This window comes from Microbacterium sp. SA39, assembly GCF_000967865.1.
Taxonomy (GTDB): domain Bacteria; phylum Actinomycetota; class Actinomycetes; order Actinomycetales; family Microbacteriaceae; genus Microbacterium.
This window is the reverse complement of record NZ_JXRU01000029.1, coordinates 115,344-164,392: the sequence shown is the minus strand read 5'-3', so window position 1 is coordinate 164,392 and position 49,049 is coordinate 115,344. Positions and strand designations below refer to the sequence as shown.

General features: G+C 67.5%; 53 protein-coding genes and 2 tRNA genes (1 of these 55 only partly in view). 39 read left to right on the top strand and 16 right to left on the bottom strand.

What is annotated here, in order from left to right; translation table 11 throughout:
• Positions 1-32: 32 nt before the first annotated feature.
• The 4 genes from RS85_RS05900 (at position 33) to RS85_RS05885 (ending at position 2,388) form a co-directional block, all read left to right on the top strand.
• The gene (locus RS85_RS05900; protein WP_046012491.1) at positions 33-827 is read left to right on the top strand and encodes an inositol monophosphatase family protein; all 795 of its coding nucleotides are present in this window, start codon (positions 33-35) and stop codon (positions 825-827) included.
• 119 nt (positions 828-946) lie between these two features.
• Positions 947-2,137 (top strand): M23 family metallopeptidase, encoded by a 1,191-nt coding sequence (locus RS85_RS05895; protein ID WP_046012490.1) that lies wholly within the window; start codon positions 947-949, stop codon positions 2,135-2,137.
• Between the two features lie 69 nt (positions 2,138-2,206).
• Positions 2,207-2,278 (top strand) — tRNA-Thr (locus RS85_RS05890).
• 36 nt (positions 2,279-2,314) lie between these two features.
• A tRNA-Met gene (locus RS85_RS05885) sits at positions 2,315-2,388 on the top strand.
• An 82-nt stretch (positions 2,389-2,470) separates the two neighbouring features.
• On the opposite strand, the gene RS85_RS05880 is transcribed toward RS85_RS05885, so the two are convergent.
• Positions 2,471-2,896, bottom strand: a complete 426-nt coding sequence (locus tag RS85_RS05880; RefSeq protein WP_052703444.1) for a GNAT family acetyltransferase — start codon at positions 2,894-2,896, stop codon at positions 2,471-2,473.
• 43 nt (positions 2,897-2,939) lie between these two features.
• Complete coding sequence (locus tag RS85_RS05875) at positions 2,940-3,305, bottom strand: winged helix-turn-helix transcriptional regulator (protein WP_046012488.1); 366 nt, start codon at positions 3,303-3,305, stop codon at positions 2,940-2,942.
• 71 nt (positions 3,306-3,376) lie between these two features.
• On the opposite strand from RS85_RS05875, the gene RS85_RS05870 reads away from it, so the two are divergent.
• Together RS85_RS05870 and RS85_RS05865 are read left to right on the top strand one after the other, a co-directional pair.
• On the top strand, positions 3,377-4,420 hold the full coding sequence (locus RS85_RS05870; protein WP_235282351.1) for a zinc-binding alcohol dehydrogenase family protein: 1,044 nt from the start codon (positions 3,377-3,379) through the stop codon (positions 4,418-4,420).
• Positions 4,421-4,526: 106 nt separating this feature from the next.
• A complete protein-coding gene (locus RS85_RS05865; protein WP_152642341.1) occupies positions 4,527-4,799 on the top strand; it encodes a hypothetical protein in 273 nt (90 codons plus the stop codon).
• A 16-nt stretch (positions 4,800-4,815) separates the two neighbouring features.
• On the opposite strand, the gene RS85_RS05860 is transcribed toward RS85_RS05865, so the two are convergent.
• The gene (locus RS85_RS05860; RefSeq protein WP_235282350.1) at positions 4,816-5,118 is read right to left on the bottom strand and encodes a hypothetical protein; all 303 of its coding nucleotides are present in this window, start codon (positions 5,116-5,118) and stop codon (positions 4,816-4,818) included.
• A gap of 165 nt (positions 5,119-5,283) precedes the next feature.
• On the opposite strand from RS85_RS05860, the gene RS85_RS19680 reads away from it, so the two are divergent.
• The 10 genes from RS85_RS19680 (at position 5,284) to RS85_RS05815 (ending at position 9,669) form a co-directional block, all read left to right on the top strand.
• Positions 5,284-5,448, top strand: a complete 165-nt coding sequence (locus RS85_RS19680; RefSeq protein WP_160298613.1) for a hypothetical protein — start codon at positions 5,284-5,286, stop codon at positions 5,446-5,448.
• 170 nt (positions 5,449-5,618) lie between these two features.
• Positions 5,619-6,065, top strand: a complete 447-nt coding sequence (locus tag RS85_RS05855) for an Asp23/Gls24 family envelope stress response protein (protein ID WP_046012486.1) — start codon at positions 5,619-5,621, stop codon at positions 6,063-6,065.
• A complete protein-coding gene (locus tag RS85_RS05850; protein WP_046012485.1) occupies positions 6,062-6,253 on the top strand; it encodes a DUF2273 domain-containing protein in 192 nt (63 codons plus the stop codon). Before RS85_RS05855 ends, RS85_RS05850 begins: the two co-directional genes overlap by 4 nt.
• A complete protein-coding gene (locus tag RS85_RS05845) occupies positions 6,250-6,600 on the top strand; it encodes a hypothetical protein (RefSeq protein WP_046012484.1) in 351 nt (116 codons plus the stop codon). The genes RS85_RS05850 and RS85_RS05845 overlap by 4 nt, the downstream gene beginning before the upstream one ends.
• Positions 6,597-7,163 (top strand): hypothetical protein, encoded by a 567-nt coding sequence (locus tag RS85_RS05840; protein ID WP_052703442.1) that lies wholly within the window; start codon positions 6,597-6,599, stop codon positions 7,161-7,163. Before RS85_RS05845 ends, RS85_RS05840 begins: the two co-directional genes overlap by 4 nt.
• Positions 7,160-7,777 (top strand): hypothetical protein, encoded by a 618-nt coding sequence (locus RS85_RS05835; protein WP_046012483.1) that lies wholly within the window; start codon positions 7,160-7,162, stop codon positions 7,775-7,777. The genes RS85_RS05840 and RS85_RS05835 overlap by 4 nt, the downstream gene beginning before the upstream one ends.
• 65 nt (positions 7,778-7,842) lie before the next feature.
• On the top strand, positions 7,843-8,016 hold the full coding sequence (locus RS85_RS05830) for a CsbD family protein (RefSeq protein WP_046012482.1): 174 nt from the start codon (positions 7,843-7,845) through the stop codon (positions 8,014-8,016).
• Between the two features lie 122 nt (positions 8,017-8,138).
• Entirely contained in the window at positions 8,139-8,705 is a 567-nt protein-coding gene (locus tag RS85_RS05825; RefSeq protein WP_046012481.1) for an RNA polymerase sigma factor, read from the top strand.
• Positions 8,702-9,325: a hypothetical protein gene (locus RS85_RS05820; RefSeq protein WP_046012517.1), complete on the top strand. Its 624-nt coding sequence runs from the start codon at positions 8,702-8,704 to the stop codon at positions 9,323-9,325. The genes RS85_RS05825 and RS85_RS05820 overlap by 4 nt, the downstream gene beginning before the upstream one ends.
• Complete coding sequence (locus RS85_RS05815) at positions 9,322-9,669, top strand: hypothetical protein (protein WP_046012480.1); 348 nt, start codon at positions 9,322-9,324, stop codon at positions 9,667-9,669. Before RS85_RS05820 ends, RS85_RS05815 begins: the two co-directional genes overlap by 4 nt.
• Before the next feature lie 79 nt (positions 9,670-9,748).
• Here RS85_RS05815 and RS85_RS05810 read toward each other — a convergent pair whose 3' ends face one another.
• Positions 9,749-10,594, bottom strand: coding sequence for an SDR family oxidoreductase (locus tag RS85_RS05810; RefSeq protein WP_046012479.1), 846 nt, complete (start codon positions 10,592-10,594; stop codon positions 9,749-9,751).
• Between the two features lie 94 nt (positions 10,595-10,688).
• Between RS85_RS05810 and RS85_RS05805 the strand changes: the two genes are divergently transcribed.
• The 5 genes from RS85_RS05805 (at position 10,689) to RS85_RS05785 (ending at position 15,272) form a co-directional block, all read left to right on the top strand.
• Positions 10,689-11,054 carry a winged helix-turn-helix transcriptional regulator gene (locus RS85_RS05805; RefSeq protein WP_046012478.1) on the top strand — a complete coding sequence of 122 codons (366 nt, stop codon included), beginning with the start codon at positions 10,689-10,691 and terminating at the stop codon, positions 11,052-11,054.
• 99 nt (positions 11,055-11,153) lie between these two features.
• Positions 11,154-12,695 carry an APC family permease gene (locus RS85_RS05800; protein WP_046012477.1) on the top strand — a complete coding sequence of 514 codons (1,542 nt, stop codon included), beginning with the start codon at positions 11,154-11,156 and terminating at the stop codon, positions 12,693-12,695.
• Between the two features lie 63 nt (positions 12,696-12,758).
• On the top strand, positions 12,759-13,607 hold the full coding sequence (locus RS85_RS05795; protein ID WP_046012476.1) for a tRNA pseudouridine synthase A: 849 nt from the start codon (positions 12,759-12,761) through the stop codon (positions 13,605-13,607).
• Positions 13,608-13,666: 59 nt separating this feature from the next.
• A complete protein-coding gene (locus RS85_RS05790; protein WP_046012475.1) occupies positions 13,667-14,560 on the top strand; it encodes a hypothetical protein in 894 nt (297 codons plus the stop codon).
• A 43-nt stretch (positions 14,561-14,603) separates the two neighbouring features.
• Positions 14,604-15,272, top strand: a complete 669-nt coding sequence (locus RS85_RS05785) for an endonuclease/exonuclease/phosphatase family protein (RefSeq protein WP_046012516.1) — start codon at positions 14,604-14,606, stop codon at positions 15,270-15,272.
• Positions 15,273-15,541: 269 nt separating this feature from the next.
• On the opposite strand, the gene RS85_RS05780 is transcribed toward RS85_RS05785, so the two are convergent.
• Positions 15,542-16,579, bottom strand: a complete 1,038-nt coding sequence (locus RS85_RS05780) for a hypothetical protein (protein ID WP_046012474.1) — start codon at positions 16,577-16,579, stop codon at positions 15,542-15,544.
• A gap of 448 nt (positions 16,580-17,027) precedes the next feature.
• On the opposite strand from RS85_RS05780, the gene rplM reads away from it, so the two are divergent.
• From rplM to glmM, 3 genes are read left to right on the top strand one after another with little or no spacing between them, the layout of a single operon-like run.
• The gene (rplM, locus tag RS85_RS05775) at positions 17,028-17,474 is read left to right on the top strand and encodes a 50S ribosomal protein L13 (protein WP_046012473.1); all 447 of its coding nucleotides are present in this window, start codon (positions 17,028-17,030) and stop codon (positions 17,472-17,474) included.
• Between the two features lie 27 nt (positions 17,475-17,501).
• Positions 17,502-17,987, top strand: a complete 486-nt coding sequence (rpsI, locus tag RS85_RS05770; protein WP_046012472.1) for a 30S ribosomal protein S9 — start codon at positions 17,502-17,504, stop codon at positions 17,985-17,987.
• A 14-nt stretch (positions 17,988-18,001) separates the two neighbouring features.
• On the top strand, positions 18,002-19,360 hold the full coding sequence (glmM, locus tag RS85_RS05765) for a phosphoglucosamine mutase (RefSeq protein WP_046012471.1): 1,359 nt from the start codon (positions 18,002-18,004) through the stop codon (positions 19,358-19,360).
• A 66-nt stretch (positions 19,361-19,426) separates the two neighbouring features.
• Here glmM and RS85_RS05760 read toward each other — a convergent pair whose 3' ends face one another.
• Entirely contained in the window at positions 19,427-20,881 is a 1,455-nt protein-coding gene (locus tag RS85_RS05760; RefSeq protein ID WP_046012470.1) for a hypothetical protein, read from the bottom strand.
• The gene (locus RS85_RS05755) at positions 20,878-21,720 is read right to left on the bottom strand and encodes a glycosyltransferase family 2 protein (RefSeq protein ID WP_235282349.1); all 843 of its coding nucleotides are present in this window, start codon (positions 21,718-21,720) and stop codon (positions 20,878-20,880) included. Before RS85_RS05755 ends, RS85_RS05760 begins: the two co-directional genes overlap by 4 nt.
• On the opposite strand from RS85_RS05755, the gene RS85_RS18950 reads away from it, so the two are divergent.
• Positions 21,719-22,165 (top strand): GtrA family protein, encoded by a 447-nt coding sequence (locus RS85_RS18950; protein WP_052703440.1) that lies wholly within the window; start codon positions 21,719-21,721, stop codon positions 22,163-22,165. The genes RS85_RS05755 and RS85_RS18950 overlap by 2 nt on opposite strands.
• 64 nt (positions 22,166-22,229) lie before the next feature.
• On the opposite strand, the gene RS85_RS05745 is transcribed toward RS85_RS18950, so the two are convergent.
• The 3 genes from RS85_RS05745 to RS85_RS05735 all read right to left on the bottom strand — a co-directional run bounded on the left by RS85_RS05745 (position 22,230) and on the right by RS85_RS05735 (position 26,267).
• Positions 22,230-23,213, bottom strand: a complete 984-nt coding sequence (locus RS85_RS05745) for a hypothetical protein (protein ID WP_046012468.1) — start codon at positions 23,211-23,213, stop codon at positions 22,230-22,232.
• Between the two features lie 156 nt (positions 23,214-23,369).
• Complete coding sequence (locus tag RS85_RS05740; protein WP_046012467.1) at positions 23,370-24,791, bottom strand: polysaccharide biosynthesis tyrosine autokinase; 1,422 nt, start codon at positions 24,789-24,791, stop codon at positions 23,370-23,372.
• Positions 24,792-24,902: 111 nt separating this feature from the next.
• The gene (locus RS85_RS05735; protein WP_046012466.1) at positions 24,903-26,267 is read right to left on the bottom strand and encodes a polysaccharide biosynthesis tyrosine autokinase; all 1,365 of its coding nucleotides are present in this window, start codon (positions 26,265-26,267) and stop codon (positions 24,903-24,905) included.
• 71 nt (positions 26,268-26,338) lie between these two features.
• Here RS85_RS05735 and RS85_RS05730 point away from each other — a divergent pair, with 71 nt between their 5' ends.
• The 12 genes from RS85_RS05730 (at position 26,339) to RS85_RS05675 (ending at position 39,869) form a co-directional block, all read left to right on the top strand.
• Positions 26,339-27,520 (top strand): hypothetical protein, encoded by a 1,182-nt coding sequence (locus RS85_RS05730; protein WP_046012465.1) that lies wholly within the window; start codon positions 26,339-26,341, stop codon positions 27,518-27,520.
• A gap of 171 nt (positions 27,521-27,691) precedes the next feature.
• Complete coding sequence (locus tag RS85_RS05725; RefSeq protein ID WP_082087504.1) at positions 27,692-29,479, top strand: polysaccharide biosynthesis protein; 1,788 nt, start codon at positions 27,692-27,694, stop codon at positions 29,477-29,479.
• A complete protein-coding gene (locus RS85_RS05720) occupies positions 29,476-30,606 on the top strand; it encodes a DegT/DnrJ/EryC1/StrS family aminotransferase (protein ID WP_052703438.1) in 1,131 nt (376 codons plus the stop codon). The genes RS85_RS05725 and RS85_RS05720 overlap by 4 nt, the downstream gene beginning before the upstream one ends.
• Complete coding sequence (locus RS85_RS05715) at positions 30,603-31,223, top strand: sugar transferase (RefSeq protein WP_046012464.1); 621 nt, start codon at positions 30,603-30,605, stop codon at positions 31,221-31,223. Before RS85_RS05720 ends, RS85_RS05715 begins: the two co-directional genes overlap by 4 nt.
• Positions 31,216-31,884 (top strand): acetyltransferase, encoded by a 669-nt coding sequence (locus RS85_RS05710; RefSeq protein ID WP_046012463.1) that lies wholly within the window; start codon positions 31,216-31,218, stop codon positions 31,882-31,884. Before RS85_RS05715 ends, RS85_RS05710 begins: the two co-directional genes overlap by 8 nt.
• Before the next feature lie 11 nt (positions 31,885-31,895).
• A complete protein-coding gene (locus RS85_RS05705) occupies positions 31,896-33,095 on the top strand; it encodes a glycosyltransferase family 4 protein (protein ID WP_160298612.1) in 1,200 nt (399 codons plus the stop codon).
• Positions 33,096-33,097: 2 nt separating this feature from the next.
• Positions 33,098-34,147, top strand: coding sequence for a polysaccharide biosynthesis protein (locus RS85_RS05700; protein ID WP_046012461.1), 1,050 nt, complete (start codon positions 33,098-33,100; stop codon positions 34,145-34,147).
• Positions 34,144-35,238, top strand: coding sequence for a polysaccharide biosynthesis C-terminal domain-containing protein (locus tag RS85_RS05695; RefSeq protein WP_152642339.1), 1,095 nt, complete (start codon positions 34,144-34,146; stop codon positions 35,236-35,238). The genes RS85_RS05700 and RS85_RS05695 overlap by 4 nt, the downstream gene beginning before the upstream one ends.
• 2 nt (positions 35,239-35,240) lie before the next feature.
• Entirely contained in the window at positions 35,241-36,371 is a 1,131-nt protein-coding gene (gene wecB / locus RS85_RS05690) for a non-hydrolyzing UDP-N-acetylglucosamine 2-epimerase (protein ID WP_046012460.1), read from the top strand.
• Positions 36,372-36,431: 60 nt separating this feature from the next.
• Positions 36,432-37,547, top strand: a complete 1,116-nt coding sequence (locus tag RS85_RS05685) for a glycosyltransferase family 4 protein (protein WP_046012459.1) — start codon at positions 36,432-36,434, stop codon at positions 37,545-37,547.
• Positions 37,544-38,632, top strand: a complete 1,089-nt coding sequence (locus RS85_RS18945; RefSeq protein WP_152642338.1) for a polysaccharide pyruvyl transferase family protein — start codon at positions 37,544-37,546, stop codon at positions 38,630-38,632. Before RS85_RS05685 ends, RS85_RS18945 begins: the two co-directional genes overlap by 4 nt.
• Before the next feature lie 31 nt (positions 38,633-38,663).
• Positions 38,664-39,869 (top strand): lipopolysaccharide biosynthesis protein, encoded by a 1,206-nt coding sequence (locus tag RS85_RS05675; protein ID WP_046012458.1) that lies wholly within the window; start codon positions 38,664-38,666, stop codon positions 39,867-39,869.
• Between the two features lie 679 nt (positions 39,870-40,548).
• On the opposite strand, the gene RS85_RS05670 is transcribed toward RS85_RS05675, so the two are convergent.
• From RS85_RS05670 to RS85_RS05660, 4 genes are all read right to left on the bottom strand, one after another.
• A complete protein-coding gene (locus tag RS85_RS05670; protein WP_046012457.1) occupies positions 40,549-41,760 on the bottom strand; it encodes an O-antigen ligase family protein in 1,212 nt (403 codons plus the stop codon).
• A gap of 9 nt (positions 41,761-41,769) precedes the next feature.
• Positions 41,770-41,997 carry a hypothetical protein gene (locus RS85_RS05665; protein ID WP_046012456.1) on the bottom strand — a complete coding sequence of 76 codons (228 nt, stop codon included), beginning with the start codon at positions 41,995-41,997 and terminating at the stop codon, positions 41,770-41,772.
• Entirely contained in the window at positions 41,994-42,137 is a 144-nt protein-coding gene (locus tag RS85_RS19675) for a hypothetical protein (protein ID WP_160298610.1), read from the bottom strand. The genes RS85_RS05665 and RS85_RS19675 overlap by 4 nt, the downstream gene beginning before the upstream one ends.
• Before the next feature lie 73 nt (positions 42,138-42,210).
• Positions 42,211-43,815 (bottom strand): hypothetical protein, encoded by a 1,605-nt coding sequence (locus RS85_RS05660; protein WP_152642337.1) that lies wholly within the window; start codon positions 43,813-43,815, stop codon positions 42,211-42,213.
• A gap of 737 nt (positions 43,816-44,552) precedes the next feature.
• On the opposite strand from RS85_RS05660, the gene RS85_RS05655 reads away from it, so the two are divergent.
• Positions 44,553-45,866, top strand: coding sequence for a UDP-glucose dehydrogenase family protein (locus tag RS85_RS05655; RefSeq protein WP_046012454.1), 1,314 nt, complete (start codon positions 44,553-44,555; stop codon positions 45,864-45,866).
• 22 nt (positions 45,867-45,888) lie between these two features.
• Here RS85_RS05655 and RS85_RS18940 read toward each other — a convergent pair whose 3' ends face one another.
• A complete protein-coding gene (locus RS85_RS18940) occupies positions 45,889-47,031 on the bottom strand; it encodes a hypothetical protein (protein WP_052703434.1) in 1,143 nt (380 codons plus the stop codon).
• 135 nt (positions 47,032-47,166) lie between these two features.
• On the opposite strand from RS85_RS18940, the gene RS85_RS05645 reads away from it, so the two are divergent.
• The gene (locus RS85_RS05645; protein WP_046012453.1) at positions 47,167-48,939 is read left to right on the top strand and encodes a DUF4012 domain-containing protein; all 1,773 of its coding nucleotides are present in this window, start codon (positions 47,167-47,169) and stop codon (positions 48,937-48,939) included.
• Positions 48,940-48,949: 10 nt separating this feature from the next.
• On the opposite strand, the gene lepB is transcribed toward RS85_RS05645, so the two are convergent.
• On the bottom strand, positions 48,950-49,049 hold the final stretch of the coding sequence (lepB, locus tag RS85_RS05640) for a signal peptidase I (RefSeq protein WP_046012509.1). It continues 581 nt past the right edge of the window; the window shows 100 of its 681 coding nt (coding positions 582-681); its start codon lies beyond the right edge, outside the window — the gene reads right to left on this strand; it ends in the stop codon at positions 48,950-48,952.

Sequence of the window (49,049 nt, the reverse complement as noted above, 5' to 3'; positions counted from 1 at the left end):
CCGCCCGCGTTCCCGCCGCCCCCTCCTGCGCCGTGACCCTCGAGATCGAGCTCTCCGAGCTGGCCACTGAGATCGCGCGCGAAGCCGGGGAGCTCGCACTCCGGCGCCGTCGCGCGGGCGTGCATCTCGCGGCCACCAAGTCGACGATCGCCGACATCGTCACCGAAGCAGACCGCGAAGTCGAGGCGCTCATCCGGGCGCGGGTCGATGCGGCCCGACCCGGCGATGGGTTCCTCGGCGAGGAGACCGGCGCGGAGTCGGGGACCAGCGGCATCACCTGGGTGGTCGATCCGATCGACGGCACCGTCAACTACGCCTACGGGATGCCGGCCTACAACGTCAGCATCGCCGCCGTGCGAGGCTCGGCCGATCCCGGGTCGTGGGAAGCGCTCGCCGCCGCGGTGAACGCACCGGCTCTCGGCGAACTCTTCACTGCCGCTCTCGGTCATGGCGCCTGGATGGGGGAGACGCGCCTCGCGGTCACCACCGACACCTCGGCCGGTGCGCTTCTCGCCACGGGGTTCGGGTACGACCCGGCGACGCATGACGGCGACCTCGCCACAATGCGCCGGGTGATGCCGATGGCGCGAGACCTGCGTCGCTCGGGTTCCGCCGCTCTCGACCTGGCCTACGTGGCCGCAGGACGACTCGACGGCTACTTCGAGCGGGGGCTCAAACCGTGGGACTTCGCCGCGGGCGCACTGCTCATCACAGAAGCCGGTGGGCTCGCCTCGCGCCACGATGTCGAATCCGCGCGACCCATGTTGATCTCCGGAGGGCCGGAGGTCCACGCGCAGCTTCTCGCCGTCCTCGGCGAGAAACGTTGACCCGTTCATGGCATTCCCAGGCGGATGCAGGTAGTGTTTATGCGATCGTTACTTTCACCACCCGAAGGTGAGAGCTGAGTTAGCGCCCCCGAGCTTGCGCACGACCCGAGAGATAAGTTTTGCCCTTCGAGAACCCCCAGGCTGACGCTGCGCCCACGCGCCGCTCCAGCCGACTCCGCACTGAGGCCGTTGAGGCCCCCGCGGCGGGACCGACGGAGTCTGTCGCCGCAGTCGAGACCGTCCTTGCTTTCGCCGCTGTCGCCCCGCTCTCCCGTCGCGCCGCCCGCCAGCGGCAGACCGACGTAGCTCCGGTCGTCAACGCCCCGCTCGTCCCGTTCGCGGTCACGACGGCCGAGGCCGCTGCGCCCGCGCCTGCCGAGGCGCCCGCGGCCCCCCGCGCTGCCGGCACTGACACGGCGAGTGCGAATGCCGACGACGATGCCTTCGAGCGCGCTTCGCGGGCCTTCCGCACGACGGGCCCGGTGCCCACGGCATCCGCACGTCCGGCTTCAAACACCGAGACGGACCGCGAAGAGAAGCCCGAGACTTCTTCGCACGTCGCCGCACGCCGCCCCCGCAGCATGCGTAAGGTTCTCACCGTCGGCGCGACCGTCGGTGTCATGAGCCTCGCCGGCCTGCTCGCGGTCTCCATGACGCTTCCCGCCGAAGCCGTCGCCGCGGTCCAGGGATCACCTATCGCCGCGACCTCCCTGGTCAGTGCATCGGCCGCCTCGTCCGAGGCCGCGAAAGACGAGATCCAGGCCTTCGTGGCTCCCTCCGGCGTGCAGAACGAATCGCTGGCGCGAGCCGACGACTTCAGCACGGTCTCGCTCGTCGAGGTCGCCGCGGAGCAGGGCATCCGCTACTCGAGCGAGATCTACACCAACGATCCCGAGGCGGCGATCCAGTGGCCGTACCTCGTCGGCGTGGGGATGTCCTACGGGTACGGCATGCGCAGCGGTCGTCTCCACGAAGGCATCGACTTCGTCCCGGGCAACGGCGCCCCGGTGCAGGCCATCGCCGACGGCACCGTCCGCATCGCGACCGAGCAGGGCGGCGCCTACGGGGTGACCGTCTACATCGATCACGTCATCGACGGCAGTGTCATCACCAGCCACTATTCACACATGCAGTACGGATCGCTGCAGGTGACGCAGGGACAGACCGTCAAGGTCGGCGACGTCATCGGCAAGACGGGCAACACCGGACGCTCCTACGGTGCTCACCTGCACTTCGAGCTCATCGTCAACGGTTCGACCATCGATCCGCTGCCGTGGCTCAACGCGAACGCAGGTCGGTACTCGTACTGACCCGCCTTGATTTCATGAGGACGCCACTGTGATGGTATTCTCGTGTGGTTGCCCCGAGAGGGGCAGCACGCCCCGATAGCTCAGTGGCAGAGCACTTCCATGGTAAGGAAGGGGTCGTCAGTTCAATCCTGACTCGGGGCTCGCAGCATTCTTCTCACACGCGGACGGATGCCTCGCGGCAGGGTAGCTCAGCTGGTTAGAGCGCACGACTCATAATCGTGAGGTCGCGGGTTCAAGCCCCGCTCCTGCTACAGATCACACCCCGGTTCGCCGGGGTTTTTCTGTACCCACTACTTGCCCACGCCGCCCTAGCCGCGAAAGGGCAGTGGCTGATCAGTCGTCCGGGATCAGCCGCTTTCCGGTGAGCAGCGATGTCTCTCGGACATAGTCGAGCGCGTCGTAGAACTCGAGCACCGGATCGTTGCCGGCGCGGACCATCAGCATCACCTTCGGGCATCCGAGGGAGATGAGACGCGATTCGGCCTCGCCTACGAGGCGCCGTCCGATGCCCTCGCCCCGCCGCTCAGGCGCTGTCGCGAGGTAATAGAGCCAGCCGCGGTGGCCGTCATAACCAGCCATCACCGAACCGGCGACGAAATCGCGGTCGGCCGCGACGAGCAAGAGCTCCGGCCAGACCGCACGGGCACGACGGATGTCAATCCACGGGTCGTTCCACGGCCGCACCAGTCCGGCCTCTTCCCATAGGGCCACGACCTGTTCGACATCGGCATCGGTCAGCGGTCGGATCTCCACAGTCACTCGGCAAATCTACTTCGACGCCGTTCGAGGTGTCGCGGGCGCATCAGTCCGTGGGCGGGAACCGCTCGATGTTCGCCTCGACCCAGGTGCGGAGCTCGCGCAGCGGCTTCTCGGCGTCGATGCCGAGATCGGTGAGCGCGTACTCCACGCGCACGGGCACCTCGGCGTAGACGGTGCGCTCGAGCAGCGCTCGCGCCTCGAGTCGCCGAAGGGTCGCGGTCAGGACCTTCGGGCTGATCCCCTGCAGCCGCGTCTTCAGTTCGCCGAAGCGTTGGGGTCCGTCGCCGAGCGCGCCGATCGCCAGAGCGCTCCACTTGTCGGCGAGGAGATCGAGCACTCCGCGGCAGGGGCACTGAGAGTCGTAGACGTCGTGGGGTGCATCCGTGCGGCAGGCGGTCTGAGTCGGCATCCGTCCATGGTATCTCGTGGATACTTGGGGCGCTTGCGGGTAACTAGGTGCGTTCCGATAGCGTGACGGACATGGCACACGACATCACCTCTCTCCCTGAACTCATGCCCGCGATCGGCGCACGCGGCGGTCGCCCCGTCTCGGATCCCGAGTCGCTCACCGACCTCTCGCTGCCCGTACCGACGCCCGAGGGCAGGGATCTTCTCGTCGAGGTCGAGGGCGTCTCGATCAACCCCGTCGATGTGAAGGTGCGCGCGGGCTCGCCGACGTCGGGAGAGCGCCGGATCGTCGGCTACGACGCGGTCGGCACAGTGGTCGGTCTCGGCGACCAGGCCTCCCGCTTCGCGGTGGGGGACCGCGTGTTCTACGCCGGGCAGATCGATCGCCCGGGCACGAACAGCCGGTACCACCTCGTGAACGAGAACATCGTCGGGCACGCTCCGCGGTCGCTCTCGACGGCCGGGGCGGCAGCTCTCCCGCTCACGGCTATCACGGCCTGGGAAGCCCTGTTCGACAAGCTGCGTCTGGACGATCGCAGCGAGGGCACCCTCCTCGTCATCGGGGCAGCCGGCGGTGTCGGCTCGTTGATCATCCAGCTGGCCAAGGCGCTCACGAAGCTGACCGTGATCGCCGTCGCCTCGCGGAAGGAGTCGGCCGACTGGGTGCTGCAGATGGGCGCCGATCATGTCGTCGGGCGGGACTTCGCCGCCGAGGTCTCCGCGCTCGCGCCGAAGGGTGTCGATTACGTGTTCACCTCGTTCACTCCGGGCAACGTCCGCGCGATCGCCCAGGTCATACGCCCCCGCGGAGAGGTCGTGTCGATCGACGAGACCGGCGGCAGCATCGACGCCCTCAAGGCGAAGAGCGTCACCTGGCACTGGGAGCTCATGTTCACCCGGCCGGTGACCGATCCCACCGATCACTACCAGCACGAGCTTCTCGAGCAGTTCGCCGAGCTGATCGACGATGGCGTCATCCGCACCACGATGACGCAGCATCTCACCCCGCTGGATGCTGCGACCATGCGCCAGGCGCACGAGATCGTCGAGGCGTCTCAGACCATCGGCAAGGTGGTGGTCACCGACTGGGCGGCGGCGGAACAGCCCGCTTCGTGAGGGGTTGTGATCACGCGTGGGGAGGCCGCTCCGATATACCGTGAGCCTTCTAGTGCTCGAGCGCAACCCCCTGAGGAACCGCGCCGAGTTCGCGTACCTTCGCCACATGAGCACCGCGCGGTCAACACCTCAGACCCATGTCGCCATCGACGGTCGCGACTTCCTGCTCGCGCCCGATCAGGACATCGACGACCTCAAGCAACGCATCGAGGATGCCGCGCGATCCGGAGGTACGTTCGTCGGCTTCGAGTCGGGTGGAGTGCTCCTCAGCGCTCTGATCTCACGGACCAGTCAGGTCATCGTCGCGGTCGTCGACGAGTCGTCGTCCGGGTCAGGGCCCGACATGTCCGGTTACGAGATCGTCGAGTGGGAGTACTGACAGGCGGGACCGCGGCTCAGCGTCCTTCTCGCCTCCGGACCGACGGCGGCGGACGATGCGGGATCGGGATCGGACGCGTGGCGCGTGACGCATTCTGGAACTGCCGCACCGACTCGAGCACGTCGTCGACGGCGGGGTAGCGAAGGGCGAGGGGAAGGTCGCGCAGCCAGAGCACCTCGACATCCGCCGGGGTGTCTGCGTAGATGCGGCAGACCACGCGCCGGTGGTCTCCGTCGGGGTAGTGCAGATCGTGGATCGCCCAGGATTGCGCGCTGATCTCGATCAGTGCGAAACGTGGGTCCTGGTCCTGCTGCATCATGCTCCCGCCTGTGCTCAGCTTGAAGGATGACCGATCACCGGACGGACGGGTAGCCCCTTGACAGGTTCCACACTGTGCGCCGGAACGTGATGTCAAGGGGATCCGATCAACCCGCGAAGCGGACGAGACTGAGCACTCCACCCGCACTCACGATCGGAGACGACCATGTCAGACACCACCGCAGACCCCGATGACCGCCCCGAGGTCGACGCGATCGGTCTCGATCCCGACTTCGTCACGACCGACGACGACTTGGCGCCCGAGGACTCCTCTCCCGCTGAGGAGTCCTCGGACGATGACGACGAAGTGGACGTCTCCGACCTGCCGTGATCCCCGGTCTCCCTCCGGTGGGCGTCGCCTTCGCGGCGTCCACCCGGGTGACCCCACATGATGAGATTTCGACGAATCTGTGACGAATCGCTCCCGGCATCCGTCTTAGTGGTGTCGCCGAAGTGCGACCCGCCTCGATCTGAGGCGGCACACGCGAGAAGGAGTTCATCATGGCGGACGTCACGAGCGGCACCCCGACCAAGGCACAGATCGTCACGCCCGGACAGACGAGCGCAGTGGGCAGGACCACGATCGAGGATGCCGTCGTCGCCAAGATCGCCGGTATCGCCGCACGCGACGTGAACGGCGTCTACGCACTCGGCGGGGGAGCCGCCCGTATGGTGGGCGCCATCCGCGACGCGCTCAACACCAGTGACCTCTCGCAGGGCATCGCCGTCGAGGTGGGCGAGACCCAGGTCGCGGTCGACGTCACGATCGTCGCGGAGTATCCGGTCTCGCTGCAGAAGGTCGCCGACGACGTGCGCACCGCGATCCACCGCGCGATGGTCGACCTCGTCGGCATGGAGGTCGCCGAGGTGAACGTCACGGTCAACGACGTGCACATCCCGTCCGACGACGACGCCGCCGAGACCGCTCCGGAGGCGCGAGTCCTGTGAACGCTTCCGTGATCGGGGGCGCCACGGCGGCGACGCTGGCGCTGACCTGGATCGTCCTCGGCTTCTGGGCCTTCGTGCTCGTCGCCGTGGCCATCCTCGTGGGTGCGGGCATCGGCCGGATCCTCGACGGTCGGCTCGACGTCCGCGCACTCGCCGATGCCTTCCGAGGCCGGCGCTCGTCGTCGTGACGATCGACGGCACGTCCGAGTCGGCGCCGATCGCGGTCGTCGTGGGGACGACGACGTTCACCGGTCGCGCGCTGCAGCGGCTCGCCACCGGCATCGCCGGAGACGCCGCGCGGGTCTCGGCGCGTGACGTCTCGGCGCGGCTCTCGGACGAGAGGGGGGCGCTGCGCGTCTCGCTGACCGTGCCGGTGGCGCTTTCGGCGGAACGCGGGGGGACGATCGTCGACGACGGCGACGCCTTGCGTCGGACGGTCATCGAGCGGATGCGCGAGCTGTGCGGCCGGACGGTCGCGGTCGTCGACATCCGCTACTCGGGAGTGCGCCGACTGGCAGAGAGGAGAGTGCGATGACTATCGACGTCTCGACCTACCGTCGCGTGCTGCGCCGAGAGACCCACGCGTCGCGGACCATTGCTGCCGTGGCGGTGGCCTCGGCAGTTCTGGTGATCCTCCTCGCCCTCGTCGTGGGTGGCGTCGGATGGCTGATCGATCCGGTGTTCCGGGAGAACACCGCTAACGCCGGCGCCGGCATCGCGGAATTCGCCGGGCAGCCTGCGGCCGCAGTGGGAACAGGGGTCGCGCTCGTGCTCCTCGCACTGCTGATTCTTGCTCTCGCCGTGACCCCGGGTCGCCAGGCCCGTCGGGCTCGCACGACCGACCGTGCCGCTCTCCTCGTCGATGACGGCGTGATCGCCGATTCGATCGCCGAGCGCGTCGCGGGCCGCACGGGAGTCGCACGACGGCAGGTGTCGGTCACCGTCGGGCGCCGCATCACCTCGGTGCGGATCACTCCCACCAGCGGCCTTCCCGTCGACCGTGCTGCCGCGGAAGCGGCCGTCGCCGACACCGTCTCGGGGATCGGATTCGCCACGACCCCGCGCGTCATCATCACGGCAGAGGGTGTGATCGCATGAACGCCACCAACCGGGTGACCAACCGCGTCGTGCTGTTCCTGGCGGGGGCTGCGCTGCTGATCGCGGGTGCGTCGTCGCTCGCGGCCGGGCTGCTCGAGGCAGGAGACCCGCCCGTCTGGGCGGAGGGAGGCCTCGCGGCCGTGTCGGAAGCGTGGGCCTCGACAGCCCGGCGGACTGTCGAGATCGCGGGCGTCGGAGCGGTTCCGGTCGCACTGCTGATCGCCGCAGCGGCCGTGTTGCTGCTGACCGCGCTGCTGCTGGTCTTCGTGTTCACGCGTGGTGGCGGGCGGTCGAACGACGTGCTCGCGATCGACGCCGAGGGAGGCCGGACCACCGTGGACCGCGACGTCGCAGATGCGATCCTCACGGCTCCGCTCGCCGCGCGGACCGACGTGATCTCGGCGAGAGTCAACGCGTACCGGGTGAGGCGGACGCAGGCGCTGGAGCTCGCCGTCATCGTCCAGCCCGGCGCATCGCTCGATGCGGTCCTGGCCGCGGCCGAAACCGCAGTCAGTGACTGGGATGACCTTCTCGGGACCCGCATCCCGATCATGCTGCATCTCTCGGACCGACGTTGGCGCGATGCGCTCCGGCCCCGTGTTCGGGTGCAATGACCCGGCAGACCGCCGGAAGAGGATTCGGCCTCGAGATCCGGGGCCGGAATATGAAAGGAGACGCCATGGGCGCTGAAGACAAGATCAAGGCCGCTGCCGAGAAGGTCGCGGGCAAGGCCAAGGAGGCCGTGGGCAATGTCACCGGCAACGACAAGCTCGTCGCCGAGGGCAAGGCCGACCAGGCCAAGGGCGGCATCCGCAACACCGCCGAAGACGTCAAGGACGCCTTCAAGAAGTAGCGGACATCGGGGAGGGACTCGCGAGAGTCCCTCCCCGAATTCACGAATCGATGAGAGATGATCCGATCCGACGGCACATCCGTTCCGAATCTCCTGGGGGATCGGAACGAGGGAGTGAGCAGATGGAAGACGAACGCGTGCGCAGCGCGCTCGACCACGCGGATGACCGCATCGTCGCAGGGCGGGCGATGGACGGCGACGTCGAGTCGTTCGCGGTGCTGGTGCGGAGGTACACGCCGATGATGCGCGCGTACACGCTGCGGATGCTGAACGCCTCGGCCGACGTGGACGACGTCGTGCAGGAAGCGTTCGTCACGGCATGGCAGCGCTTCTCGGAGCTCGAGGACCCGTCGAAGGTGAAGAGCTGGCTGATGAGGATCGTCAGCCGCAAGGCGGTCGATCGCATCCGGGCGCTGCGACCGGTGGTCGACATCGACGCCATCGACCGTGCTGCTCCCGCGCACACCTCTCCCCATGAGGTCGCCGAGGCGCGCGCAGGCGTCGCCGCGCTCGGAGAGGCCTTGCGGGAGCTTCCGGATGCGCAGCGCGAGTGCTGGGTCCTCCGCGAGATGGGCGGCTACTCGTACGACGAGATCGCGGAAGAGCTCGGCATCCCCGTCACGACCGCACGGGGCCTGCTGGCCCGAGCGAGGAAATCCATGATCGTACGGATGGAGGAGTGGCGATGAACGATGACGACGTGACACCCGACTCCCGCGCATTCGGTCTGGAACCCAGCGACCTGGACGGGCACACCATCGAAGAGCTCACCGACTACCTCGAGGCGGGGCGGCAGCCTGCGAACCGCTCCATCGACGAGTCTCCCGGCTGCCAGCTGGCTCTCGACGCGCTCGAGCGACTGCATGGCCTGGGCGGAGAGCTGATCATCGCCGATGCCGCCGCAGCCTCCGAGGTCGAGGAAGGCTGGGTCGATCGCATCCTCAGCGGAATCGCGATGGATGCGCGTGCCGGTCGACGAATTCCCTTCGTCGCGCCGGAGGAGGACGTCGACCTCGCCATCACCGAAGGGGCGGTGCGCGGATTCATCCGATCGGCGGAGAACGCGGTGCCAGGAGTGCTGCTGGGGCGCTGCCGACTGGAGGGCGACGTCACCCAGCCGGGGTCTCCGATCCGGATCGAGATAGAGGCGAACGTGTTCCACGGCGAGCCGATTCCGCGTATCGCCGAGCGCCTCCGCGAAGAGGTCGACCGGCGCCTGCGCAGCCACACCGAACTCACCATCGCCGCGATCGACATCGCGATCCGTGACATCCAGGAGGTCTCGTCGTGGACGGGGGAGAAGTCATGACGCCGGCGGCGCGGGCGGAGTTCGCGGCAGACGTCGAGCGTGCGTTGCGGGCGACACCGGGTGTGCGGAACGTGTACCGGTCGGGATCGCTGATCTCCCACCTGCTGCGTGCGGGCGCAGCGGCGCTGGGGAGCCGCGACGACGGCTCGCCTATCGTGTCCGTCGTCGCGGGCGATCGAGGTGTCGTCGTCGAGGCCTCGGTCGGCATCGACTTCAGCGCGCCGGCGAACGTCACCCTCCGCTCGGCGTACACGGCGGTGGACGCGCAGCTGCGGGCCGCCGAGCTGCCTCGGGAGAGCATCACCCTGACCGTCGTGTACGTGCAGCCGCGTGAGGCGGCCTGACGGACGGCCCTCCGCCCCATGCGAGAAGTGCCGCTCCCGTATGTCGGGAGCGGCACTTCCGTATCGTGACAGCCAGCGATCAGGCGACGGCGCGAAGACCTTCGATGAGGGGCGTCGTCGGGCGGCCGATGAGGCGCGCGAGCGTGCCGTCGGTGTCGGCGAGCGCGCCGCTGCGGATGCCGGCGTCGAGCGCGACCACGAATCCGACGGTGCCCGCGTCGAGGCCCGCGGCTCCCAGGGCAGCGCTCTGTTCCTCGGGGGTGAGCGGCTGGTAGGTGACCGGCCGACCGGTGATCTCGGAGATCGCCGCGGCGAGATCGCCGTAGTTCCAGGCGACATCGCCACCGAGCTCGTAGACCTTGCCGATGTGACCGTCCTCGAGCAGGACCACAGCGGCGGCATCCGCGAAGTCCCTGCGGCTCGCCGAGGCCACGCGTCCGTCGCCGACGCCGGCGGCGAGGACGCCGGTCTCGGATGCGCGGACCAGGTCGGCGGCGTAGTTCTCGGTGTACCAGTTGTTGCGCAGGATCACAGAGGGGAGACCGGAGGCGGCGATGAGTTCTTCCGTCGCCTTGTGGTCGGGGGCGAGGACCAGGTCGCTGGTCGTGGCCTTCGGCGCGCTCGTGTAGACGAACTTCGAGACACCGGCCGCGGCGGCGGCATCGATGACCGCACGGTGCTGGTCCACGCGCTGGCCGACCTCGGAGCTGGAGACGAGCACGACGGAGTCGACGCCCTCCATCGCGGCCGCGATCGACGCGGCATCCGTGTAGTCGAGGTGCACGGCGGGTACGCCCAGATCGGCGGCCTTGGCGATGTCGCGGACTCCGGCGACGATCGACTGCGGGTCGGCGCCGCGCTCGAGCAGGCTGGCGATGATGAGACGGCCGAGGTTGCCGGTCGCGCCGGTGACGAGGATGGTCATGAGGTGTCCTTTCGTGGGTGACACCTTCGACAACCCCGTGTGGACCTCGCTGCATTCCGCCGAGAGGGTACCCACTTTGAAGTAAGGTACCTACATGTCGGTGAGTTTTGCGCAGATCAAGGAATCCACGCCATCGGTCTTCGGCCAGGGATGCGGCACGCGCGTGGTGCTCGACCACATCATGAGCAAATGGGGCGTGCTGGTGCTGTCGTCCCTGTCCGACGGCACGCACCGCTGGGGGCAGCTTCGTCGCGAGGTCGACGGCATCAGCGAGAAGATGCTGGCATCCACCCTCCGCACGCTCGCGGAGGACGGCCTCGTGCACCGCGAATCGCTGCCGACGGTGCCGCCGCACGTCGAGTACAGCCTGACTCCACTGGGTCGCGATCTGATGGAGCGGATGCTCCCCCTCATGGAGTGGGTGGCCGACCACGCGGACGGGATGCTCGGACGAAGCTGAACCTGCGGATTCCGTCGCCTCCTCCGTATCGGACTACGAAATCCGTCGCAGCAAGAAAAGGATTGACGCGAGAACCGCCGTGGCCCTACTGTTCTCAACATGTCAGCAACGACGCCTATCCACCTCGAACGACCCGACGGCAAGGGTCTGGCCGCAGGCACTCTGGGGCTCTGGGGCTCCACCGTCATCGGGCTCGCCTCCACCGCACCCGTCTACTCGCTCGTCGCGACCCTCGGCTACGTCGTGCTCGCCGTCGGAGCGCAGGCGCCGATCGCGTTCATCATCGCGTTCGTGCCGATGCTGCTGATCGCCTTCGCCTATCGCGAGCTGAACAACGCCGTGCCCGACTGCGGCACCACGTTCACCTGGGGAACGAAGGCGTTCGGCCCCTGGGTGGGCTGGATGGGCGGATGGGGCGTGGCGGTCGCCGGCATGGTCGTGCTCGCGAACCTCGCGCAGATCGCGTCGGTCTACTTCTGGTCGCTGATCGGCCAGGACCTCGCCAACGACGACTGGCGCGTCGTGCTCGTCGCCGTGCTCTTCATCGCCGCGATGACCTGGGTCAGCTGGCGCGGGGTCGAGATCGGCGAGCGCATCCAGAACATCCTGCTCGCCGTGCAGTACCTCGCCCTGGTGGTCTTCATCGTGGCCGCCCTCTGGCAGTTCTTCGCCGGCACGGCACCGAACCCCACTCCGTTCGACATGGAGTGGCTGAACCCCTTCGCGTTCACGAGCTGGCCCGGCTTCACCGAGTCCATCCTGCTGGCGCTCTTCATCTACTGGGGCTGGGACACCTGCCTCGCTTTGAACGAGGAGACCAAGGATCCGAAGCGCACCCCGGGACGAGCGGCGCTGCTGACCACGGTCATCCTCCTCTTCACGTACGTCGGCGTCACGATCGCGGCGATGATGTACGCGGGTCTCGGCGAGACGGGCACGGGGCTCGGCAACGAGGCCAACGCCGATGACTTCTTCCTCGCCATCAAGGACGGGCTCCTCGGCCCGTTCGGCTGGGTTCTCGTGGTCGCCGTCATCATCTCGGCGATCTCGTCGACGCAGACGACGATCCTGCCCACCGCCCGCGGCACGCTCGCGATGGGTGTGTACCGCGCGCTCCCGGCGAAGTTCAAGGACGTGCATCCGGAGTACAAGACCCCGTCGTTCTCGACGATCGTCATGGGCGTGGTGGCCGTCGCGTACTACATCGGCATGACCCTGATCAGCGACGACATCCTGCAGGACTCGATCCTGTCGCTCGGCCTCGCCATCGCGTTCTACTACGCGATCACCGGCTTCGCCTGCGCCTGGTACTTCCGCAAAGACCTCACGCGGTCGGCGCGGGAGTTCTTCTTCAAGGGGCTGTTCCCTGTGCTCGGTGCGGCCATGCTCACCTGGGCGTTCGTGCAGTCGGCGATCGACATGTGGGACGTGGACTACGGCTACACCGTGCTGTTCGGCATCGGCGGCACCTTCGTGATCGGCATCGGCGCGCTCGCGTTCGGTCTGGTGCTCATGTTCGTCTGGTATCTGTTCCCGCGGTCGAAGCGGTTCTTCCGCGGCGAGAGCCTGAACCGCGACACCCAGGTCATGGTGCCCGACGAGCCGGGCGTGACCATCCGGTCGATCGACGGCGGCATCTGACGGCGGCATCTGATCGCCCCCGCCTCTGACGGGGGGCGATCAGGCTTGTCCTAGGCTTGCCCCGTGCGCATCCGGCTCGACATCGCCTACGACGGCACCCACTTCCGCGGGTGGGCGAAGCAGCCCACCCTCCGAACCGTGCAGGGCACGCTCGAGCCGGCACTCGCTCGCATCGTCGGCTCGGAGGTGCAGTTCGTCGTCGCCGGGCGTACGGATGCCGGAGTCCACGCGACCGGCCAGGTGGCGCACGTCGACCTGGACGAGGCCCAGTGGGCGCGCATCGAGCGACGGCAGGGGCGGGGAACAGTCGACCCGGTCGGCGCGATCGCCGGGCGGATGCGAGGAGTGCTGGGCGCATACTCCGACGTGACCGTGGCCCGCAGCTCGCTGGCGCCGCAGGGATTCGACGCCCGGTTCTCAGCCGTCTGGCGCCGCTATCGCTACCGTCTCGCCGACGGGAAGGCGGGGTACGACCCGCTGCGGCGCCTCGACACGACCACCATCCGCGGGCAGTTGGATGAACGGGCGATGGATGCTGCGGCGCGCACCCTCATCGGACTGCACGACTTCGCGGCGTACTGCAAGCCTCGCGAGGGGGCGACGACCATCCGCACGCTCCTCGACTATCGCTGGGAACGCGACGCCCACGGCGTGCTCGTCGCAGAGGTCAAGGCCGACGCGTTCTGCCACAGCATGGTGCGGGCCCTCGTGGGGGGATGCGTCGCCGTCGGCGAGGGGCGCCTCGACGTGGGCGACCTCGTCGTGCTGCGGGACGCGCTCACCCGGACCAGCGAGTTCAAGGTGCTGGCGGCACGGGGTCTGACCCTGACCGAGGTCGGCTACCCCGCCGACGACCTGCTCGGCTCGCGCGCCGAGCAGACGCGCGCTCGCCGTCAGAGCGCGGAGGACTGAAGTCCCCCGAACCGTATGCTGAACCCACGGCACGTCTTTCACAGAACGACGGGGGCAGTGTGACGGATTGGAACGGCGCTCGGACGGGCGCATTCGCCGCGGCACTGCGCGCGGCGATCTCCGAGCGCGGCGTCACGCTGTCACGGCTGCAGCAGGGGCTCACCCATGACGGCAACAGCGTGTCGATGGCCACCCTCAGCTACTGGCGCCCGGGTGACCGACAGCCAGAGGGAGCGCAGTCGCTCAGCGTCGTCGACGCGCTCGAGGACCGCCTCGGCCTCGCGCGCGGACACTTGAGCTCGCTTCTGGAACCCTCCTTGCGACTCGGGCCGATGGCGCCGCCACGGCTGCCTTTCGACGAGGAGCGGGTGAACCGGGAGACCGAGGAGACGTTCCGCGCGCTGCAGGCCGCTCCGCAGAGCGCCCTGCGCGATCTCTCCACGCATCTGACCGTCCGGGTCGGGGCGGGCGGTGCGGTCGAGAGCGTGGTGATGCGCTCCCTCGTGCAGGCCACCCACGGTGTGATCGCGGAGTTGCCCCTCATCGACATCGCCCCCGAGGAGACAGAGGTCATGTCAGTCATCTCGGACGTCACCGGCGGACGGGTCGACCGGGAATACCTGCACCCGGGACATCTGCTCTCCGGAGTGGTGATCACGCTCGACGAGCCGATCACGACCGGTGGCACGACGCTGTTCGAGTTCACCGAGACTTTTCCGCCCGGGTATCCGCCGCGCCAGTCCGCCTGGCATGCGACCACGCGCTCGGCGCGCGAGACCCTCATCTGGGTCCACTTCCACCCGGACGCGCCGCCCAGCTGGTGCGAGGAGTATCTCGAGACGGAAGACGAGTACGTTTCGGCGATGCGTCCGGTGCGCAGCGGGTCCGTCCACCTCGTGCGTCATGGATTCGGTCCGGGAGTGCTCGGCATCCGATGGGGATACGACGAGTGATGGGAGCCGGAGCACAGCCGCGGCCGGTAGCGTGGGAGGCCTCATGAAGGTCATCTCGTACAACCTCCAGAAGCACAAGGCGGCCGGTGAGCTCGCCGCACTCGTGAGCGCCCACGATCCCGACATCCTGTGTCTGCAGGAGTGCGACGTGCCGGAGCTCCCCGCGGAGATCGGCGGTCTCGTGCTCGCCGACGCCACGCAGTCGAATCGGCTGGGCCTCGCACTGTTCTACCGGGCGAGCACGTATCGCCTGCAGGGCACCCGAATCCTGGGACTCAAGAAATCGCTGCACGACCGCATCGCGAAGCCCGCGCACGAGCGGGTGCTCGGGGCGCGTCTGCGTGACATCGACGACGGGCGTGATTTCATCGTCGCGTCGTTCCACGCCGCGCCGCTCACCGCCCTGAACTCTCTGCGTCGTCACCAGATCCGCGCGGCGCTGGATGAGCTCGCCTCGCTCGGCGACGGCCTGCCGCAGCTGATGGTCGGGGACTACAACTATCCGATCTTCAAGGAGCACCTCGGCCAGGCCGTGCGCGATCACGGGTATGCGCTCACGATGAGCGACGACCACACGTACACGCGGTACCGGGTCTTCCGGGGTCACTACGACTTCGCGACGTCGAAGGGGTTCGACATCGAGCACATCACGACGCTGCCGCAGGCGTCGAGCGACCACCGTCCGATCTTGGTGACGGTCACGGCCGACTGAACAGGGTCGTCGGGTGGGCCGCCGCCGCTCGACAGGTGTCGCTCGGGAGGTGTCACCATGCGCCGCTTCTGAGGGACTGTAGCGGCGTCTTGCGCCACCGGACGTGATCTGCGCGAAAGCCCTGCATCCGGCGCTGGCGTTGGAAGTGTCACGATGCGCCGCAGCGACGACGACTCGGCGGCGTTCTGCGCCACCGGAACTCGCGCGGTGGCGGCCGGCACGGTGCCGCGTCGCACTCGGCCGATCGCGCACGAGATCAGCGCACGAGATCATCGCGTGAACCCGCTCCAGCCGCGCTTCGCCAACGCCGCAGCGACGATCGAAAGACCATGGCGCGAGTTCCTCACGTGCACCGAGGTGAGGCGCTCGACGTGCCAGCCGGCGTCGACGTACGCGCGATACTTCTCGATATCGCGGTGCCATTGGGCTCGGGACGTACGGTGATGATCGCCTTCGATCTCGACGACGGTTCGGAACTCCGGATAGACGATCTCGGAGATGCCGAGGAGGCGACCATGCTCGTCTCGGATCTCGGCGTCTAGCAGGGGGTCAGGGAGCCCGACGGCCGCGGCATCGAGACGGAACTCCGTCTCCAACGGCGAAGAGCTTCCGACGCGTATCTGCTCCAGTGCCGCCCGCAGGAGCTTCGTCGTCGGTGGCCGTGCGCCGGCATCCGTCATCGCCCGCAGATCATCGAGCGTCGCGAGTGCGAGTTCCGGATGCTGGCGCCCGAACCGGTCGCGGGGAATCTGCACGAAGAAGTCCCCGGCGACCACGAGCTCACGTTCCGAGAGGTCTCTGCCGAGCATCGTCCAGGTGGAAGCCGGCGTACTGATCGGAAGCTCCTCGAGCTCGGTGACCGCTGCCAGGCGCTGCGAGACCTTCCGCCCGTGGATGCCGCGTGCCCGCGGCGCGCGCTGCGGTGCGCACACCGCGACGTCGAGCTCTCCGCCGGGCGCGACGGGCGCTCCGAACAGGCAGGCGGCGGTACGTCCGCAGAAGAAGGCGCCGGGGCGCATGATCTGGGAGTAGGCGCGAGCGTCGCGGAGAGTCGCTGCGCGCCGCCGTCTGTCGAGAGCGAGAGGCGCTTCGCCGGTGCTCTGCTCGGCCTCGGTGCTGGATCGGGCCTCGCGCCCCGCTTCCGTCTCGGCTGTGGACTCGTCTTTCGACGGGACGCGGCGCACTCCATGGAACGGCGTCGCGAGGTCGAGCGCGCGAAGTCGTCGTTTCGAGACTCCGGCGCCGAGCGCGTCGGCGACGGAGAAGGCGTCGCCGAGTTCGACGGGAAGGGGGCGAGGGCGCGGCATCCTCGTACTCTGCTCGTTCAGCGGCATCCGCGTATGCACGATTCGCGCGCCCGGTGGACGCCCCACGGCGAATGACGATCGTGCAGGAGCGCTTGCCCGCGACGAGGTGGCGCGATCTGCCGCTGATGGCCGTCGATGCGGCAACGTGGGCCACCTCCCCGGTGGCGCCGCGGTGAGCCCGGCGTGAGCCCGCCGGCGCGTGGCGCAGAGCGCCGCTGCCTACGCGTTGGAACGACACTTACGGACACCTCTCGTTCCGGACACCTGACCCGGTTTGAGGAAGGGCACCGAGTGGCGTATGCTGTCTCTTTGGTGCCCTTCCCTTCTGCGGGGAAGAAGCACAATCCGAACGTGAGCCCTCCACTGGCGTGTTCCTCCCCTTGGGGAAGAACCACCCCGGAGTGGGATTCACGAACTTCTCCGTTCGACATAAGAAAGCAGCACTATCGTGACGCGCACTTACACCCCGAAGGCCGGCGAGGTCCAGCGTGACTGGGTCGTCATCGACGCCACAGACGTCGTTCTCGGCCGTCTGGCTTCGCACGCCGCTACGCTCCTGCGTGGCAAGCACAAGCCCACCTTCGCAAACCACATCGACTCGGGTGACTTCGTCATCATCGTGAACGCCGACAAGGTCGCGCTCACCGGTCAGAAGCTCCAGAAGAAGCTGGCTTACCGTCACTCGGGTTACCCGGGCGGCCTCAAGTCGGTCACTTACGCCGAGCTGATGGAGAAGAACCCGGTCCGCGCCGTGGAGAAGGCCATCCGTGGCATGCTCCCCAAGAACAGCCTGGGCCGTCAGCAGCTGTCGAAGCTCAAGGTGTACGTCGGTGCCGAGCACCCGCACGCCGCTCAGCAGCCCGTGCCGTACACCCTCGACCAGGTCGCCCAGTAAGCGCCGTAAAGACTTAAGGACATACTCGTGGCTGACATCCAGGACACCACCGAAACCCCCCAGAACTTCTCGACGTCGACTCCCGAGACCGAAGCAGTCGAGGCGGCTCCCCGCCCCGTGCTCAGCGTCCCGGGTGCCGCTGTCGGCCGTCGCAAGCAGGCCATCGCCCGCGTGCGCATCGTCCCCGGCTCGGGAACGATCACGGTCAACGGCCGCACGATCGAGGACTACTTCCCGAACAAGCTGCACCAGCAGCTGATCAACGACCCGTTCACGGTGCTCAACCTCACCGGCGCGTACGACGTGATCGCCCGCATCTCCGGCGGAGGCCCCTCGGGCCAGGCCGGCGCGCTGCGTCTCGGCATCGCCCGTTCGCTGAACGGCATCGATGAGGAGAACAACCGTCCGACCCTGAAGAAGGCCGGCTTCCTCTCGCGTGACGCTCGCGTCAAGGAGCGCAAGAAGGCTGGACTCAAGAAGGCCCGTAAGGCGCCTCAGTACTCGAAGCGTTAAGGTCAACTGCCCCGATGCCGATCTTTGGCACGGACGGCGTGCGAGGGCTTGCCAATGGCATCCTCACCGCCGACCTGGCGCTCACCCTGGCCCAGGCGACTGCTGTCGTCCTGGGCCAGGGCCGTACTGCGGAGTCTCGTAAAGCCGAAGGCAAGAGACTCCTCGCAGTTGTCGCCCGAGACCCCCGGGTCTCGGGACACTTCCTCACCGCTGCCGTGTCCGCAGGTCTCGCGTCCTCGGGCGTCGACGTGCTCGAGGCCGGGGTCATCCCGACGCCTGCGCTCGCGTTCCTCGTCGCCGACCGCGATGCCGACTTCGGCGTGATGATCTCGGCGTCGCACAACGCCGCGCCCGACAACGGCATCAAGATCTTCGCGCGCGGCGGGCGCAAGCTCCCCGACGTCGTCGAGCAGCGCATCGAAGAGGCCATGTCGGGGGAGATGCTCCGCCCGACCGGTGCAGGCGTCGGTCGCATCGAGCGGTTCTCCGATGCGGAGGACCGCTACGTGCTTCACCTCCTCGGCTCTCTGCCGAACCGGCTCGACGGCATCCACGTCGTGCTGGACTGCGCTCACGGCGCGGCATCCGGCGTCTCTCCGGAGACGTTCCGCGACGCCGGCGCCGAGGTGACCGTCATCGGGGCCGATCCCGATGGCTGGAACATCAACGACGGCGTCGGATCGACCTACCTCGACAACCTGGCCGAGGCAGTGGTCCGGCTGGGCGCCGACATCGGCATCGCGCATGACGGCGACGCCGACCGCTGCCTCGCGGTCGATGCCGCCGGCAACCACATCGACGGCGACCAGATCATGGCGATCCTGGCCGTGTCGATGAAGGAACGCGGACACCTCACCGACGACACGCTCGTGGCGACCGTGATGAGCAATCTCGGTCTGCACGTCGCGATGCGCGAGCACGGCATCGCCGTGCGGCAGACGGCCGTCGGCGACCGCTACGTCCTCGAGGACATGAACCAGGGCGGTTACGCGCTGGGTGGCGAGCAGTCGGGCCACGTCATCATGAGCGAGTACGCCACCACGGGTGACGGCCTCCTGACAGGCCTCCACCTGGTGGCCGAGATGGCGCGCCAGAAGAAGACCGCCGCCGAGCTCGCCGCGGTGATGAAGGTCTATCCGCAGGTGCTCATCAACGTGCGCGATGTCGACAAGGACCGCGTCGCCGAGGACGAGCACGTGCAGCAGGCCGTGCGCGAGGTGGAGGCCGAGCTGGGTGACACCGGCCGAGTGCTGCTGCGCAAATCCGGCACGGAGCCGCTCGTGCGCGTCATGGTGGAAGCGGCGGATGCCGAGTCGGTGCGTGCCTACGCGGACCGCCTCGCCGGTGTCGTGCAGGAGCGTCTGGCGCTCTGACGAGACCCGTGGCGCAAGCGACGAAACGCCCCCGATCACTCGGGGGCGTTTCGCGTCCACACCCTCCTACGGGGCGGCGCAGATCCGGTAGTAGCCGCTGTCGGCGAGGGTCTCGGTCGCGCAGGCGAGACCGGTGAGGCGCGGCGCGTCCTTCATCGCCTCGGCGTCGAAGAGACCGACGTGCGCCCCCGTGAGCACGATCGGCGCGACGGCCGCGCCCCAGGGGTCTGCGGCCAGCCATTCCACGTCGTTGTCGGCCACCCAGTCCGCGAGAGGCGCGACGCCGGTGCGCTGCTGTTCGAGCGTGATGAGCGTGGGCGGCGCGAACTGCAAGAGGACGTGGGTCACGCCGCTGGCGGCCACGACGAGTGCGAGAGCGGATGCCGCGACGACACCGGTGATGCGCATGGCCTTGGCCTGCGGCATCCGCATGACAGCCCAGACGGCGACCGCGGCGATGATGGGGAAGAACGCGAACACGCCGGGTGCCGGATGCCGCACCCAGAGCGGCAGGCGCGATGCGGTCGCCCACCAGCCCACGAAGGCGAGCGCGCCGACGAACGCCGCGAGGGCGTAGGCGATCACGACGCGCTCCTCAGGCGTCGCCGAGCGCCAGCGGAGCACGATCCCCGCGGTCGCGAGCGCGATCGCGATGACGGCGCCGATGACGGCGATCACGCCCGGCAATGACCACGAGTCGGCGAGGGTGCCGAGCTTCTGCAGCACGGAGCTGGCGGCGTCGCCCTGGCCGCCGCTGCGGACGAACCTCACCAGGTTCCGAAGGTGCTCCACGAACCCGGAGAAACCGAGCGAGATCAGCGCCGAGAGCTCGAAGAGCAGGGTCGGCACCGCCACCAGTACGAGCGGAAGCCAGGCGCGCCGCAGCAGATCGCGGACACGCGCCCAGCCCGTGCCGTCCGAGAGCACCCAGAGGGCGATCGCGAAGGCCGGCAGCGCGAGGAGCGCGATGAGCTTCGCCTGGATGGCGAGCCCGACGAGGAGACCGGCGAGCCAGGCGCGACGCGGCAGCACGATCAGGGCCCAGACCAGGAGAGCGGCCGCGGGGATCTCGCCGAGCAGGTCGCCGGGCCCCTGGATGGGGGAGACGCCGGCGCCCGCGGAGAAGGCGAGCGGCACGGCCACGGCGAGCAGGGCCGCCCAGCGCCCGGCGATGCGGTGCCCGATGACGGCGAGCCCGGCGAGCAGCAGCACCCAGTAGGCCAGGGGGATCAGGCGTGCGGCGAGGACGGGGTCGATTCCCGTCGCCAGGAGGAGCGCTACCGGGAGCAGCACGACGGGACCCGTCGAGATGCGCGGGTCGAACGGGGTGATGACCGAACCGGAGAGCGCTCCGTCGCTCGCGTAGCCGAGCCCGGCGAGCAGGTTGCGCGGGACGGTGAGGTTGAACGCCTCGTCCTCCCAGAAGCGCCACACGAACAGGCTGTGCCACGCGACGATCGCGTGTCCGACCAGCAGGCCGACGGCCACCGTCCAGAACAGGATCGTGCGCGTGCGGGTCATCGCGCGACAGGCTCCGGCCGACGGATGCCACGCAGCGGCGCGCCCGGGCGCAGCGAGAGGTTCCAGGCCTCGGCGAGGGCGGTGCGGACGAACGAGCGGAGGCGCTTCGGAGGCAGGCTGACGCCGTTGCCGCGGCCCCACATCGTTCCCGTGGTCGACGCTCCGCGCCGCGGGATGCTGGCGACCCGCAGGTAGCGCACCGTGAACCCGGCGCGGGCTTCCGCCAGCGAGAAGTGCACGTGCGGCACCGTGGCGTCGGCCGGGATCGCATCGACCAGCGAGCGGAGGGCATCCGGGCGGTATGCGCGCAGCGGCGTGTTGACGTCAGGGATGCGGCGACCCGCCGCGAGGGCGATCAGCAGGCCCACGGCCGAGGTGAGCACCTTGCGGTACCAGGGGTCGGTGCGGCCATCGCGGACGCCGTGCACGACATCGGCATCCGCCTGTTCGAGAGCGGCGAGGAGGCGCGGGAAGTCGCGTCCGTAGAACTGTCCGTCGCCGTCGACATGGATCAGCGCCGAGGGGTCAGCGGCGAGCCCGGCGCGGTAGGCCGCGAGTGCGGTGGGGCCGTGCCCACGGTTGGCGGGCTGCAGTTCGACGGTCACATCGGCGACGCCGTCGAACACCGCCGCCGTGGCATCCGTCGACCGATCGTCGGCGATGTGGAAGGTCACGCGGTCGGCGAGGGGCGAGACGGAATCCCGGATCTCGTCGATGAAGCCTCGAATTCCCTCGACCTCGTTGAAGGCGGGCATGACGATGGCAAGGTGGCGGAGGGTCACGGGGGTCCTAGGGGTGGCGGGGCGCAGGGCATTCTGCAAGTAGCCTAGTTGAGCCATGAATCCTCCCTCCCGCCTGCGCCGCCTCGTCGGCGTCGGCAGCCGCTTCCTCGTCGTCGGGGGTCTCAGCACCCTCATCGAGATCGGCGTCTTCAATCTGCTCGTCTACGTGTGGGGCTGGGACGTCGTCGCCGCGAAGATCGTCGCGTCTCTGGTCGCCCTCGTGAACGCGTACATCGGCAACCGGGAATGGACGTTCCGCCACCGGGACCGCCGCGGTCGGGCCGCCGAGGTGGCGCTGTTCCTGGCGACCAACGTCGTGTGCACCGCGATCGGTGCCGCGCTCGTCTGGGCCGGGGTGGAACTGGTGGCCGGCTCGCTGGGCCGGCAGCCCGGGGCCCTCGCGGTGAACGCGGTGAATCTGGCGAGCATCGTGATCGTCGTGCTCCTGCGCTTCATCCTGTATCACTGGGTCGTCTTCCGCGTCACGCCGAAGGCCGCATAGCCGCTCCCGTGGCACTTGTGGTGGGTGTTCGGCGGAAACACCCGCCAGAACTGCCACGGGAGTGTCATCGCAGCGCCTGGCGAACGCGGGAGACCAGGTCGGCGGGATGCTGCACAAGCTCCGCGGTCACCTCGATCACGGTCCAGCCTGCGGCTCGCAGCCGCGCGATGCGCTCGACGTCGTGGGCGTAGGTCGCGCTGTGCCAGATGCCGTGGTACTCGACAGCGACTTTGCAGTCCGGGTAGGCCATGTCTATGCAGGCGAGGAACCTGCCGTCGTCGTCGTAGACGTCGATGTTCAGCTGCGGTTCGGGAAGAGAGCCCTCGACGAGGATGCAGCGGACCTTGCTCTCGCGCGGTGACCACGCGTCGGTGCGCACGAGCTCCACGGCCTGGCGAAGACGCCGCACTCCCACGCGACGACCGGATGCCGTGGCGGCGCGCAACTGGGCGCGAGTGGCGAGCGGTCGGCGATCGGTCGTGGGGCGACCGTAGCCCGGTCGCCACACCCGGCAGAAGTAGTCACCGAGAGCCACGAGCTCATGCAGGGGCAGCGTGCCGAGACTCGCCCAGGTGCTCGCCGGGCTCGTGACGCGAAGCCCTCCATGCAGACAGACCGTGGTCGTCGCCGGACGCATGCGATGCCCCGCGACGGACGGCATCCGGGGGAGCGCGCCCGCCCCGAATACCCCGACGTGCACGGGCAGCTGCTCCTCGTCGTCACCCGCGCGGGCGCGGAAGAGGGGAAGAGGCCCGCCCCACAGCGCGGCTGCCGTCTCGAGGGCGAAGAAGTGCTCCGGATGCATGCGCGGCGCGTATTCGCGAGCGCGAGCCCGACGCTGGGCCTGCTGCAGCGCGTGCGGCGTGGACCTCGGGTCGGGCTCTGTCGCGGCATCCGTCTCCCCGATGTCGGTTCGGCGGCGCGTTCCACGGAAGGGCGCGGCGAGATCGTTCGCTCGCAGGCGGCTGCGCAGCACGCCCGCGTCCCGCGCCTCCGCGACGCTGAAGTTCTCACCGAGCGACGAGGGAAGCTGTCCGATCCGGGTCATGCCCCCAGCGTCCCGTCCCCGCTCCCCGCCCGCTCCGCTTCTCCACAGGCACACAGAGCCTCCCGTGGCACTTGTGGCGGGTGTTCCGCGGAAACACCCGCCACAACTGCCACGGGAGCGACGACCCGGCGCGGCCGGGGAGGAAGAGTCGGCGAGTCAGGCGTTGGCCTTGGCGCGCTTGCGCTTCTTCGGCTTGGCCGCGGGCTCCTCGGAGTGGGTGCTGCCGTACGTGTAGGCGCCGTAGCCGTAGCTGTCAGGGCCCTTCGTCGGCAGCATCGTCACCACGACGCCGAGCAGGTTCACGCCGGCGGTCTCGAGGGAGCGCACGGCCCCTGCGAGCTCCTGCTTCTTGGTCTTGCCGGATGCTGCGGCGATGATGACTCCGCGGGTCTTGCTGCCGATGACCGCGGCATCCGTGACGAGCAGGAGCGGCGGCGCGTCGATCAGCACGTAGTCGAAGTACTCGCCGAGCGGGGCGAGCACCTGGTCCATCGCCTCGGAGCCGAGCATCTCGCTCGGGTTCGGGGGAACCTGCCCGCTGGGCAGTACGTACAGGTCGTTGGCACCCCACTTCTGCAGCGCGTCGGTCACGTCGATGCGACCGATGAGCACGTCGGTCAGGCCGACGCCGCCCTCGATGTCGATGTAGTCGGCCACTCGGGGGAGGCGCAGATCGCCGTCGACGAGCGCGACACGTGCGCCCGTCTCGGCCAGTGCGATCGCCAGGTTCGCGGTGGTCGTCGACTTCCCCTCACCCGGGCCCGCGCTCGACACGACGAAGATGCGGGGACCGGCGTCCACGTTCAGGAACTGCAGGTTCGTGCGCAGGCTGCGGAACGACTCGGCGCGGGGCGAGCGGGGGTCGGCGTGCACGATCAGCGGACGCTTGGCGGCCTCGGGATCGTAGGCGATGCCGCCGAGCACCGGACGGTCGGTCAGGGCCTCGATGTCATGGAGGGTGTGGATGCGGTTGTCGAGCACGGTCCGCAGCATGGCGATGGCGATGCCGGCGGCGAGGCCGAGGATGCCGCCGAGGATGATGAGCATCCGCACGTTGGGGCTCGTGGGCGCGGTCGGTGCGACGGCGGGTTCGGTGACGTTGATCCGCACCGGGCTGACGGCGCCGTCCACGGCAGGCTGCTCGAGCGTGTCCTGCACGGCGTCCTGGAAGCTGGAGGCGACCGCGTTCGCGATGTCGGCGGCCTTCTCCGGGGCTTCGTCTGTCACCGTGATGTCGATGAGCACCGTGTTGAGAGGGGTCGTCGCCGTGACACGGCTGCTCAGACCCGCGACCGTGTCGTCGAGGTCGAGCTCGTCGATGACGGGTTCGAGCACGAGCGCCGTTCCGACGACGTCGACGTAGCTGGTCACCATCTGGCGGGCGAAGGTGGTGCCCTGCACCAGGTCGCCCGTGGCCGCCCCCTCGGTACGCACCGAGACATACAGCTGGGTGGAGGAGACGTACTTCGGCTGCTGGAGGGCCGCATATCCGGCGCCTCCCGCGAGTCCGAGGATGAGCAGGACCAGGATCAGGATCCAGTTCCGGTGCAGGATACGCACATAGTCGCGAAGTTCCACGCGGCAGATTCCCCCTGTTGTGAGCGGATTCCGTCCGGTCGGACGAACCGCATGCTGATTCTGGTCATTGTTTCACGGGCCGCACGGCCCCGACGCATCCCGGTCGGTGGGTCAGCCCGCCACCGGAATGCTCGCGGCCTCGTACGGGTTCTTCTCGGCACCCCGCGTCGACACCTTCGTGACGACGGATCCCAGTACGCGCGCGTCGACGGCCTCGATGCTCTTGGCCGCATCCGCCAAGCGCGTGGCGTGGGTGGAGCCGGAGGCCGCCACGAGGATCGCCCCGGTGGCCCAGCGTGCCATGACCGCAGCGTCCGTCACGAGCAGCAGCGGGGGCGCGTCGATGATCACGACGTCGAACGCGGCGGTGAGCGCCTCGACGAGCTGCTCCATCGCGCGGGAGCCGAGGAGTTCGGCCGGGTTCGGCGGGATGGTTCCGGACGGGAGCAGGAACAGCGCGCTGCGTCCCCATCGCTGGAGGACGTCGTTCAGCTCGACGCGCCCGGCGAGCACGTCACTGAGGCCGATCCCGCCCTCGATCCCGAAGTACTCCGCGACGCGGGGGAGACGCAGATCGCCGTCGACGAGGGCGACGCGGTGGCCGGCATCGGCGAAGGAGAGAGCGAGGTTGCCGGCGGTGGTCGACTTGCCCTCGCCCGGGCCCGAGCTGGTGATCACGAACACCCCCTGGCCCTCGGAGAAGAGGAACCGCACGTTGGTGCGCAGGGCGCGGAACGCCTCGGCTCGCGCTCCCCGCGGGGAGGTGCTCACCGCGAGGGGATGGAGGGGAGTGTCGGGGTCCAGCGGGATCTGACCCAGCACGGGGACGGCGATCGCCGCCTCGACATCGGATGCCGTGCGTACCCGCTGGTCGAGCGTGGCACGGAGGAGTGCGACCCCGATGCCGGCCGCGAGACCGATGATGCCGCCGAGCACGAGGGACAGCTGCATGTTCGGCGCGACCGCGACGGTCGGCACCTGTGCCGGCTGGAGAGTGACCAGGCGGATCGCGTATGCCGCCTCCTGTTCGCGCTTCTCGAGCGTCTCGGTGACGACGGTGGTGAAGCTCTCGGTCACCGCGTTCGCGATGCGGGCGGCCTGCCCGGGGTTGCTGTGCTCGACGCTGATCGTGATGATCGCGCTGTTCGTGGCGGCACTGGTCTCGATCCGACCCGCGAGCGTCGACACCGTGGTCGACAGGTCGAGATCGTCGATCACGGGTTCGAGCACGAGAGAGCTGGTGAGGATCGCGCGGTAGGTGCCGACGGCCTGCATGGCGTAGCTCGTGGCGAGCGCGCGGTCTGCTGGAGTGGCGGTGTCGCTGACCTGAACCGTCAGCATCACATCGGCCGAAGCCTCGTAGCGCTGCGGTGTGAACATCGCGATGAGCGCGCCGGTCGAGAGCCCGATCAGCAGGCCGGCGACGATCAGGATCAGCTGGCGACGGAGAACCCGGAGGTAGTCGCGGAAGTCCATGGTTCTCCAGTGCGGGGCGCGGATGGGCGGTATCGTCTCTCTGAGACTACCGATATATCGATGAAGGCAGCATGACGGCACTGAGCGATCTCTTCCCTGACGGTTCCCGCGCGGACACGTCCGGCGGCGCGCGCCTCGACGACCGCCATACGGTGCATCGCCTGCGCGAGATGATCGGCGAGCCGCGGGATGTCCGCGGCGTGACACGCCCGATCGCCGACACCGATGAGCTGATTCGCCGGGTTGAGGCCGCGTCGAAGAACGCCGTGCCGGTCGCGGACGAATCGGGCGACGTCGCCCGCCCGGTGAAGCGCTCGCGTCGGCGATTCGATCCGCTCACAACGATCGCGGGTTCTCTGGCCGTCGTCGCCGTGCTCGCGGCGGCCGCGGTCGGCGGAGTGCAGATGGCGACCGCGAGCCCTGCCGCGAGCTCGCTGACGGCGCTCGAAGATGACGAGGCCGCGATCCAGAATGGGCTCCAGTCCCTGACGACGACGAGGGACCGGATTCTCGCCGACGTCGAATCCCAGACCGCGGATGCCGCGCTCCTGCGCGGCGCTCTGGTGAGCACGAGCACGGCTCCCGATCCGGCGTCCGATCGCGAGGGAGTCATCGACGTGACGGATCCGGCGGTTCTGGCACCTGCGCTCGCCGCGTTGGACGCCTACGCGGCGGGCCTGGCCGCGATCACCGTGCCCGAGGTGCCGGCCGAGTACTCGCGTGGAGACATCGACGACGAATCGCTGGAAGACGTCGCGAAAGCGATCGACACCGCGCAGGAGCGTCTCCTCGCGCTCGACTCCGCGACCGCCGAGATGCGTTCGATCCGCACTCAGCTCGACGCGCTCCGTCCGCCGGCGGAACTCGCGGTGGCCACGTATGCCGCCACGTTCGCCGGAGCCGCGGATGCCGCGATTAGCCGCTACCCCGATGCAGATGCATCCCTGCACACCGCCCTGACGGAAGCCGCTGCCCGCATCGGCGCCGGCGGTCTCTGGGGCGTGGCCGGAGAGGCGGCGCTCGCGAGCTATCGGGATGCCTTCGTCGCCGTGGCCGCCGATCAGCTGCGAGTGGACATCGAGCGGGCGGATGAGCGGGAGCGGGAGCAGGACAACCGGCAGCCCGCGCGTCGCCCCGACTCGCAGCAGACGACGCCACCCGAGGACACGACCGAGCAGCCACCGCCCGTGGTGGAGACGCCGCTGGACCCGGACACCGGGACCACGCCGCCGGAGGGCGACGGAACGCCGTGACGAAAGCACCATCGCACGAACCTGCGCAATACCTGTGAGAACATATCTCCAGGGGAGTGAGTAAGTCTGAGGGGGCTTCCGGTCTTGAGTTCGAAAGAGGAGTACGTCGATACGTCGACGGGCGATATTCCGATATTTTTTAAAGTGTCGGTGACTCAGAAGCGACGACGGATGGCAGCCGCCATCGTCGACGGACTCTGCTGGAGCTTCGGTGTGGTGCTCGCCATCGCACTGCGCTTCGAGTTCATGATGGACGCTCGGGGCTGGATCGCGACGACGTTGCTCGCATTCACCGCCGGCGTCATCCAGATCGTCATCGGCTACGTGACGGCGTTGTACCGCGGCCGGTTCACCTACGGCTCCTTCGACGAGGTCCGCGCCGTGGGCATCATCGTCGTGATCGAGGCGGTCGCCCTGTCGCTGGTGGTCATCCCGATCGGTCCGTTCATCGGGGTGCCGCGCGGCACACTTCTGCTCGCGTTCCCCTTCGTGCTGCTGCTCATGTTCGGTGTGCGCTACTTCGCCCGACTGCTGCTCGAGCGCAGGCGGAAGCCCGGGCAGGACGCCACTCCGGCGCTCATCGTCGGAGCCGGGTTCATCGCCGACAAGCTGCTGGCCAACATGACGACCGACCCGACGTCGCCGATCCGCGCCGTCGGTGTGATCGATGACGACCCGAGCAAGCGCAACCTGCGGCTGCGCGGCGTGCCGGTCGTCGGCACCACCCGCGACTTCGCGGAGGCCGTGCAGCGCACCGGGGCCGAGCTCGCCGTCATCGCGATCGGCCGCGCCGACAGCACGCTGCTGCGCAAGCTCAGCGACCGCGCCGAGGCCGCTGGACTCCGCGTCGCCGTCACGCCGACCCTCGACACCCTGAACTCGGGCGAGAAGGCGATCAGCGACGTTCGCGACATCAGCATCGAAGACCTGATCGGCCGGCATCCCGTCGACACCAACGTCGAGCTGATCGCCGGCTACGTCACCGGGCGCCGAGTGCTGGTCACCGGGGCGGGCGGATCGATCGGGTCGGAGCTCTGCCGTCAGCTGGCCAAGTACGGCCCTCGCGAGCTGATCATGCTGGACCGCGACGAGACCGGTCTGCAGGACGCGCAGCTCGGTACCTCCGGGCACGGACTGCTCGACACCAATGATGTGGTGCTCGCCGACATCCGCGATGTCGAGCTGCTCGACCGCATCTTCGACGAGCGCAGGCCCGAGGTCGTCTTCCACGCGGCGGCCCTGAAGCATCTCCCGATGCTCGAGCAGTACCCCGATGAGGCGTGGAAGACCAACGTCATCGGCACCCTCAACGTGCTCAACGCTGCGCGTCGCGTCGGCGTGTCGACCTTCGTGAACATCTCGACCGACAAGGCGGCCAACCCGACGAGCGTGCTCGGACACTCCAAGCGCGTCGCCGAGAAGCTGACGGCGTGGGCGGGCGAGGAGACGGGCGAGCGCTACCTGTCGGTGCGCTTCGGCAACGTGATCGGCAGCCGCGGTTCGATGCTGCCCACGTTCCAGCGTCTGATCGCCGACGGGCGCCCGATCACGGTCACGCACCCCGACGCCACGCGCTTCTTCATGACCATCCCCGAGGCATGCCAGCTCGTCGTGCAGGCGGGCGCCATCGGCCGCGCCGGGGAAGTGCTGATCCTCGACATGGGCGAGCCGGTGTCGATCCTCGAGGTCGCGAAGCGCATGGTCTCCATGTCGGGCAAGAACATCGAGATCGTGTTCACCGGGCTGCGACCCGGAGAGAAGCTGCACGAAGAGCTGGTCGGTGCGCGCGAGAACCTCGAGCGGCCCTTCCACCCGAAGGTCTCGCACACCCGCGCCGACGTCATCACGCCCGAGCGGCTCGACAAGACCGGATGGATGGATCGCATGTTCGCGAACCCGCGGAACAACGACACGACGGTCATCGAGCCGATCCTCCTCCCGAAGGCGGCCGACGCGTGAGCGAACGGATCTACATGTCCTCGCCGGATGTCGGTGAGGCGGAAGAGCAGGCTGTCGTCGCCGCGATGCGCTCGGGATGGATCGCACCACTCGGCCCCGACGTCGACGCGTTCGAGCGCGAGCTCGCGGAGCGGGTGGGGGTCGCCCACGCTGTCGCCCTGAGCTCGGGCACCGCTGCACTGCACCTGGGACTCCTCACGCTGGGCGTCAAGCCCGGCGATGTCGTGCTGACGTCGTCGATGACGTTCGCGGCCACCGCGAACGCGATCGTCTACACGGGGGCTGAGCCGTACTTCATCGACGCCGACCCGGCGACGGGCAACATGGACCCGTCGCTGCTGCGCGAGGCCCTCGTCGAACTCCGGGATGCCGGCGAGACCGTATCGGCGATCGTGCCCGTCGACCTGCTCGGCAAGGCCGTCGACTACACCGCGATCCTCGCGATCGCCGACGAGTTCGGCGTGCCGGTGCTGTCGGATGCCGCGGAGTCGCTGGGTGCCACGCACCGCGGGCGCGCGGCAGGCAGCTTCGGCCGAGCATCCGTCGTCTCCTTCAACGGCAACAAGATCATGACGACGTCGGGCGGCGGGATGCTGCTCACCGACGATGCCGACATCGCACAGCACGTGCGGTACCTGGCTACGCAGGCCCGGCAGCCGGTCGTGCACTACGAACACACCGACATCGGGTACAACTACCGGATGAGTAACCTGCTCGCGGCTCTCGGCCGCGCCCAGCTCACCCGCCTCGACGCGATGATCGCCCGTCGCCGCGAGATGCGCGAGCTGTACAAGCAGCTGTTCGCCGATGTCGACGGCGTCGAGGTGTTCGGTGCCGAGGGCGACGAGGCCGACAATGTCTGGTTGACGTCGATCCTGGTCGACGCCGAGACCACCGGCTGGGAGCCGTCCGCGCTCGCCGCCGCGCTCGCGGAGGACAGCATCGAGAGCCGTCCGCTCTGGAAGCCGATGCACGCCCAGCCCGTGTTCGCCGGTGCCCGCAGCAAGGTCAGCGGAGCGTCGGACACTCTCTTCGCGCGCGGACTGACGCTGCCGAGCGGTTCTGCCCTCACGCCCGAGCAGCGCGAGCGCGTGGTCGCGGCGATCCGCGGCTTCCTGGCGTCATGAGCGGACAGTCACGTCCGTACGACGCCGTGAAACGCGCGCTCGACATCGTCGCGTCGGCGGTGGCGCTCGTGGTGCTGTCGCCGGTGATCGTCGCGACGGCGGTACTGGTCGCGGTCAAGCTGGGACGACCGGTCGTGTTCGCTCAGAAGCGACCGGGCAAAGACGGTCGCATCTTCACGCTCTATAAGTTCCGTTCCATGCGCTCGGTCGACGAGGCCCGCGGGTGGGTGACGGATGCCGACCGGCTCACCCCCTTCGGCGTGCGGCTTCGCTCGACGAGTCTCGACGAGCTCCCGAGCCTCTGGAACGTGCTGCGCGGCGACATGAGCATCGTCGGCCCGCGGCCGCTGCTGGTCGAGTACCTCGAGCGCTACACGCCCGAGCAGGCGCGTCGGCACGAGGTTCGTCCCGGCATCACCGGGCTCGCGCAGGTGACCGGTCGCAACGCGATTTCCTGGGAGAGCAAGTTCGCGCAGGACGTGCGGTACGTCGACCGGCGCAGCGTCGGACTCGATCTGCGGATCGTCGCCAAGACCATCGGCTCCGTCGTGAAGCGTGAGGGCGTCTCCGCGGAAGGACACGTGACGATGACGAAGTTCGGGGAAGCCCATGGCTGAACGGATCGTGATCGCCGGAGCCGGCGGCTTCGGACGCGAGACCCTCGATGTCGTCGAGGCGCTGATCGCCGCGGGTGAGCCGCTGCAGCTTCTGGGTGTCGTGGACTCGGGCCCGCGCCAGGTCGACCTCGGCCGACTCGCCGAGCGGGGCATCGTCTATCTCGGCACCGAGGAGGAGTGGCTGCCCACCGCTGCGGGAGACGAGCGCTTCGTCACCGCGATCGGCTCGCCTTCGGTGCGTGAGGCCGTCGCTCAGCGGCTGTCGAACGCCGGCCTGCGGGCGACCACCCTCATCCATCCGCGCGCGGTCATCGGATCACAGGCACGCATCGGCGACGGGGTCGTGATCACCTCAGGCGTGCAGGTCTCGACCAACGTCACCATCGGCGATCACGTGCACCTCAACCCCGCCAGCATCCTGGGTCATGACGCGACGCTCGCCGATTTCGTCTCGGTCAATCCCGGGGCGATCGTCTCGGGGAACGTCGTCGTGGAGACAGGCGTGCTGCTGGGGGCGGGTTCGGTCGTGCTGCAGGGACTCACCGTCGGTGCAGAAGCGACGGTGGGTGCGGCGGCGTGCGTCACAAAGGACGTCGAAGCGGGAACGACTGTCGTCGGTGTGCCCGCGCGCATCCTCGGCGACGGGTCGGCGGCGACGTGAGGGTCCTGATCGTGTCGCAGTACTATCCGCCGGAGGCCGTGCCGCTTCCGGCAGACCTCGCCCAGGGTCTCGCCGCGCGCGGGCACCAGGTCAAGGTTCTCACCGGGTTCCCGAACTACCCGACCGGAAAGGTCTTCCCCGGCTACCGTCAGCGCTGGCGCTCGACGGAGAAGGACGGCTCGGTCGAGATCAGCCGGGTGCCGCTGTTCGCCGATCATTCGCAGAGCGCCCTCAAGCGCATGCTCAACTACTTCTCTTTCGCGCTCAGCTCGGCGACGGCCCGACGCCTTTCCCGCGGAGCTGATGTGATCTACGTCTACGCCACGCAGATGACCGCCGGGTTCGGACCGTGGCTGTGGCGCGTCACCGGCGGACGTCCGTATGTGCTGCATGTGCAGGACCTCTGGCCCGACTCCATCGTCGGCTCGTCCATGATGGCCGGCGGGGCGAAGGAGCGGATCATCTCCGGCGCACTCGGACCCTGGCTGCGCAGCGCCTACACGCGCGCGGCCGGCGTCATCGGCATCGCTCCGACCATGGTGTCGACGCTGGTGACCCGCGGAGTTCCTGCCGAGCGCGCGCATCTCGTCTACAACTGGGCGGATGCGGGCGAACCCGTGGCATCCGTTCTTCCGGAATCGCAGTCGCCGCGCGCCGAGATCGTCTATGCCGGCAACGTCGGAGACATGCAGGACCTCGGGACCGCCGTGCGAGCGGCGCATGCGGCTGCGGATGCCGGTGTCGTCCTGACGCTCGTCGGAGACGGCGTGATGAAGACCGAGCTGCAGGCTCTCGTCGGCGAGCTCGGCGCGGAGAACGTGCGCTTCCAGGACCCCGTGCCGCGCGAACGGATGCCGGAGATCTACGCGCGTGCCGACTACGCCCTCGTGTCGTTGAAGGACATGCCCGTCTTCCGCGGGACGATCCCCTCGAAGTTCCAGGCCGTGCTCTCCGCCGGGGTGCCGGTGGTGACGACGGTGCAGGGCGACGTTCGCCGCCTCGTCGACGACGGCGACGTGGGGCTGACCGCGGATGCCGAGAGCGTCGGCTCTCTCGAGGCGGCATTCCGCTCCGCGGCGGAGCGCACGCCTGCCGAGCGTGCGGCGATGGCGCAGCGCGGACGCGCGATGTACGACACCCACTTCTCCCGCGAGTCGGGAATCTCCAGGATCGAAGAGCTGCTCACGGCAGCGGCGAAGGGAACGAGTTGACGATGAGCGAGTCATACGGCGGAGCACGCGTGCTGGTCACCGGCGGAACCGGATCATTCGGGCACACCGTCGCGAAGAAGCTCCTCGAGCGCGATGTCTCCGAGATCAGGATCTTCAGCCGCGATGAGGCCAAGCAGGATCTGATGCGGCACGAGATCCCCGATTCGCGCCTGCGGTTCTACGTCGGCGACGTACGCGACTACGACAGCGTCGACCGCGCCACGCGCGACGTGGACTTCATCTTCCACGCCGCAGCCCTCAAGCAGGTGCCGTCGTGCGAGTTCTTCCCGATGGAGGCCGTGCGCACGAACGTGAACGGCAGTGAGAACGTCGTGCGTGCCGCCGACCGCAACGGGGTCTCTTCGGTCGTTGCACTCAGCACCGACAAGGCCGTGTACCCGGTGAACGCGATGGGTATGTCGAAGGCGCTGATGGAGAAGGTCGCGCAGTCGCACGGCCTCAACAACCCGAACACCGCCACCACGGTGTCGTGCGTGCGCTACGGCAACGTCATGTACTCCCGCGGGTCGGTGATCCCGCTGTTCATCCGGCAGCTCAAGGCGGGGAAGAACATCACCGTCACGAACCCGGACATGACCCGCTTCATGATGTCGCTGGCGCACTCGGTCGACCTGGTCGAGTTCGCGTTCCAGAACGCGGCGCAGGGCGACCTCTTCGTGCGCAAGGCGAAGGCGACCTCGATCGGCACGCTCGCGCAGGCCGTGCTGAATCTCTTCCGCTCGGACGCGAAGCTCGAAGTGATCGGCACCCGCCACGCCGAGAAGCTGTCCGAGGCGCTCGCCACGCGTGAAGAGCTCTCTCGCGCGCGGGACATGGGAGAGTACTTCCGCGTCGTCGCCGACAACCGCGACCTCAACTACAGCGTGTACTTCGAAGAGGGAGACGTCACCCAGAACCGCTTCGAGGACTACGACTCGCACACCGTGCAGCAGATGACTGTCGGCGAGGTCGAGGAGCTGCTGTTGACGCTTCCCGAGGTACGAGATGAGCTGCGCCAGGCGGGCATCCCTGTGAGCGGATCGGACTCGTGAGCGGACTCGCCCTCACCGGCGCGGGAGGCTTCCTCGGGTGGCACCTGCGCGCGGCGATGAAGGAAGCCGGCACGCCAGTCGAGGCCATCCCGGTCGGAGCGCAGTTCGAGGGGTCGACGGCGGCTTCCGCGGTCGACGGCAGCGAGCGCGTCATCCACATCGCGGGGATCAACCGTGCATCCGACGAAGAGGTCCGCGACGGGAACATCGCGTTCGCCGAACAGCTGGCATCGGCACTGCGCGCGGCGAAGACGCCGCCTCCGGTCGTCGTCTACGCGAACTCCACACAGGCGACCAATGGCTCCGTCTACGGCGACGCCAAGGCGCGGGCTGCCGAGATCCTCGCCGAGACGGCATCCGACATCGGAGCGGAGTTCGTCGACGTGCGTCTGCCGAATCTCTTCGGCGAGCACGGGCGGCCGTTCTACAACGCGGTCACCGCGACGTTCAGCCATCTCGTCGCCGGAGGGGAGAGCCCGGTCGTCGACAACGACAAGGAATTGACGCTGCTGCATGCGCAGAACGCGGCCGACATCCTCAGTGGTGCCGTACCCGTCTCGGCGCTCGAGGATCTGCAGCAGGCCGAGACGGTGACGGGCCTGCTCGCGCGGCTGCAGGGGTACGCCGAGCTGTACAACCGGGGTGAGATCCCCAGTGTCGCCGACGACTTCGACCGTGACCTGTTCAACACCTACCGCGCGTACACGTTCCCCGCGCAGTCTCCGATCGACCTGACCCGGCATGCGGATGCGCGCGGATCGTTCTTCGAGATCATCCGCTCGCACGGTGGGCCCGGGCAGTCGTCGTTCTCGACGACGGTGCCCGGCGTCACTCGCGGCGACCACTTCCACCGCCGCAAGATCGAGCGGTTCACGGTGCTGCAGGGGCGAGCTCGCATCTCGCTGCGCCGACTGTACTCTGATGAGGTCGTCTCGTTCGAGGTCTCCGGCGACGCGCCCGGTGCCGTCGACATGCCGACGATGTGGGCGCACAACATCACCAACATCGGCGAAGACCTGCTCTACACGTCCTTCTGGACGAACGACATCTTCGACCCCGCCAACCCCGACACGATTGCCGAGGCAGTGTGACCATGGCCGACAAACTCAAGGTGATGACCGTGGTCGGAACGAGGCCGGAGATCATCCGTCTCTCCGCCACGATCAAGCTCCTCGACGAGCACACCGATCAGGTGCTCGTGCACACCGGGCAGAACTACGACTACGAGCTCAACGAGGTGTTCTTCGAAGACCTCGGGTTGCGCCGGCCCGATCACTTCATGAATGCGGACACGTCGTCGCTGGGCGCGGCGCTGGGCTCGATCCTCACGAAGACCGAGGAAGTGATCCGCGAGGAGAAGCCGGACGCGTTCCTCGTGCTCGGCGACACGAACAGCTGCATCTCGGCCGTGATCGCCAAGCGCATGAAGATCCCGGTGTTCCACATGGAGGCGGGCAACCGCTCGTTCGACGAGAACGTGCCCGAGGAGACCAACCGTCGCCTCGTCGACCACGTCGCCGATTACAACCTCGTCTACACCGAGCACGCCAGGCGCAATCTGCTCGCGGAAGGGCTGCACCCGTCGAAGATCCTGCTCACCGGGTCGCCGATGCGCGAGGTGCTCGAGCAGAACCGCGAGCAGATCGAGGCGAGCGACGCCGTCGAGCGCGCGGGTCTCACGCCGGGGGAGTACTTCCTCGTGAGCCTGCACCGCGAGGAGAACGTCGACAACCCGACGCGGCTGCGGTCGGCCGTGGATGCGTTGCAGGCACTGAGTGAGGAGTACGGACTTCCGGTGCTGGTCTCCACTCACCCGCGAACACGCAAGCGTCTGGAGAGCCTTGGGATCGCAGAGAGCGAGAACGTGCGGTTCCACCCGCCGTTTGGATTCCACGACTACTGCAAGCTGCAGTTGCAGTCGAAGCTCGTTCTCTCGGACAGCGGCACGATCAGCGAGGAGTCGAGCTTGCTCGGGTTTCCCGCAATCACTCTGCGTGACTTCATCGAACGCCCCGAGTCGGTCGATACTGGCGTGATCATCACCGCTGGGATCGAGTCGGCGCGGGTGCTCTCAGCCGTCCGTGTCGTGCTCGCACAGAAGCGTTCTCCGTACACGCCGGCTGACTACCAGATCGACGACACCTCGCAGCGCGTCGTGAACTTCGTGCACGGGACCGTTCCTTCACACAAACGGCGGCTCGGGCTGCTTTCGAACGATGCATGACGGTCGAGCGGCGACTGGTCCGGCCCATCTCGTCGGCGTCAGAGGAGTCTGAGTCAACGCATGTCTGAAGCGCTTGTGTATTATTTCGCCTTCCCGCACTACCGCCGAGGGATCCTGGACGGGCTCCGCGCGCGGCCCGAGCCGACGTTCGACCTCGTCGCCGGCAGCAGCTCACGCGCGAACATCAAGGCGCTGAGCGGCGAGGACATCGATGGACTCGAGATCGTGCGGAGCATACGGCTCGGGCCCGTGAGCTGGGATCGCGGCGTCGTGGCCCGCGCCAGTTCGAGCCGGTATCCGACAGTTGTTCTGGGGCCTGCGACGTTGTCATTGAGCACCTGGGCGATCTTGCTCGCGCGACGCCTGCGAGGGCGTCGGACCTTCCTCTGGGGGCAGTGCGGACGCTTCGGCGACCGGTCGTTGAAGCGCCGCGTGCAAGAGGTGATGAATCGGTTGGCCACAGGACTGCTCGTCTATGGAGAGAACGAGGCCGTTGCGGCAACGCAACTGGGTCTTCCTCCGGGGCGGGTCACCGTGATCAACAACGCGACTCACTCGAACCGAGACGTCCTGGACGCGCAGGACGACGCCGCACAGCTCGCCCGGGCTAAGGAAGCCGCCGTGAGCGCCCAGCATGAGGGACGACTGCGGTTGCTCTTCGTGGGGCGGCTCAATCAGGACAAACAACTCGATGTTCTGATGCGCGCGGCCGCGAAGCTGAAGGAGCAGTATCCAGGACTCGTCATCGACCTCATCGGCGACGGTGACGCGCGCCCAGGCCTCCGTGCGGAATTCGACCAGGACTGGGTGCGGTTCCACGGGTGGGTGTACGACACCGAGGAACTGAATGAATACTTCCGGGCCGCGACGTTCGTCTGCTCTCCGTTCCATATGGGCCTGCTCGCTATCGATGCGCTGCGAGCAGGGACGCCGGTGCTTGTCCCGGACAATCCGATGAACGGTTCGGAGGTCGAAGCGCTGACGCCCATGGTGAACGCCGTGCGCTTCCCGCCAGGAGAAGAAGACGGAATCGTGGATGCTGTCGGCCAGTGGTTCTCCGTTGTCGGTGGCCTTGACCTCGAGCTGTATCGGAAGGCGCGGACGACGGCACTCGCGACCTGGGACCCTGCGGGAGTCGCGGCGGCCATAAAGCGTGCTACGGCGGAGCGACGGTGAGCGCAGCAGCGACTGGGCAGACCCCGACGTTCCTGTGGTTGACGGGCCATGTGCGCAACGTCGGAGACTCGATGCTGCGTCGGCCCCTCGCCGATCTGTATCGCGGCGTCGGCCCGATCCGGGTCTGGTCCGGTGCTCCAGGCTCCGGCTACGCCGCCGGGCTGCGAATCTCCGACGGCGAGAGCGCGTCGTCATTCCAGGCGTGGGCGTGGGAGTTCACGCGCGCAGCGCTGCGTGGCCGCCCGACCTTCGTCTTCAACGCGGGCGAGTTCGGCGTCACGAAGGCCTACTTCTTCGGGCTGCTCGCGCTGGCACCAGCTCTCATCCTCGCCCGCACGAAGGGCTCCCGAATCGTCTGGGTCGGTGCCGGCGTGAAGAACCGACGGCGGTACTTCATGTGGCCGTTCGACATGCTCGCCAAGGCGGCGGGGGATCTGCGCTGGCGAGACGTCACATCGGCGCGGCTCATGGGACGGGGGCGGACGATGCCCGACTGGGGCTTCGGGATCGGTCCCGGCGGCGAGATGGCACCCGCGCTCGCCGTCGTCGCTCCGGCATCCCGAGACAAGATCGCCGTCTCCCTGCGCGGTGATCGCCGCGAGCCGTCCGAAGAGTGGCTTGATGCCGTCGAGCGCCTCGCGCATCGACTGGACCGCGAGATTGTATGCGTAGTGCAGGTAGAGGATGACAACGCGCTGATGGAGCGGGTCGCGAATCGACTCGGCGCAGAGTTCATCGGTTGGGGTGATGGCGATCACTGGGTGCAGGAGCAGCGCGTCCGGAAGGCTTACTCACGATCCGTTCTCACACTGTCAGACCGGCTCCACGGCTTGGTCATCGCCGCGACCGAGGGCGCCGTACCGCTCGGTTGGTGCGAAGCGACGACAGCGAAGGTGACGAATCACTTCGAGGTCATCGGAGCCGACCACGTCGGACCAGGTAATTCTTCGGTCGTTGACCTGATCGATGCACTCGACGACGCCCGCGTCAACGAACTGTCGGCGGACTCGACAGCGCGCATCGCCGATGCCCGAGCCCGCGTCGATGCTGTCCGCGAAGAGCTCGGAGCGGCGGAACCGCGCTGATGCCTCCGGCACATGCTGGTGGTGAGGCGAGATGAGCCGTGAGCGTTGGCTGGTCGTCGGGGGCCAGGCCGCGGGGCAGCTCGCGACCGTGGCCACACTGCCGCTTCTGACCAGGGTTCTCGAACCCGAACTCATGGGTCTCTACCAGGCGGCCTTCGCGATCGGAGTTATCCTCCAGCCGGTCGCGTCCCTCCGGCTGGAGTTCCTACTTCCGGCCGTACGCGGCGAGGTCGAACTCAGACGGCTCGTTCGCTTCTCGATCTGGTCGCAGGTGATCTGCGGGGTGATCGCCGTCGCACTCTTTGCCGTGCTCGGTCTGACGGGCAAGCACGATGCCAGCCAGATCGCGTTGATGTCCGGACTCATCATGGTGGCGTATGCCTGGACGGTCGTCGACAACGCCCTGCTGGTCCGGCAGGGTGCGATGCACCGCTTGGCGGTGCGAAACCTGCTCGCGGGTCTGCTCACCGCTGGATTGCAGATCCTGGTCGCCCTGACCGTTCCGAACATCTTCCTCCTGGCGTTGTCGATTCTGATCGGGCGCGCGGTGGCGATTCTTCTGACGCGGCGTCGTGCAGAGCGTTCCGTGACAGCCTCCCTTGATCAGGTCGAGGACGTGCCGTGGACAGGTCGCCGAGCGGTTTATTCGGTGCTCTCCGGGCTGGTGTCGTCCGCATCGTTGCAGGGACTCACGGTGTACGTCACCGTCGGGTTCGGTGCGGCTGCCGCAGGGGCGGTGGGCGTCGCCCAGCGAAGCGCGAGCGCCCCGGTCGCCTTCCTCAGCCAGGGCTTATCACAGTACTCGCAGGCGAAGATCGCAGCGGTTCTGCGATCAGGCGAGGGCGAGGCCCGGCGCGAGATACTCCATCAGATCCGCGGCACACTGCCGATCGCCGCATTGGCGACCGTCGGACTCGCAGTGCTCGGCCCGCTGCTCGCGCCGTTCGTGTTCGGCCCGGGCTGGGGCGATGTGGGGCCTGTTATCGCGCTGCTGGCGCTTCCCATCGGCTTGCAGTTGCTGCTGTCCCCGGTCATGTCCGTGTTCGTGATGCTCGGGCGCGAGCGATTGTTGCTCGGCGTGCAGGTCGTCCGCCTGGCGATCTCGCTGGCTGGGGCGCTCATCGCTCAGATCCTGACCGGTGATGTCCTGCTCACGGTGCTCGGCTTTGCGATCGGGACTGCAGTCGGGTACGTGTTCACACTCGTCGCGGTATGGCGACTGATCCGGCGGCCGTGAATTCGCTGTCCGAGCCGCACCACTCGCTCAGGTGAGAGCAGGTTCGAGGTCGCTTTCAGCCGACCGCTGCTGCTTCTTCCGTAGAGAGCGCTTGATCTTCATCGGCTGTCGATGACGAACGTCGTAGTCACGAGGAAGCCCGCGGTGACCAGGAACCAGAACGTGCGCGCGTTCAAGTCTCCGGACAGGTTCACGCTCACCAGCTCGGCGGCCAGAGGTGCCGCGGATAGCCGGCGGCAGCATTCCATTCCCGAATCCGGCGCCCCCAGGGTTGTTCGCGATCAGCTCCCGGGAGAGACACCGATAGTAACGTCACTACAGCATCATCAGCGGTTCCACCCGAGAAGAGCGTCTCGAACCGACTGCCCGCGAAGAATGGGAGCACCTGCAGCGAGAACAACAACGCCCGTCGACCCTCTCTCAACGAGCTGCAGGGGCTGTTCGGCTAACTGGACCAGGTGCTTGCGGCGAACGCGGACCTTCATGAGGTGCTGGTCATCGATGGGATGGATCAGCGGATAGCGGTAGAACTCACGATCGAATTTTCGAGGAGACGGCGGGCGCTCGCGCGTCGCACGCCGTGCTCTCGTGTACCAGGGGCGCACACCGACGGAGTGACGACTGCCAACAACAGCCCCCGGTTGGTATCCTCGGATGCCAGCCGGGGGCTGTCTGTCGTTCAGGAGGCGACGAGCTCCGGCGGATTCTCGGCCGCCTGGCGTTCCTGTTTCTTCCGCAGGTGTCTCTTCGCTTTCATCGGGGCGTCGAGAACGAAACGCGTGGTGACGAGGAAGCCGAGCGTGAGCATGAACCAGAAGGTGCGGGCGTTAAGGTCACCGGATAGGTTCACGCTGACGATCTCGGCTGTCAGGAGTGCGAGGACGAGCAACGCGATCGGGTCCTTCGTGGAGCGCCTCAGGAGACGGAGGGCGACCACAACAACGATCGCCACAGTGAGCAGACCGAGCCAGATTCCCATCTCGGCGCCGACCTCGAGGAAGAGGTTGTGTGGCCAGAGATGGCGTGGGTATCCGACTGCGGCGTTCCAGTTTCCGAAGCCTACGCCGTCCGGGGTCGTGCTGATGAGCTCGCGCGTCAGTGACCAGTAGGTGGTTCGAACGGTGTCGTCCGCGTTCCCCCCTCCGGTGAGGAGCGTGTCGAACCTGCTGCCGGCGAAGAACGGAAGGACCTGCACCGCCCACACCGCGGCGACTCCACCGGCGAGGATGAGGGCGACCCTCCAGAGGCGGCCGCGGCCTGCGAAAAGCGCGAGGACGACGACGCCGGCGACGGCGCCGATGGCAGGTCCACGAGAGCCTGATGCCGCGAGCCCTGCACCGAGAAGCGCGACGACCAGTAGCATCGCCCATGCCGATGCGTACTTCTTCCACCAGAGCCAGATCGCGATGAGGATACCGGTGGCGAGTGCTCGGGCGAGCCAGATCGGGTTGGCGCCGAATGCGTCGGCGCGGCCGCCGTCGAACCCGGCGATGGTCGCGACGGCGAGCAGAGATGTTGCGACGAGCCACACGGCTCCGAACGTCTGGAAGGCTCGACGGTCGCGCAGCAGTGATGCTGCCATGGCGCTGATCAGGGTGATCGTGACCCACTTCTGCAGCTTGTCGTCGCCGTACTCCGTGGCGGGGGCGATGTACTGCGAGTGGAGGGCGACGAGCCCGAAGAACACTGGAACGACGATGACGGGGTGGAACTGGGGAAGCCATCGGAAGATCTCGTAGACGATGACGATCCCGGCAGCCGCGGCCGCTACGACCGCGACGGGGAATCCTTCGACGAGGGGGAAGAGGCTGCCGAGCAGGAGCGCCACGATCAGAATGGATCGAGAGACTCGGCCGAACGCGGTGAGCGGGGCTACCGCTGTGAACTTCACGCGTCGAGCTTAGTTGTCGCGGTGTACATGCCGTCCCCGGCGCGCGAGCAGCGCGAGGACGGTCGCCACGACGGCGGTGCCGAGGAGCAGGTATGTGCCGACGTCCGCGCTCAGGACATTTTCGAATGGGGCTTCGACGGTACGTGTGGTTGGCGCGAAGAGCAGAAGTCCGACGCCGAGGAACGCGGCGCTGAGGGCCGTGTAGAACGCGATGTCGTGGTCGCGGCTCGTGTTCATGACTCGTTGTCCTTCGTGTACTCGATCAGGGCGCGGCGGATGACGACGGAGAGGTTCTCGCCGTTCCCCTTTGCCGCTTCGTCCGCGGGTTCCCAGATCTCGTCGGCGACGCGAACTCGGCGAATGGGGGTTTCGGGCATGAGTGCAACTGTAGCTACACTGTGGCATAGATGCAATCGCTATTCGGCAAGCTCCCCGTCAGAGCCCATCACCTCAGAGCTCGACCCACACCTCGCCGTCGAACGCCAGTTTGACGCCCACTCTCGCGCCGCTCGAGGAGCGAAGAATGGGAGGCTTCGCCTTCCAGCGCACAGCGGACGGAAAGGTGAGAGTCGCACCGCCCGCGGATCCCTGCTTGAGGATGACGGTGATCTCGGCTCCTATGACTCCGTCCAAGACGTTGGTCCACGAGCAACTGGAATCAATGGTGACGACGTGGAAGTTTGCGCTCTCGTACGAGACTGTGAAGTCGATCGCAGTCTCGTAGGTGACGGCCTTTTGCCCTAGGTGTACACCGTTGATCTTGTTCGACGGCGAGTACTTCCCTTTCCGGCGACCGTATAGTCGCTCGCCCAGATGATGGTCAACGAGGGTGTTACTTGTGGACCCGGACTTGTCTACCCAGCCAGGCCGTGACGCATTCGCTTCTGCGCCGAGGAGTTCGACCGTGGTGCCGCCGATGCCGGGCATGAGCAGCACGTTTTGCCCGTTGTATCCCTTCACCCCCGTGACCGCATTTCCGGACTGATTCATCTCGATGCCGGTGTCGATGTCGGTCGCGCTCGTGCCGTTGCCTGGGATGACGCCGCGCACCAGGTTGCCGCCGAGGTTGAACGAAGGCTCCGTGAACCGCATGTGGCTGGTTCCGGTCGCTCGAGGAAGTTTGTGGGCATCGAAGTACTGAATGTCGGTGAAGACGTACTTGTTCGCCTGAACCGCGAAGATTGTGCCATCGGTCGGCACGTGGATGTATTCGACCCAGAAGCCGTCGATCAGGCTTGACTGTGCGGAATAGGTCCGATTGGACCTGAAGACGACCGCTCCGGAAATGCCGCAGTCGTTGGTTCTGGCCGTCGAACGGATTCCGCAGCCCCTCAAGCGGACGCCGTTCATCTCGTTGAAGATCCAGTAGGGGACGTCGTTCACCTGAGCGTCGACGGGCGTCGAGACGATGATCCGCTCAAAGTCGCAGAGGTAGACGGCGTCGCCGGGCTGGGCGACACCTTCGACCCCGGGGCCCCCAGTCTGTCTGACGGCTATGTCGGCGAAGAGCGTGGAACTGAGTTTGCTGAACCGGATGCCGCTGTTGCGCTTACGTGCGTCGGAAACGCCCGACCCGACGACGTTGAACCCGCCGTGGGTCGTCTTTCCTTGAAAGCTCTGCGGCCGCAGCCATCCAGAGAAGTCGAGGACCGGGCCGTCCTGCGACGACGCTAAGAAGGTCGTGCCTCGTGGATCTGTGGTGCTCCCTGTCGCACCGCTCCCTCGAACTTGAACCGAGTAGCCCGCGAGGCTGATGCCTGATCCAACCTCATAGGGGTCTCCACCAGGAAAGAAAGCGATCGTCCCCTCGCCCAACGCCTCGGCTCGGTCGAGCGTGTCGATCACGTCGCTCCGCGTCCGGCCTGTGGCAGATACGTGTCCAATCGCTCCCTCGACTGCGGCGCGAGTCAGAGAGGTGGGTGATTCGATGAGCTCCGCAAACTTCGCGTCTCGTAGCTTCGCGTCGGCGGCACTTGCTGGGCTACCACCGGCCATAACCGGAAGGGACAACGCGGCCCCGATCAGGCCGCGACGCGATACGCTCTGCTCACTCATTGCCGCCACGATAGCGGACAGCCGACGGTGAGACCGTGACCGCCTCAATGGCGCGGTGGTCCGACTGCATCTTCTGCAGACGAGACCATGCTGGTGCATCAGCACGCCGGGGGTGCTCTGCCCAAGGGGACGACACGAATCCTGTCCGAGGGCGATCCACGTCTCGAGGTCCGGCAGATCGCGGAGCGCAGCTCATAGAATGCCGGTGTCGCAGTCCTCGACGTAGCCGCCCCACGTGCCCAACCGCCTCGGTGAGAATGTCGAGTCTGTCGCCAGCCGTCGAGAGCAGCTCGGCTGCCACGGGCGCCGGATCGCGGGTGTAACGGTTCGGGAACCGGACGATCGGGAGAACTCAACGCGTCGAGGTTAGCCGCTGACTCTCCGGATCTGTACTCAATCCGCCTGCGGGCGACGCAGCGGGGCGTGACTGCACATCCCGCGTAGACAGAAGCACATGACACCCGCCGGACCCGCCGACCGATAGTCTTTCAGACGGCGTACGGATGCAGGAGGGGCAACGTGACTCAGCTGAATTCCGAGGGCTCCGGGTGCATCCTCGCGATTCGTCGGGGTGATCCTGCTCGCGACGGCCGCCGTACGCTCTCCAGCCTCACGCGGCACAGTTCTAGCCAGACCGGACGGGCTCGAGTACGCACATTGGAAGGGCCGAGGGCATCCGTGAGCAGCAGCTGCGCAGACTCGTCCGCTTCAGAGCTCCAGAGGAAGAGGATACATTCATGAAGATCTCGGTTATCGGGTGTGGGTACCTCGGAGCTGTGCACGCGGTGGCGATGGCAGAGCTCGGTCATGACGTGGTCGGCGTAGACGTAGATGCAGACAGGATCGCGCTCCTCGCCGACGGCAAGGCACCCTTCTTCGAACCGGAACTCGATCAGCTCCTCGAGCGCGGCCTCGCTTCCGGTCGTCTGCAGTTCACAACCTCGCCGACGTCTGCCGCCGATGCCGATGTGCATTTCCTGGCGGTGGGCACCCCGCAGAAGCCGGGTGCGCACGCCGCAGACCTGACGTATGTGGACGCCGCGTTCGCGACGATACTCGGCGTCGCGAAGTCCGGCTCGTTGATCGTCGGTAAGAGCACCGTGCCGGTTGGTACAGCGCAGCGGCTTGCGGCGCAGTTGCCGGCGCATGGCGAGACGGTCTCGCTCGCGTGGAACCCCGAGTTCCTCCGGGAGGGCTTCGCGATCAAGGACACCCTGGAGCCCGACCGTCTCGTCTACGGCGTCGTAGCCGGAGATCAGGGCCGCGAGGATGCTGAGCGCCTGGATGCCGTTTACCACGCCGCGATTTCTACGGGAACGCCTCGTATCGTGACCGACTATGCCACGTCCGAGCTGGTGAAGGTGTCCGCAAACGCCTTCCTCGCGACCAAGATCAGCTTCATCAACGCCATCAGCGAGATCGCCGATGTGGCGGGCGCCGATATCACGGCGCTTGCCGATGCAATCGGTCAGGATGCTCGAATCGGGCGTCGATTCCTCAACGCTGGTGTCGGATTCGGGGGAGGTTGCCTACCGAAGGACATCCGGGCGTTTGCGGCGCGTGCGGAGGAGCTGGGCAAGGGGAGTTCCCTCGCATTCCTGAACGAGGTTGACGCTATCAATCTCCGCCAGCGCCAACGTGTAGTAGACCTCGCCGTCGAGGCCCTTGGTGGTTCGGTCAATGAGCGACGAATCGTGATCCTCGGCGTCTCCTTCAAGCCGAACTCCGATGACGTCCGTGACTCCCCAGCGCTCGACGTGGCCGTACAACTGAAGGGACTGGGTGCCGACGTCGTCGCGACCGACCCCGAGGGCATCGAGAATGCCCGCCGCCGTCACCCGCAGCTGTCGTATGTACCGTCGTTGCGGGACGCGTTGCGCGACGCAGAACTCGTGGTTCTCGTCACGGAGTGGCAGGAGTACCGTGATATCGATCCGCGTGATGCGTCCTCGCTCGTCGCGCGGCCGCACATCATTGATGGCCGGAACGCTCTCGACCCGGTGCGCTGGCGTGCCAGCGGCTGGACGTATCGAGGTATGGGACGTCCCTAGGAGGCGTAACGGGCGAGCGCGTTCAGCGGATGACTTTCGATCGAATCTGCTTGAGACCGACCCTCAAACGATGAAGCCGGAGCGCTCGCAAACCGATGGTGCGTCCGCGCTCGGACACGGGGCCCGACCGGAGGCTCTCGGCCGTGGGCCACAGAATCCGAAAGATAGTGCGGGGCCGCCGTCTGAGCGGAACGATGCTGAGGGCGGCCCAGTAGACACGAAGAGGGTGGCGTTGGAGTCTCCAACGCCAGTCGAGCGGCACACGCGCGTTCGAGAAGTCGAAGGCTCGATCAGGGAACGCCAGGGCAAGAGCGTCCGCCAGGGCATACTCAGCACCAAAGCGCTCGGCCACCTCGATCGACGATTCGCCGCCGTTCTTGAGGATCTTCGCTGCAGCCTCGACCTTTGAGCGTGACGGCAGTTCGCCGCGCAACGGCCTGACCTCGTTCAGCGCGCTGATTACGCTGTGCACATCGCGCGTGGGGGTGCGCACCTTCAATCCCGCGAACTCTCTCAGTTCCGTGGCCGTATAAGCGGACTCGAATGCCTCGGCAGGTGACAGGGTGATTCCAGGGAACCAAGAATGTACGTCGACCGCGCACCCCCATTCACTCGCGCGCAGCGTCAGTGAATGAAGTACACGCGTGCCGGTGAAAGCGGAGAACGCCGGCGCCCAGCCCCACTGCTGCATTGCGCGCGCGAAGCGCGTCTCCGCGCCGGGTTCAACCCAGCAGTCGACGTCTCCGGAGTGCACGCGGTCTCGAAGACCCTGCGCGTGGAGTGTCGGCCCCTTGATGAACAGAATTCGTGTGCCGATCTCCTCTGCGACGCGCGCCAGCAGCGCGTAAACCAGCTCGTGCAGCGGTGCTGTGAGCCAGGGTGCTGCAAGGTGATCGACGCGAGAATGATGATCCACTTCACTCGAAGCGATGCCCATCAGTTCCATGTCCGCGATGATGCCGCGCTCGTCGCCCGAGAGATTCTCATCCGCCATGGGCGCGGCGATGATGCTCTGCCAGAGACGGGCGCCTTCGCCGTGGAGCATGAGCGGCTCGCCGGGGGTCGTCGGCGTCACGATGATCTCGAAGGTGCCGGCTGCGAGCTCGTGTGATCGGACGTCAAGCGCACCGAAGCAGATCGCAACCCAAGAAGACACAAGCGTCATTCTGGCAGACCGCCCGCGGGCACGCGGCATTCAGGGAACTGCGGTTGAATGGGATGGATGTCCACTCCGCACCAGAGCCGCGCCCGTTTGCGCGCGGACGTAGGCCGATCCGAGTCGAAGCGAACCCGCCGCAGGGTGGCGTGGATCGTCGTGGGGGTGCTGGTGCTGTTCTTCGTTGCCGTCGTCGCGCTCGCCGCCGTGGCCGCGTCGAAAGCGCTCACCGTGCGTGACTCGCTGACGCCGGCCGTTCCCATCGCGAGCGGTATGCCTGCGAAGGTCGTAGCAGGCGAGACCGAGGGAGCCGCGGCGGATGCTGCTGCGCTCAAGCAGCTTTCTGTGCGCGCCGTCGCTCAGACCAAAGGAATGGATTGGCGGATCGCAGAATGGATCCCCGTCGTCGGGCAGAACCTCACTGCGGTCCGAGCCGCCGCGGAGAGCATCGACGAGGTCGCCGACTTTGCGGTGGAATCGCTGCCGAACCTGGACCTCGCTGCTTTCCGACCTGTGAATGGCGCCATTGATCTTGCAGCCGTGCACGGGCTCGAGGAGGTCGTCTCCGAAGGAGCCAGTACATTCGCCGGCGTCAGTGAACGGATCGAGGCCGCCGACCGCACGTTCCTTCTGCCGCAGGTCACAGATGCGTTGAGCACGTTGGACGAGGCGGTCTCCGGTGTCGACGACACCCTCGGTACGCTGTCGCCCATCCTCAAGGTCCTCCCGGCGGCTCTAGGGGAGGGGACGCCGAGGACATACTTGCTCATGTTCCAGGGGAACTCAGAACTCCGGGCATCCGGCGGCAACCCCGCTGCATTGGCGCTTGTCACGGCGACCGATGGCCGCATCGAGCTCACGACCCAGGCAACCAGCGTTCAGTTCGCCAATGCGCGGCCGGAGAGCATCACTCCACTCGATGCGGAAACGGAGAGTCTTTACTCCGACATCATCGGGCGCTGGATCCCCAACATGACGGCAACGCCGAACTTCCCGTCGACGGTCGAGATCATGCGCGCCTGGTGGGCCGATGAGGGTCTCCCGCCGTTTGACGACGTGATTTCCACCGATCCGGTCGCCCTGAGCTACATCCTGAACGCGACAGGGGCGATTCCCCTCGCCACGGGCGAGACGCTCACCAGTGAGAACGCCGTGTCTCTGCTTCTGAACGAGGTGTATTTCAAGTACGGAGAGATCGATGGCAAAGTCGTCGATGCTTCGGCTCAGGACCTCTTCTTCGCGTCGGCGGCTGCACAGATCTTCGCCAAGCTCACCACGGGTGTCGACAATCCTCTCGCCCTGTTCGACGCCTTCCGCCAGGCGAGCGACGAGAGCCGGATGAAGATCTGGTCGTCGAATCCCGACATCGAGGCGATGATGTCGGGAACGAGGCTCGCAGGCACGCTTCCGACGACGAACGACGACCGCACGATCGCCGGTGTCTACTTCAACGACACCACGGGCGCGAAGACCGATTACTACGCGGACGCCAGCGTTATGGCGAGCAGCGACCAGTGCACGGCATCCGGCTCTCCGACCTTCAACCAGACGATCACTTTCGTCAACAACATCACGCCGGATCAGGCGGATGCTCTGCCCTACTTCATCACGGGGCCGCACTTCGAGCCCGGCTACCTCGCGACAGATGTCGTCGTCTATGCGCCGGTAGGCGCATCGATCGCCTCGTGGAACGTCGCAGGGGCGGAGAGCTTCACGCTCGTCGCAGAGGGCACGCATCTCGGGCGATCCGTCGTGCGCATCAACGTCGTCACTCCGCCGCAGACGGCCGCCACGATCACGGTCAGCATGACGGGGGCCGAAGGCACCACCGGCGCGGACTACGGCCCCTACGACGTCTGGACGACCCCGATGGTCCGTGCGACCCCGGTGACCCTGGAGACGCCGGGCTGCGGCTGACCGACAGCGCCTACGGCCCGCCCCACCGAGACAGTGGCCACAGAATCGGGCCGGCCTTCCCGAACACCGCGGCGCGCTGCATCCAGCGCCAGCATCCGTCGTCGGGATCG

Excerpts from the sequence above, each read along its gene's own strand:
- RS85_RS05760 (WP_046012470.1), bottom strand. The coding sequence starts at position 20,881 with ATGACCCGCACGCGCACGATCCTGTTCTGGACGGTGGCCGTCGGCCTG.
- RS85_RS18950 (WP_052703440.1), top strand. The coding sequence starts at position 21,719 with ATGAATCCTCCCTCCCGCCTGCGCCGCCTCGTCGGCGTCGGCAGCCGC.
- RS85_RS05685 (WP_046012459.1), top strand. The coding sequence starts at position 36,432 with ATGTCTGAAGCGCTTGTGTATTATTTCGCCTTCCCGCACTACCGCCGA.
- RS85_RS19680 (WP_160298613.1), top strand. The coding sequence starts at position 5,284 with ATGTCAGACACCACCGCAGACCCCGATGACCGCCCCGAGGTCGACGCG.
- RS85_RS05830 (WP_046012482.1), top strand. The coding sequence starts at position 7,843 with ATGGGCGCTGAAGACAAGATCAAGGCCGCTGCCGAGAAGGTCGCGGGC.
- RS85_RS05815 (WP_046012480.1), top strand. The coding sequence starts at position 9,322 with ATGACGCCGGCGGCGCGGGCGGAGTTCGCGGCAGACGTCGAGCGTGCG.
- RS85_RS05865 (WP_152642341.1), top strand. The coding sequence starts at position 4,527 with ATGAGCACCGCGCGGTCAACACCTCAGACCCATGTCGCCATCGACGGT.
- RS85_RS05745 (WP_046012468.1), bottom strand. The coding sequence starts at position 23,213 with ATGACCCGGATCGGACAGCTTCCCTCGTCGCTCGGTGAGAACTTCAGC.
- RS85_RS05800 (WP_046012477.1), top strand. The coding sequence starts at position 11,154 with ATGTCAGCAACGACGCCTATCCACCTCGAACGACCCGACGGCAAGGGT.
- RS85_RS05870 (WP_235282351.1), top strand. The coding sequence starts at position 3,377 with ATGGCACACGACATCACCTCTCTCCCTGAACTCATGCCCGCGATCGGC.
- RS85_RS05735 (WP_046012466.1), bottom strand. The coding sequence starts at position 26,267 with ATGGACTTCCGCGACTACCTCCGGGTTCTCCGTCGCCAGCTGATCCTG.
- RS85_RS05700 (WP_046012461.1), top strand. The coding sequence starts at position 33,098 with ATGAGCGAGTCATACGGCGGAGCACGCGTGCTGGTCACCGGCGGAACC.
- RS85_RS05755 (WP_235282349.1), bottom strand. The coding sequence starts at position 21,720 with ATGGCTCAACTAGGCTACTTGCAGAATGCCCTGCGCCCCGCCACCCCT.
- RS85_RS05835 (WP_046012483.1), top strand. The coding sequence starts at position 7,160 with ATGAACGCCACCAACCGGGTGACCAACCGCGTCGTGCTGTTCCTGGCG.
- RS85_RS05840 (WP_052703442.1), top strand. The coding sequence starts at position 6,597 with ATGACTATCGACGTCTCGACCTACCGTCGCGTGCTGCGCCGAGAGACC.
- RS85_RS05725 (WP_082087504.1), top strand. The coding sequence starts at position 27,692 with ATGGCAGCCGCCATCGTCGACGGACTCTGCTGGAGCTTCGGTGTGGTG.
- RS85_RS05655 (WP_046012454.1), top strand. The coding sequence starts at position 44,553 with ATGAAGATCTCGGTTATCGGGTGTGGGTACCTCGGAGCTGTGCACGCG.
- RS85_RS05820 (WP_046012517.1), top strand. The coding sequence starts at position 8,702 with ATGAACGATGACGACGTGACACCCGACTCCCGCGCATTCGGTCTGGAA.
- RS85_RS05780 (WP_046012474.1), bottom strand. The coding sequence starts at position 16,579 with ATGCCGCGCCCTCGCCCCCTTCCCGTCGAACTCGGCGACGCCTTCTCC.
- RS85_RS05805 (WP_046012478.1), top strand. The coding sequence starts at position 10,689 with ATGTCGGTGAGTTTTGCGCAGATCAAGGAATCCACGCCATCGGTCTTC.
- wecB (WP_046012460.1), top strand. The coding sequence starts at position 35,241 with ATGGCCGACAAACTCAAGGTGATGACCGTGGTCGGAACGAGGCCGGAG.
- RS85_RS05860 (WP_235282350.1), bottom strand. The coding sequence starts at position 5,118 with ATGATGCAGCAGGACCAGGACCCACGTTTCGCACTGATCGAGATCAGC.
- RS85_RS05875 (WP_046012488.1), bottom strand. The coding sequence starts at position 3,305 with ATGCCGACTCAGACCGCCTGCCGCACGGATGCACCCCACGACGTCTAC.
- RS85_RS05665 (WP_046012456.1), bottom strand. The coding sequence starts at position 41,997 with ATGAACACGAGCCGCGACCACGACATCGCGTTCTACACGGCCCTCAGC.
- RS85_RS05825 (WP_046012481.1), top strand. The coding sequence starts at position 8,139 with ATGGAAGACGAACGCGTGCGCAGCGCGCTCGACCACGCGGATGACCGC.
- RS85_RS18940 (WP_052703434.1), bottom strand. The coding sequence starts at position 47,031 with ATGACGCTTGTGTCTTCTTGGGTTGCGATCTGCTTCGGTGCGCTTGAC.
- RS85_RS19675 (WP_160298610.1), bottom strand. The coding sequence starts at position 42,137 with ATGCCCGAAACCCCCATTCGCCGAGTTCGCGTCGCCGACGAGATCTGG.
- RS85_RS05810 (WP_046012479.1), bottom strand. The coding sequence starts at position 10,594 with ATGACCATCCTCGTCACCGGCGCGACCGGCAACCTCGGCCGTCTCATC.
- RS85_RS05730 (WP_046012465.1), top strand. The coding sequence starts at position 26,339 with ATGACGGCACTGAGCGATCTCTTCCCTGACGGTTCCCGCGCGGACACG.
- RS85_RS05710 (WP_046012463.1), top strand. The coding sequence starts at position 31,216 with ATGGCTGAACGGATCGTGATCGCCGGAGCCGGCGGCTTCGGACGCGAG.
- RS85_RS05785 (WP_046012516.1), top strand. The coding sequence starts at position 14,604 with ATGAAGGTCATCTCGTACAACCTCCAGAAGCACAAGGCGGCCGGTGAG.
- RS85_RS05660 (WP_152642337.1), bottom strand. The coding sequence starts at position 43,815 with ATGAGTGAGCAGAGCGTATCGCGTCGCGGCCTGATCGGGGCCGCGTTG.
- RS85_RS05675 (WP_046012458.1), top strand. The coding sequence starts at position 38,664 with ATGAGCCGTGAGCGTTGGCTGGTCGTCGGGGGCCAGGCCGCGGGGCAG.
- glmM (WP_046012471.1), top strand. The coding sequence starts at position 18,002 with ATGCCGATCTTTGGCACGGACGGCGTGCGAGGGCTTGCCAATGGCATC.
- RS85_RS05855 (WP_046012486.1), top strand. The coding sequence starts at position 5,619 with ATGGCGGACGTCACGAGCGGCACCCCGACCAAGGCACAGATCGTCACG.
- RS85_RS05715 (WP_046012464.1), top strand. The coding sequence starts at position 30,603 with ATGAGCGGACAGTCACGTCCGTACGACGCCGTGAAACGCGCGCTCGAC.